This window comes from Dethiosulfovibrio faecalis, from assembly GCF_021568795.1.
Taxonomy (GTDB): domain Bacteria; phylum Synergistota; class Synergistia; order Synergistales; family Dethiosulfovibrionaceae; genus Dethiosulfovibrio; species Dethiosulfovibrio faecalis.
Window position 1 is genome coordinate 230,687 of sequence record NZ_JAKGUE010000003.1, and the last position, 46,121, is coordinate 276,807.

General features: G+C 55.4%; 44 protein-coding genes (1 of these 44 cut by a window edge). 42 read left to right on the forward strand and 2 right to left on the reverse strand.

Going from position 1 to position 46,121, the window contains the following annotated elements; genetic code table 11:
• The 7 genes from L2W58_RS04630 to L2W58_RS04660 form a co-directional block, all read left to right on the forward strand.
• A protein-coding gene (locus tag L2W58_RS04630) for an iron-containing alcohol dehydrogenase (protein ID WP_236101904.1) crosses the window boundary here: on the forward strand, nucleotides 1-207 show its final stretch. 951 nt of this gene lie to the left of the window's left edge; only the last 207 of its 1,158 coding nucleotides appear in the window; its start codon lies beyond the left edge, outside the window; its stop codon occupies nucleotides 205-207.
• Complete coding sequence (locus tag L2W58_RS04635; protein ID WP_236101906.1) at nucleotides 208-1,392, forward strand: DegT/DnrJ/EryC1/StrS family aminotransferase; 1,185 nt, start codon at nucleotides 208-210, stop codon at nucleotides 1,390-1,392.
• Between the two features lie 362 nt (nucleotides 1,393-1,754).
• Entirely contained in the window at nucleotides 1,755-2,441 is a 687-nt protein-coding gene (locus tag L2W58_RS04640) for a TetR/AcrR family transcriptional regulator (protein WP_236101908.1), read from the forward strand.
• Nucleotides 2,442-2,443: 2 nt separating this feature from the next.
• On the forward strand, nucleotides 2,444-3,574 hold the full coding sequence (locus tag L2W58_RS04645; protein ID WP_236101910.1) for an efflux RND transporter periplasmic adaptor subunit: 1,131 nt from the start codon (nucleotides 2,444-2,446) through the stop codon (nucleotides 3,572-3,574).
• Entirely contained in the window at nucleotides 3,571-6,597 is a 3,027-nt protein-coding gene (locus tag L2W58_RS04650) for an efflux RND transporter permease subunit (protein WP_236101912.1), read from the forward strand. The genes L2W58_RS04645 and L2W58_RS04650 overlap by 4 nt, the downstream gene beginning before the upstream one ends.
• Before the next feature lie 24 nt (nucleotides 6,598-6,621).
• Nucleotides 6,622-8,079, forward strand: a complete 1,458-nt coding sequence (locus tag L2W58_RS04655) for a chromate transporter (protein ID WP_236101913.1) — start codon at nucleotides 6,622-6,624, stop codon at nucleotides 8,077-8,079.
• Between the two features lie 313 nt (nucleotides 8,080-8,392).
• Nucleotides 8,393-10,555, forward strand: a complete 2,163-nt coding sequence (locus tag L2W58_RS04660) for a methyl-accepting chemotaxis protein (RefSeq protein ID WP_236101914.1) — start codon at nucleotides 8,393-8,395, stop codon at nucleotides 10,553-10,555.
• A 13-nt stretch (nucleotides 10,556-10,568) separates the two neighbouring features.
• Here the strand turns inward: L2W58_RS04660 and L2W58_RS04665 are convergent, their stop codons facing one another.
• On the reverse strand, nucleotides 10,569-11,084 hold the full coding sequence (locus L2W58_RS04665) for a hypothetical protein (protein ID WP_236101915.1): 516 nt from the start codon (nucleotides 11,082-11,084) through the stop codon (nucleotides 10,569-10,571).
• Nucleotides 11,081-12,124: an AAA family ATPase gene (locus tag L2W58_RS04670; protein ID WP_236101917.1), complete on the reverse strand. Its 1,044-nt coding sequence runs from the start codon at nucleotides 12,122-12,124 to the stop codon at nucleotides 11,081-11,083. The genes L2W58_RS04665 and L2W58_RS04670 overlap by 4 nt, the downstream gene beginning before the upstream one ends.
• A 118-nt stretch (nucleotides 12,125-12,242) precedes the next feature.
• Between L2W58_RS04670 and L2W58_RS04675 the strand changes: the two genes are divergently transcribed.
• The 35 genes from L2W58_RS04675 (at nucleotide 12,243) to L2W58_RS13210 (ending at nucleotide 46,065) form a co-directional block, all read left to right on the forward strand.
• On the forward strand, nucleotides 12,243-13,850 hold the full coding sequence (locus L2W58_RS04675; RefSeq protein WP_236101919.1) for a gamma-glutamyltransferase family protein: 1,608 nt from the start codon (nucleotides 12,243-12,245) through the stop codon (nucleotides 13,848-13,850).
• A 132-nt stretch (nucleotides 13,851-13,982) separates the two neighbouring features.
• Nucleotides 13,983-14,969 (forward strand): purine nucleoside permease, encoded by a 987-nt coding sequence (locus tag L2W58_RS04680; protein WP_236101921.1) that lies wholly within the window; start codon nucleotides 13,983-13,985, stop codon nucleotides 14,967-14,969.
• A gap of 136 nt (nucleotides 14,970-15,105) precedes the next feature.
• Nucleotides 15,106-16,983: a lectin like domain-containing protein gene (locus L2W58_RS04685; protein ID WP_236101923.1), complete on the forward strand. Its 1,878-nt coding sequence runs from the start codon at nucleotides 15,106-15,108 to the stop codon at nucleotides 16,981-16,983.
• A 146-nt stretch (nucleotides 16,984-17,129) separates the two neighbouring features.
• Entirely contained in the window at nucleotides 17,130-17,834 is a 705-nt protein-coding gene (locus L2W58_RS04690) for a Crp/Fnr family transcriptional regulator (RefSeq protein WP_236101925.1), read from the forward strand.
• Nucleotides 17,835-17,869: 35 nt separating this feature from the next.
• A complete protein-coding gene (locus L2W58_RS04695; RefSeq protein WP_236101927.1) occupies nucleotides 17,870-18,550 on the forward strand; it encodes a DUF969 domain-containing protein in 681 nt (226 codons plus the stop codon).
• Nucleotides 18,547-19,461, forward strand: a complete 915-nt coding sequence (locus L2W58_RS04700; protein WP_236101929.1) for a DUF979 domain-containing protein — start codon at nucleotides 18,547-18,549, stop codon at nucleotides 19,459-19,461. Before L2W58_RS04695 ends, L2W58_RS04700 begins: the two co-directional genes overlap by 4 nt.
• 11 nt (nucleotides 19,462-19,472) lie before the next feature.
• Nucleotides 19,473-20,117 (forward strand): pyroglutamyl-peptidase I, encoded by a 645-nt coding sequence (gene pcp / locus L2W58_RS04705; RefSeq protein WP_236101931.1) that lies wholly within the window; start codon nucleotides 19,473-19,475, stop codon nucleotides 20,115-20,117.
• 121 nt (nucleotides 20,118-20,238) lie between these two features.
• Nucleotides 20,239-21,069, forward strand: coding sequence for a 3-methyl-2-oxobutanoate hydroxymethyltransferase (gene panB / locus L2W58_RS04710; protein WP_236101932.1), 831 nt, complete (start codon nucleotides 20,239-20,241; stop codon nucleotides 21,067-21,069).
• A 17-nt stretch (nucleotides 21,070-21,086) separates the two neighbouring features.
• Complete coding sequence (locus tag L2W58_RS04715) at nucleotides 21,087-22,001, forward strand: ketopantoate reductase family protein (protein ID WP_236101934.1); 915 nt, start codon at nucleotides 21,087-21,089, stop codon at nucleotides 21,999-22,001.
• 65 nt (nucleotides 22,002-22,066) lie between these two features.
• The gene (locus tag L2W58_RS04720; protein WP_236101936.1) at nucleotides 22,067-23,215 is read left to right on the forward strand and encodes an amidohydrolase; all 1,149 of its coding nucleotides are present in this window, start codon (nucleotides 22,067-22,069) and stop codon (nucleotides 23,213-23,215) included.
• A 98-nt stretch (nucleotides 23,216-23,313) separates the two neighbouring features.
• Entirely contained in the window at nucleotides 23,314-24,861 is a 1,548-nt protein-coding gene (locus L2W58_RS04725; RefSeq protein WP_236101937.1) for an ABC transporter substrate-binding protein, read from the forward strand.
• A gap of 88 nt (nucleotides 24,862-24,949) precedes the next feature.
• Nucleotides 24,950-25,882, forward strand: coding sequence for a nickel ABC transporter permease (nikB, locus tag L2W58_RS04730; protein WP_236101940.1), 933 nt, complete (start codon nucleotides 24,950-24,952; stop codon nucleotides 25,880-25,882).
• Nucleotides 25,883-25,895: 13 nt separating this feature from the next.
• Entirely contained in the window at nucleotides 25,896-26,768 is an 873-nt protein-coding gene (locus L2W58_RS04735) for an ABC transporter permease (RefSeq protein ID WP_236101942.1), read from the forward strand.
• 15 nt (nucleotides 26,769-26,783) lie between these two features.
• Entirely contained in the window at nucleotides 26,784-27,755 is a 972-nt protein-coding gene (locus L2W58_RS04740; RefSeq protein ID WP_274705046.1) for an ABC transporter ATP-binding protein, read from the forward strand.
• A gap of 12 nt (nucleotides 27,756-27,767) precedes the next feature.
• Nucleotides 27,768-28,748 (forward strand): ABC transporter ATP-binding protein, encoded by a 981-nt coding sequence (locus tag L2W58_RS04745; RefSeq protein WP_236101944.1) that lies wholly within the window; start codon nucleotides 27,768-27,770, stop codon nucleotides 28,746-28,748.
• A 106-nt stretch (nucleotides 28,749-28,854) separates the two neighbouring features.
• On the forward strand, nucleotides 28,855-29,202 hold the full coding sequence (locus L2W58_RS04750; RefSeq protein ID WP_236101946.1) for a DUF6883 domain-containing protein: 348 nt from the start codon (nucleotides 28,855-28,857) through the stop codon (nucleotides 29,200-29,202).
• A complete protein-coding gene (locus tag L2W58_RS04755) occupies nucleotides 29,183-29,476 on the forward strand; it encodes a hypothetical protein (protein WP_005659860.1) in 294 nt (97 codons plus the stop codon). The genes L2W58_RS04750 and L2W58_RS04755 overlap by 20 nt, the downstream gene beginning before the upstream one ends.
• Nucleotides 29,460-29,918 (forward strand): protein-export chaperone SecB, encoded by a 459-nt coding sequence (locus L2W58_RS04760; RefSeq protein WP_236101947.1) that lies wholly within the window; start codon nucleotides 29,460-29,462, stop codon nucleotides 29,916-29,918. The genes L2W58_RS04755 and L2W58_RS04760 overlap by 17 nt, the downstream gene beginning before the upstream one ends.
• 284 nt (nucleotides 29,919-30,202) lie before the next feature.
• A complete protein-coding gene (locus tag L2W58_RS04765) occupies nucleotides 30,203-32,977 on the forward strand; it encodes a TrlF family AAA-like ATPase (protein WP_236101948.1) in 2,775 nt (924 codons plus the stop codon).
• Nucleotides 32,978-32,980: 3 nt separating this feature from the next.
• Nucleotides 32,981-34,276, forward strand: a complete 1,296-nt coding sequence (locus tag L2W58_RS04770) for an ATP-binding protein (RefSeq protein ID WP_236101950.1) — start codon at nucleotides 32,981-32,983, stop codon at nucleotides 34,274-34,276.
• Nucleotides 34,277-34,635: 359 nt separating this feature from the next.
• Nucleotides 34,636-34,854 carry a DUF1659 domain-containing protein gene (locus L2W58_RS04775; RefSeq protein ID WP_236101952.1) on the forward strand — a complete coding sequence of 73 codons (219 nt, stop codon included), beginning with the start codon at nucleotides 34,636-34,638 and terminating at the stop codon, nucleotides 34,852-34,854.
• Between the two features lie 44 nt (nucleotides 34,855-34,898).
• Entirely contained in the window at nucleotides 34,899-35,105 is a 207-nt protein-coding gene (locus L2W58_RS04780) for a DUF2922 domain-containing protein (RefSeq protein ID WP_236101954.1), read from the forward strand.
• 17 nt (nucleotides 35,106-35,122) lie between these two features.
• Nucleotides 35,123-35,275: a YvrJ family protein gene (locus tag L2W58_RS04785; RefSeq protein ID WP_236101956.1), complete on the forward strand. Its 153-nt coding sequence runs from the start codon at nucleotides 35,123-35,125 to the stop codon at nucleotides 35,273-35,275.
• A complete protein-coding gene (locus L2W58_RS04790; protein ID WP_236101958.1) occupies nucleotides 35,268-35,603 on the forward strand; it encodes a D-Ala-D-Ala carboxypeptidase family metallohydrolase in 336 nt (111 codons plus the stop codon). The genes L2W58_RS04785 and L2W58_RS04790 overlap by 8 nt, the downstream gene beginning before the upstream one ends.
• A 22-nt stretch (nucleotides 35,604-35,625) precedes the next feature.
• A complete protein-coding gene (locus L2W58_RS04795) occupies nucleotides 35,626-36,192 on the forward strand; it encodes a sigma-70 family RNA polymerase sigma factor (protein ID WP_236101960.1) in 567 nt (188 codons plus the stop codon).
• Nucleotides 36,193-36,309: 117 nt separating this feature from the next.
• Nucleotides 36,310-36,570: a type II toxin-antitoxin system RelB/DinJ family antitoxin gene (locus L2W58_RS04800; protein ID WP_236101962.1), complete on the forward strand. Its 261-nt coding sequence runs from the start codon at nucleotides 36,310-36,312 to the stop codon at nucleotides 36,568-36,570.
• A complete protein-coding gene (locus L2W58_RS04805) occupies nucleotides 36,551-36,805 on the forward strand; it encodes a type II toxin-antitoxin system YafQ family toxin (protein WP_255700377.1) in 255 nt (84 codons plus the stop codon). Before L2W58_RS04800 ends, L2W58_RS04805 begins: the two co-directional genes overlap by 20 nt.
• Nucleotides 36,806-36,840: 35 nt before the next feature.
• Nucleotides 36,841-38,343 carry an MBOAT family O-acyltransferase gene (locus tag L2W58_RS04810; RefSeq protein WP_236101964.1) on the forward strand — a complete coding sequence of 501 codons (1,503 nt, stop codon included), beginning with the start codon at nucleotides 36,841-36,843 and terminating at the stop codon, nucleotides 38,341-38,343.
• Between the two features lie 13 nt (nucleotides 38,344-38,356).
• Nucleotides 38,357-39,415: a hypothetical protein gene (locus L2W58_RS04815; RefSeq protein WP_236101966.1), complete on the forward strand. Its 1,059-nt coding sequence runs from the start codon at nucleotides 38,357-38,359 to the stop codon at nucleotides 39,413-39,415.
• Nucleotides 39,416-39,488: 73 nt separating this feature from the next.
• Nucleotides 39,489-41,018 (forward strand): murein biosynthesis integral membrane protein MurJ, encoded by a 1,530-nt coding sequence (gene murJ, locus L2W58_RS04820; RefSeq protein ID WP_236101968.1) that lies wholly within the window; start codon nucleotides 39,489-39,491, stop codon nucleotides 41,016-41,018.
• Between the two features lie 30 nt (nucleotides 41,019-41,048).
• Nucleotides 41,049-42,146: a non-hydrolyzing UDP-N-acetylglucosamine 2-epimerase gene (wecB, locus tag L2W58_RS04825; protein ID WP_236101970.1), complete on the forward strand. Its 1,098-nt coding sequence runs from the start codon at nucleotides 41,049-41,051 to the stop codon at nucleotides 42,144-42,146.
• Nucleotides 42,143-42,889, forward strand: a complete 747-nt coding sequence (locus L2W58_RS04830; protein ID WP_236101972.1) for an acyltransferase — start codon at nucleotides 42,143-42,145, stop codon at nucleotides 42,887-42,889. Before wecB ends, L2W58_RS04830 begins: the two co-directional genes overlap by 4 nt.
• A gap of 17 nt (nucleotides 42,890-42,906) precedes the next feature.
• Nucleotides 42,907-44,226, forward strand: coding sequence for a nucleotide sugar dehydrogenase (locus tag L2W58_RS04835; RefSeq protein WP_236101974.1), 1,320 nt, complete (start codon nucleotides 42,907-42,909; stop codon nucleotides 44,224-44,226).
• A gap of 16 nt (nucleotides 44,227-44,242) precedes the next feature.
• The gene (locus L2W58_RS04840) at nucleotides 44,243-45,232 is read left to right on the forward strand and encodes a Gfo/Idh/MocA family protein (protein ID WP_236101976.1); all 990 of its coding nucleotides are present in this window, start codon (nucleotides 44,243-44,245) and stop codon (nucleotides 45,230-45,232) included.
• A 338-nt stretch (nucleotides 45,233-45,570) separates the two neighbouring features.
• A complete protein-coding gene (locus L2W58_RS13210; protein ID WP_420827985.1) occupies nucleotides 45,571-46,065 on the forward strand; it encodes a TDP-N-acetylfucosamine:lipid II N-acetylfucosaminyltransferase family protein in 495 nt (164 codons plus the stop codon).
• The last annotated feature ends 56 nt before the right edge of the window (nucleotides 46,066-46,121 follow it).

A 46,121-nucleotide genomic window follows, 5' to 3' on the forward strand; every position in this document is an offset into this window, starting at 1 on the left:
AGGGCCGTCGAGTGTGCCGACCGGCTGGACGAGCTGGTCCACGATCTGGATCTGCCGACGAGTCTGAGAGAGCTGGAGGTCGGCATAGCCCCGGAGAACTTCGAGGACATGGCGAAAAGGGCCATGGCCGTCGCCAGACCTATGGAGAACAACCCCAGGGACGTATCTCTGGAGCAAGTCATATCTATTTACGAGGAGGCCTTTTAAATGCCCGGTTTCGAGTTTTTCGATCAGAGAGAGATAGACGCGGTAGCGGACGTCATCGGTAGAAAGATGGTCCATCGCTACTCCTTCAACGACTGCCGCGACGGCATATACAGGGTTGAGGAGTTCGAGAACGCCGTGGCCGAAATGGTCGGATCCCGCTTCTGCCTCGCGGTCAGCAGCGGAACAGCCGCCCTTTACGTCGGTCTCAAGGCCATGGGAATAGAGCCGGGAGACCGGATAATCACCTCTCCCTTCACCTTCATAGCCACGGTGGAGGCCATGGCCGAGTGCGGCGCCGTGCCTGTCTTCGCCGACGTGGACGAAAGCCTGAACATGGATCCCCGGTCTGTCGAGTCCCTCATAGACGACAGGACCAAGGCTGTGATGCCGGTCCACATGTTCGGTTCCGCGGCGGACATGGACCCAATAGCGAAAATATGTTCCGCCCACGGCCTGAAACTCCTGGAGGACTCGTGCCAGGCCATGGGCGCCACCTACAAGGGCAGATACGTCGGGACCATCGGAGCCTGGGGGTCCTACAGCCTCGATCCCTACAAGCTTCTCACAGTAGGAGAGGGGGGGCTCGTGGTCACGGACGACGAGGAGCTTTACCGGACAATGGAATACTCCCACGACCACGGCCACGTCCACGACAAATCGATCGACCGCGGCGCCGAGCGCAAGAGCGGTCTGGGCATGAACTTCAGGATGAGCGAGATCCAGGGCGCAATCGGTCTGGTCCAGGTGGACAAAATGCTCGGTGCCGTAAAGGCCCTCAGGGAGAACAAGGCCAAGGTCCTGAAATCGGTGGGAGACGTCCCCGGCCTTGTCCGCCGCTCCTTCGCGGACCAGGACGGCGAGATAGCCACCCAGCTGGTCTACATCCTTCCGGACGGAGAGTCTGCGAAGAGGTTCCAGGCCGCCTCCGCCGAGGCCGGAGTGGGGTGCGGTATCCTCTCGGGCAACACCTGGCACTACGCCAGGCATTGGGATTCCCTGAGAGACTGGGCCGAAAGGTCGAGGGCCCGGGGTGTCGATGCTCCCGAGTATCTTCCGGAGGACATGGCGATCACGGAGGGAATCCTCTCCAGGGCGGTGGTCTACGGCATAAGAGTGACCGCCTCGGACGAATCGCTGGAGACCATGGCGAAAGCCATAAAGGCCGGAGCCGCCGCGGCCCTTTAAATCTTTACGAGAGCTTCTGAAACGTAAAGCCTCGGTCAGGTTGCCCCGACGGAGCCCGTTCGAGCCCGTATTTTAGACCTGCCGTCGTGTAGGACGGATGGGGCGACAGGACGTCGCCCCAAGCCGAGGGGGCACAGGACGTGCCCTCGGAGGCGGTCCGTTCGGAACAGGCAGGTCGAAAATACGCTCGGGCGAGACAGGGCTCGGGCGGGGCGACCTGACCGAGGCGATTCGGTAGTCCGGTAAAGAACCGTGTAGGTTCTCTGCCGGACTTTTTTTACCCTGTCGAAACATTGGTCGCTTGACTAAAATAGGTCGACCGTATAAAATTCTTCTCCGTAAAGATCCATGGAGGTGACGGCATGGCAGGATATTCCAGCGGAGACAGGACCAGGGAAAACCTCGTGAACGCCGCGGGAGAGCTCGCGGCGGAACTGGGTTTCTCCAGGGTGACCACCAGGGAGGTGGCCAAAAGGGCCGGAGAGAACGTCGGCAGCATCCACTATCACTTCGGCAGCAAGGAAAAGCTCTTCGAGGCGGTGGTCTACAAGGCTATAGATCCTCAGCTGAAAAACCCCCTTTCCGATGTTCTCGCTCCCTATATGGATCGCCTGGACGATCGAACGGTGCAGGCCGAGGCTGTGGTGTCGGCGATCCATTGGTTTATGGGAAAGCTTTTCGACGAAGACCGACCGCGCTGGTGCTGTCGTGTCGTATATCAGTTGCTTCAGAGCCCCGGGCATCTCAGGGATCTCGTCTTTTCTGTTGCCATGATGCCCGGCGTCGAGGTTTTCAGAGGATTGCTTCGTCGCATAGACGGAACGATGAGCCTGGAGGACTCGGCCTGCGAGATGTTGATAATATGCGCGCCCATATTCTTCCACGCCGACTACAGGGACATAATCACCTGCGAGCTCGGTATGGATCGATATAACCCCGAGTATCTGGAAGGGCTCGAAAGACGGATCGTAAGCAGGGCGCTTTTCGGGCTGGGACTTCACGATTTGGAAGAAGAGTATTCGATATGCAGGAAAAGAGGAGGAGAGTAGAGTTGAACAAGAAAATCCTATGGGTTTGTGCCGTCCTGTTCCTGGCACTGGGATCCTGGTTTCTGTGGAGCCACGTCGTTATGGCCTCGGAAAAAAGTTCGGATAAGGCGTTAGCTAAGGCCTCCGGCCCAAGGCCGGTGGCTCTTGAAACCGTTGGAGTCGGTGCTATCCGATCGAATCGTCGCTACCCCGGCGTGGTGGAGGCCGATCAGGAGGCCTTTCTTGCCTTCCGGGTAGCCGGTCCCCTGACCAAGGTGGACGTTCAGCTGGGAGACCTGGTGAAGAAGGGGCAGAGGCTCGCCCAGGTAGACTCCAGGGATTTCAGGGACGAGATAGAGGTGCTGAAGGCCCAGCTCGAGGGAGCCAGGGCGACCCTCGAAAACGCCCAGACCGATTACGACAGGTCCAAGTCGCTTCTTAAGGAAAAGGTCATAGCCCAGGCCGAATACGACGGGGCCAAGAAGGCCGTCACGACGGCCAGATCGTCGGTCAGGAACATCTCGGCCCAGCTGGACATAGCCGGACACAGGCTTCAGGACACGGAGCTGAAGGCCCCCTTCGACGGAATAGTGTCGGAGAGAAAGGTGGAAAACCACGAGATGGTCTCGGCGGGACAGGTGGTCATGGGGCTTCTGGACATATCTACCCTCAAGGTTACAGCCAACGTCCCCGAGGGGGCCCTGGTCCGAGGTTCCCTGTCGGAGGGGACTAAGGCGGAGCTGTCCTTCCCGTCCATACCGGATCTCAAGCTGATCGGGACCCTCGAGGAATGGAGCTCCTCTCCCGATCCGGCCACCAGGACCTACTCGGTGTCCTTTGTCTTTCCGGCGCCGGAGGGGGTCAGGGTGCTCCCGGGAATGACCGCCGAGGTCCTCTGGAACGGCGAGGAGGGCTCCTCCGAGGTCGTAACGGTGCCTCTGGGGGCGGTTGTATCCCGAGGAGACGGCGGATCGTCCGTCTGGGTCTACGATCCTGACGAAAAGGTGGTGCGATCCAGGTCGGTATCGCTAGGCAAGGTCGGAGGAGACGACAGGCTGCCGGTGATCGACGGTCTCAGACCCGGCGAGAGTATAGTGGTCGCCGGAGTGGATTTTATTACCGAGGGCATGTCCGTCAGCCCTCTTGAACGATGAGCAATCCCGCTTCCTTCGCCTTAAGAAAGAGGACCTTCATGGCGGTTATAACCGTCATGATAGTGGCCGCCGGTATAATCGCCTACGGAAAGCTGGGTAGGCTGGAGGATCCCACCTTCACCATAAAGACCGCCCTGGTGGTGACCCCCTATCCAGGAGCCTCCCCCTCGGAGGTCGAGGAGGAGGTCACGGACGTGGTGGAGGAGGCCGTCCAGTCCATGGGACAGGTCAAAGAGGTCCGATCCACCTCTCAGGAAGGACTGTCCCTGGTCTACGTGGATATGCAGGACGACTACCGCTCTCACGAGCTGCCCCAGATATGGGACGAGCTCAGAAAAAAGGTGTCCGACGTTCGAGGACAGCTGCCCCCCGGGGCCGGTCCCTCCATAGTCAACGACGACTTCGGCGACGTCTACGGAGTCTTCTTCGCCCTGACCGGAAAGGGCTACACCATGAAGCAGCTGGAGGACTACGCAAAGGACCTCAAGAAGGAACTGCTTCTGTGCGACGACGTGGCAAAGGTGTCCATATGGGGAACCAGGGAGGAGCGGATATACGTCGAGTTCAAACGGTCCCGACTGACCGAACTTGGCATACCTCCGGCAAGCATATACGCCACCCTCTCGGGGCAGAATCTGGTGGAGACGGCGGGAAAGGTCGACATAGACGGAGAGTACGTCCGTATCTCTCCCACCGGCGCCTTTCCTGACGAGTCGGCCATAGGCGATCTGCTCATAGGCGGAATGAAAGGGCTGGTTCGGCTGGGCGACGTCGCCACGGTCACCAGGGGCTATCAGGACCCGCCGGATAAGACTATGGAGTTCGACGGAAAACCCGCCGTAGGAATAGGGATCTCCACCGTTACCGGCGGCAACGTCATAACCATGGGAAACTCCATAAGGGAGACCCTGGCCGAAATAGAGTCGAACAGACCTCTGGGGATGGAGCTTTCGCCGGTCTACTATCAGAGCGACATAGTGACAGAGTCTGTGTCGGTATTCATAACCAACCTCGCCGAGGCGGTGGGAATAGTCATAGCGGTGCTTATGGTCTTCATGGGATGGCAGAGCGGTCTTCTTATCGGCTTTATACTGCTTCTCACCATACTCGCCACCTTCTTGGGGATGTTGCTGCTCGACATCGACCTTCAGAAGGTCTCTCTAGGGGCCCTCATTCTGGCCCTGGGAATGCTGGTGGACAACGCCATAGTCGTGGCCGACGGCATACTGGTCAAGGTGGAGAAAGGCGAGACCAGAGAGCAGGCGGCGGTGGACATAGTGAGAGACACCCAGTGGCCCCTTCTGGGAGCCACGTTGGTGGCCATATTGGCCTTCACCGCCATAGGGTTCGCCCCGGGAAACATAGGCGAGTTCTGCCGAAGCCTCTTCGAGGTGATGGCCCTGTCTCTGTCCATAAGCTGGATACTGGCGGTCACCGTGACGCCCCTTCTGTGCGTGTGGTTTCTGAAGATACCCAAGGAGAGTACCGACCCCTACGACAGGCCTCTCTACCGGTTCTACCGAAGGGCGCTTCGATCCTGTCTGGCCCATCGGTGGATCACGATCGGGGCGGTCCTGGCGATGCTGATCGTCGCCCTGATAGGCTTCGGGGCCGTGCCTCAGACCTTCTTCCCCGACTCGACGCAGAAACGGTTCTACGTCAACTACTGGAAACCTCAGGGATCCCACATAGACGAAACCCGTTCGGACATGTCATCCATAGGCGAGTTCGTATCGGAACTGGAGGGGGTGGAGTCGGTGGCGTCCTTCGTGGGAGAGGGAACCCTGCGCTTCGTGCTTTCCTACAACTACGAGTCTCCCAACGGCAGCTACGGTCAGCTTCTGGTCCAGGTGGACGACGTCTCCAGGATCGACGGACTGATAGACCGAATAGAGGAGCATATATACGAAAACTATCCCGACTCGGAGTCCCACTGCACCAAGCTGCCCAACGGTCCGGGGCTGGAGTACAAGGTGGGGGTCCGTTTCAGAGGCCCCGACGTCGAGGTGTTGAAGGACCTGGCGGATCGGGCCTTGAAGGTAATGAGGGATACCCCCAACGTGGCCGACCTGCGCACCGACTGGAGGCAGCCTGTACACGTCTTGAGGCCGATTTTCTCCGAGAGCAAGGCCAGACAGGCCGGAGTCAGCAGAAACAACCTCCATCAGGCCCTTCAGTGGACCTACGGCGGAAGCAGGGTGGGAATCTACCGTGAGGGAGACGATCTTATACCGATAGTCTCCCGTCCTCCCGAGGACGAGAGGACCTCTGTAGGTTCCCTGGGAGACGTGCAGGTATGGAGCGACGGGGCTATGGCCTTCGTCCCCCTGTCCAAGGTGACCGACGGAGAGGAACTGATCTGGGAGGACCCTCTGATAAAGAGGCACGACCGTCAGAGGGCCATCTCGGTGGAGTGCAACCCCGTCACCGGCCTGGCCGAGCCCCTGAGGCGACAGCTTCTTCCGGGGATGGACGGGATAGATCTCCCTCCAGGCTACTCTATGGACTGGATAGGCGAGTACGAGGATTCCCTGGAGGCCCAGGAACCCCTCCAGAAGACGTTCCCGATCTGTCTTGTGGCGATGTTCGTAACTGTTGTGTGGCTGTTCAACTCCCTGAGAAGACCGGTGGTCATCTTCCTCACCGTACCTCTTTCCATAATAGGGGTGGTGGGAGGAATGCTGCTTTTCGGAATACCCTTCGGGTTCATGTCCATACTGGGCTTCCTGGGGCTTTCGGGAATGCTCATAAAGAACGCCATAGTCCTGATAGACGAACTGGACCTACAGCTCAAGGAGGGCAAGGAACCCTATCACGCCGTGGTGGACTCTGCGGTTAGCCGACTCCGTCCCGTCGCGATGGCGGCGGCGACCACCATATTGGGAATGGCCCCTCTCCTCTTCGACCCGATGTACTCGGGGATGTCGATAACCATAATGGGAGGTCTCTTCGTCGGCACCTTCCTGACCCTCATAGTCGTGCCGGTGCTATACTCGGTCTTTCACGGGGTCACTGAGGCATAATCGACGAACGAGGAGGCGAGGTCTTTGATATTAAAGGTCTTTGCGGCTTTTCTGAGGGCCGGTTTTCTGGGATTCGGAGGAGGGGCCGCCATAGCCCCGGCGATACATAAAGAGGCTGTCGATAGATATGGCTGGGTGGACGACGGAACCTTCAACGACGTGCTGGCGCTGTCGAACACCCTGCCGGGGCCGGCGGCCCCTCAGATGGCGGCGGTCATAGGCTACAGGGCGGCGGGAATCGGCGGAATGCTGGCGGCCGTCTCCGCTCTAGTGGTGCCCATGGCGGTGTTGGTGGTGGTCCTAATATCCTGGATCTTCTCCGCCGTGGGGGAGAGCGCCGACAAGATGCTGATCCTGAAGAGGAGCACCGTGGCAGTGTTCCCCCTGGTGTCGGCCATGCTCTGTCGACTGATGCTCAAGTTCTACCGTCAGGGATCGGAGGCCATAGGGCCGGTCAGGACGGTGCTGTTCTCTCTGGTGTGTCTGGCTCTGCTCTACCTGGGGGTGGACAACGGCTTCGTCATATTGGCCATGATCTCCCTGGCGATCACCTCTGCCGCTCCCTGGCCCAGGTGGCTCTGCTACGGCATGGTGGTGCCGGTGGCTGCTCTGCTGTTCGTCCACAGCGACCTCGTTTCGACTCTGAGCATGGCCGTTCCGGATTACCTGGAATGGTCGGTGGTGCTGTGGCTTCTGGTAGCGGGGGGCGTCGGGCTTTGGACCACCCCTGCGGAAGGTGATCTGCCGAACTCGACCGGCGAGGCAGGGCTGCGTCCGGTTCTAGGAGACCTCGGGCGGATCTGGGCGGCGGTGCTGGCTGTCTGCGTGCCGTTGGTGATGCTCTGTCCTCTTCTTCGATCCTCGGCCTACCTGGCGCTTCTGGCCGGGATGACCTTTACCGGACTCATGACCTTCGGAGGCGGACCGGTGTTCATCCCGCTTGCCATAGGGCTTCTGGCCGGGCCGTCGTCCCAGATATTCCTCTACACCAGGGAAAGGCTCATGCAGTACATAGCCATAGTGAACGCCTTGCCGTCCCCCATAATATCCAAGCTCTCCGCCGTCTCCGGCTGGGACATGGTGCAGAGGGTGGCCGATTCGGGAACGGCCTACTCCGGCCCTCTTTGGCTTTGGGCGTCGGCGGGGGGAGCCATCCTGGTGGTCGCCATGGTGCTCCCGGCGGTCACGAACTCGTTGGTCGCCTTCTCCTGTCTCGACAGAATAAAGAGATCTCCGGGTATGAAGGCCATGACCAAATTTATCCTTCCCGTTCTCATGGCCATATTCCTGTCGGTCTTCATCTCCTTCATGGAGACCACCTTTCACACCGTAGCCTCCTTCCCGGGGCAGTCGGCTATATCGTCGGGGTTACAGTGCGTCTGGCTCTTCTGCCTCTTCCTCTGGCTACAGACCCGCCTGCGCAGGATACCCGACCCCCTTTTGATATTGGCCGCCGTGGCCTACGGAATTCTGATCCTCTGAACCCATCCTCTTTCATTATGAAAGAGGATGGGTTCAAAGGAAATCCCTAAAGGTCCTTTTCGACCTCTAGGGGTTTTTTATATTTCGCTTCGGCCTCCTCTGTCGCCGTTGAATCCTGGGTCCTTTTTCTCCGTGGGCATTAGGTCTCGATCTCTAGGGTATTTGGGATCGACTTCCCCATGTGGTATGGATACCTACATTGACGGTCTTTTCGGTTCGGGGATAATGGTTTTCATCGACCGATGTTGAACGCTGTAGACAGAAAATACAGTTTTTCGTGGCGGTGGCAGGGATTAGAGGAGGATGTTCGTTCATGCGTTTGAGGCTTAGAGGCAGGATGTTGGCTTTACTTTTGGGAGGACTGCTGGCGGTCCAGGGAACAATAGTCGTCTATCTGGCCCTTACGGTAAGGGGAAATGCCGTGGATCAGGCGGAGAAGACGGTTCAGGCGGAGGCGGAGGGGAGTGCATCCGACGTCTCAAGGGCCATGGAGCGCTTCACGGTGGCGGCCAGGACCCTGGCGTCCTCCCTCGAGGGTGTGGACGGCTCCACGTCAGGGGCCAGATCGACCGTGCTGGATATTGTCCGTAGCGTGTTGGAGCGAACTCCCGGGGCCTTGTCGGTGTGGTTCGTCTTCGAGCCCGACGCCTTCGACGGGAAGGACGGTCAGTTTGCCGGGGTCGACGGTTTTCAGGACACCGGTCGTTTCGAGGGAACCTTCATCCGAGAGGGCGGTTCCGTGGTCAGGACCTACGACACCACCGAGGAGAGTCTCAAGGACGGGGACTGGTACTATGGGGTCCTCCGGTCCGGCAGACCGGTCATGGCCGAGCCCTGCCGCTATTCCTACACCGATGACGAGAGCCGGTCTCACTTCATAACCGGTGTGTCCATTCCATTGGAGAAGGACGGTAAGATCGTAGGGGTGGCTGGGGTCGATCTGGATCTGGGGATCTTTTCCGAGCTGATGGAGTCAATCTCTGTGACGGATCATAGCTACGCCTCTCTCTTTTCGGACGACGGTTACGTCATATATCATCCCGATGAGGATCTGGTGGAGAAGAACCTTCAGGAGATGGGATCGGACCGGGTCCACGATCTGGGGCACGTTCTGAACGTTCTCTCTTCCGGGGGCGATGAGGTATCGGTTTACCGGGATCCCGAGCTGGGAGAGGAGGCCCTCAAGGCCCGCATTCCCGTGTCCTTCGGGTTAGGCCTGAATCCCTGGAGCCTGGCCATAACCGTTCCCCTCTCGGACGTAACAGCGAAAGCCGATGCGGTCGTCCGTGACGTTATTCTGGCGTCTCTGGCCGGGTTGCTTATCCTCGCGGTGGTGATGTTTTTCGTCACAGGCAGGATAGTGAGACCGATAGAGGGAATTTCGGAGATTCTGAAGAAGTTCTCCCAACTTGACTTTAAGTCGGACGGGTCTAGATCCTGGCTTTTCAAGTATCGCAACGACGAGATCGCCGATGCGGTCCAATCTCTCGTGGATATGCAGATCAAGGTGAGCGATTTCGTCCGTGCGATCCAAAAGGAATCCGGCGTTTTCTCCGGCACCTCCCAGTCCTTGGCCGCCCTGGCCCAGGAGACCGTGGCGTCCATGGAGGAGGTCAAGTCCTCGGTGGACCATGTGGGAGACCTTTCGGAGGCCAACTCGGCGGCCCTGGAGGAGACCACCGTCGGAGTGGAGGAGGTCTCGGCCGGGGCTTCCGGTGCGGCGGATAGCGCGGCGGAGGGCTCCGAGGAATCGGCCGAGATGAGTCGCATCAGCGGGGAGGCCGTTAAGAACGTCAGGGCCATGGTGGAGATGATAAAGTCCGTGGGAGAGAGGTCCGAGAGGACCGTCGATAGCATGAGTCAGGTTGAGGGGTCGGTGGAGTCCATCACATCCTTCGTGGATACCATCGCATCCATAGCGGACCAGACCAATCTGCTGGCTTTGAACGCCGCCATAGAGGCCGCCCGGGCGGGAGAACACGGGCGGGGGTTTGCCGTTGTCGCCGAGGAGGTCCGCAAGCTGGCGGAGGAGAGCAACAAAGCGGCCAAGGAGGTCGCCGATCTGATAGGTTCCCTCAGGGAAAACGCATCGTCGTCCACCTCTTCCATGAAGGAGGTCGACCAGCTGGTCGATCGGATAGTGTCGGCATCCGATTCGGCCATATCCAACCTGGACGACGCTCTGGTGCGTATCTCCAAGGTGGAGGACGTGATGCAGAACATCGCCGCCCTGGCGGAGGAGCAGGCTGCTGCCAGCCAGGAGATGGCCTCCGGGATCGATCAGGCCACCAAGGGGACCGTGGAGATCACGGAGATACTGCTGAACGTGAAGAAGGGAAGCGAGGATACCGCTTCGGCCTCGGATCAGGTGGCTCAGGAAGCTCAGGCACTCTCTTCCGGTGCTGAACGTCTCAGCTCGATAGCCGCTCGGTTTGCCCTGGACCAGGAGAACGATCTGTCGTTGAGAAAAGAATAGTCCACCAGGTAGCTTATTTTTCGGGGGTGCACCTCTTTATGGGATATTTCGGCAGGTAGCACCTCCAGCCGTCCACCGTCACAACGGCGCAGTCCTTCACGTAGGGATGGCTCCAGGGCCGGTCGGACTCCCATCTCAGCTTGGAGAGGATCCTCTCCTTGGTGGCCAGAAGCTGGGCCGCCTCCACAGGGGTCCTCTCCAGACCCAGAAGAAGCACGAACAGGATGGGCTTATCGTCCAGTCCCATGAGGTGCAGGTAGCAGTAGCTGTCCCTGGCCTTGGGGATCAGCCTTCCCGCCAGGTACTCGTCTCCCGAAAGCCGTCTCACGAAGGAATGCCTCTCCCTCTCCGGGGCGCCCTGATCCGACGGGTCCTTGACCTCCACCATTATGGTTCGTTCCCTTTCCATTATGACGAAGTCCACCAGGGCCATGCCTATGGGACGGGCCTCTCCCGGCTCGTCCAGCTTTATCCAGCTCTCCGCCGCCGAGAGGTTTAGAAACAGCTCCTTCTCCCTGGTCCAGCTCAACTCTCTCCCTCCTCCGATTCCAGAAGGGCCCTGGTGGCGTCCCTGTGGTAGAGGTCCATGAAGACCTGGGATATCACGTTGGGGTGAAGCGACGGATAGTCCTCCGTAGAGGATATGTCTATCCCCCTGCCGTTTCGGAACAGGGCGTGGAAGCGAATGTCGTCCTCCTCCTTTGCCCTGAGGTCCAGCTCCTTTAGCACCACGTAATCGTGGGTGGCCAGAAAAACCTGGACCCCTCTTCTCTGTATCGCCAGGACGATCTCCATCATAGGTCCTATGGCCGACGGGTTTACGTTCGCCTCCGGCTCGTCCCAGAAGAGGACGCTCCCTCCCGTGAGGGTGCCGTTTCGTATCAGCCTCCAGAGAACGCCGAGCTTTCTCAGCCCCTCCGCCATCAGGGAGAACTCCAGATCGTCGTATTCGGACTGAAGGAAAAAGCCTCCCTCTCTCTCCACCACCTGACCGCCTATACGCCGCTCCAGATCCAGGGCCAGCTCCGTCATGTCCTCGTCCAGAGGTGCGTCCGGCTGGGCCATGGCCCTCTCTATCACGTCGGCGTAGGTGTCGTCGAAGGCCAGCCGCCCCGCCCGGTGAAGCGCCGTGAAGTTCGGAGCGTGGACCAGCATCTCCTTCACAGGCAGAAAAACGCTCTCGAGGGGATGGGCCAGCCACTCCCTCTCTCCCACCATCTCAACCTCGCTCGGGCTATCCGCACTATCGTCGAAGGAACATAGAATGTGGTCCTCTCCGCCGTCTCTCGTCTTCCTGACCTCTATGGCACCGGAGGACAGCTCCTCTCCCCTCCGCACCAGACGTCCGATCCGTCCGCCCAGGGGCATGAACAGCCTGGTCAGCTTCTCGGGGAAACTCCTCTGGCCCAGCGAGGCCTCGCAGGCTCCGTAGAGAAACTTCATCATGTGAGACTTGCCCGAACCTCCCTCTCCCACCAGCACGTTCAGTCCCGGTGAAAAACGACCTGTGACGGAGGAGAAGGCGGTCAGGTTTTTCAACGTCACCGACGAAAGGTAACCCTTGTTCATGTCCATCACCCCTTTGGGCTATTGTAGGACAAAAACCTTACGATTTCCTATCGATATTTATCTTCCATCGTATAATGGAAGATGAAGTCGGAGATTCATACAAGGAGGGAGATAAGGGATGAAGGCTTTCGATCCTCAGCGCTACAGATATCCGTCCAGACGGGCTCTGGTCTACGGTTCCCGTGGAATGGTGGCTACCTCCCATCCTCAGGCCGCCCAGGCCGGTCTGGATACGCTCAAAAAAGGTGGAAATGCCGTGGACGCGGCAATCGCCACCGCTGCGGCCTTGACGGTGGTGGAGCCCACCAGCAACGGCCTGGGTAGCGACGCCTTCGCCATAATATGCAAAGACGGAAGGCTCTACGGCATAAACGGCAGCGGACCTTCCCCCAAGACTCTTACGAGAGACTTATTAAATAAGAAGGGACTTTCCCGGCTGCCCTCCATGGGGTGGCTTCCCGTATGCGTTCCCGGAGCCGTCGCAACCTGGGCGGCCATGTCAAAGAGGATGGGCCGTCTGCCCCTATCGGAGGTCCTGGCCCCTGCGGTGGACCTGGCTAAACAGGGCGTGGCCGTGCCTCCTACGGTGTCGAAAAACTGGAATCTGGCCCTGGATAAATACGGAACCTCCGGCGACCCCGCCCTTTCCCCGTGGAAAGACACCTTCGTGTTCGACGGAAAAACCCCCGAGCCGGGAGATATCGTCCGTCTGGTGCATCACGGAAAAACATTGGAGCTGATAGCCCGTTCCGACGGCAGGGATCTTTATCAGGGCGAGCTGGCCGATAGGATCGTCTCCTTCGCCTCCGAGACAGGCGGTCTCCTCGCCTTCGAGGACCTGGTGGAATACACTCCCGAATGGGTGGAGCCCCTCTCGGTGGACTACGGAGGCCTTACCGCCTGGGAGCTGCCGCCGAACGGCCAGGGCATGGTCGCCCTGATGGCCCTGGGGATACTGAACGGTCCGGAGCCCTCCGATCCTAACTCGCCCGAGTCGGTCCACCGCTCCATAGAGGCTCTGAAGCTGGCCTTCGCGGACGGACACCGCTACATATGCGATCCCCATATGGCGGATGTTCCGGTGGACCGGCTGCTGTCCGACGGTTATCTTGCCGAGCGGAGTCGCCTGCTGGGAGACAGGGCCGCTCGGCCCGAACCCGGCGATCCCAACTCGGGCGGCACCGTCTACCTGGCGACGGCCGACGGCTTCGGCAACATGGTCTCAATGATACAGAGCAACTACACCGGCTTCGGTTCCGGCGTCGTCGTCCCCGGAACGGGAATAGCCCTCAACAACAGGGGGCTGGGCTTCTCGATGGAGCCGGGCCATCCCAACGAGATCATGCCGGGAAAGAGGCCCTATCACACCATAATTCCCGGCTTTCTCACCAAGGGCGGCGAGCCCCTGGGTCCCTTCGGTGTAATGGGAGGCTACATGCAGCCTCAGGGCCACCTTCAGGTTATAACCAACCTGGTCCGGAGGGGAATGAACCCTCAGGAGGCCCTGGATGCCCCCAGATGGCAGTGGACCGGCGGGCTGGACGTCTCGGTGGAGCAGTCCTTCCCGTCCGACATGGCTCGGGCCCTCTCCCGGATGGGTCACCATATAACGGTTGTCCTCGAGCCGGACTCCTTCGGCAGAGGACAGATAATACTGAAAACCGACAAAGGCAGCCTGGTAGGAGCCACCGAGCCCAGAGCCGACGGAACAGTGGCGACCTGGTGAGATGGTCTTTATATCCTTATGGGCACTGGAGTCGACTGTCTCATCGATGTCTTGAAATATATCTTCTCAGTTGATCCGAAAATTTGTCCGATGTAAGATGAATAATATTCTATGATGCTGGGAGTGATTTGTGTGATCAGGATAAGAAAAGCGATTCTGACTGCGATTGCTGCGGTCGTTCTTTCTGCCGGGACACTGTATGCCGATGAACCGGTCAAGATAAAGGCGTTGGTAATGGCGATGTTCGAGATAGGAGACTACTCGGGAGATTTCGCCGGGGAATTTCAACATTTTTACGAGGGCTATCTGTCCGATGCAGTCTCTTACGATGTGAAGGGGGCTCCCAATCCTTTGTTCGTGGCGGAGTCCGGCGTAGCGGGAGCGGTAGTGGGAGAGGGTAAGGCTCAGGCGGCGTCGACCCTGACTGCTATTCTCTCCGATCCGCGGTTCGATTTCGACGGAACCTATTTCATAACCTCCGGTTGTGCCGGAGCCTCTCCCGAAAGGAGTACCCTGGGGTCGGTAGTTATCTGCGATGCCGTGGTGGACTACGAGCTGGGGCATGGATGGAAGCAGTCGGACTGTCTTCCGGGAACCCCGACTTTCATGGCGATGGACGACTTCGCCGAGGTCGGATATATCTCGTTGAATCGCGAGTTGTTAAAAAAAGCTAGAGAAGCCTGTGACGAGGTCGAATTGGCAGATTGTTCCGAGGCAAAGGCATATAGGGCTCTGTACCCTCAGAAGGTGGCGAACGGAGTTCCGTCGATTCAGTACGGCGTTTCCGTAACGGGAGATTCCTACTGGCACGGCAGAGGTAGTTCCGTGGCGGCCGATCACGTATGTGCAGTTTATGGAGCCGAAACCTATATGGTTACCCAGATGGAGGACAGCGCTTTTGCGGCGGTGCTTAGAAATTTCGGATATCTAAATCGTTATCTGGTGATAAGAGACGTGGTTAATTTCGATCGTCCCCATCCCGGGCAGACCGTTAGGGAAAGTCTGAAGGCTTCTTCCGGAGGATTCTCCATTGGTATGACGAACGGATACAGAGTCGCTTCCGCCGTATTGGACCATATTCTGGCGAATCCAAGGGAGTGGGAGGAGATTACGCGGTAAAAGATTGTATTTTTTATTGACACTTTCGTCGGTGTCGTTGTTAAATAGAAACGAAGGGCCTCTTCCGATGTCGGAGGCCCTTCGTCTTTAAGCTGACGAGATGAACTTATCGAAAACGAGAAAGGGGAGTAGGTACATGAAAAATTTGGTAAAAATACTTCTATGTGCCGTAATAGTCATGGCGAGCGCGGTCGCTGTCTGGGCAGACGTGGCCCCGTTAAACCCCGCCTTCGAAAGCTACATGGAAAGGCAGTCGGAAGAGGGTAAAGTCGCCGCAGACGGTAACGTTTATAGGGGAAGGATTCCCTCTCCGGTGGACCTTAGCCATCTGGCGGGAGCGTCGGTGTTCGATTCGGAAGGTAAGGGAGCGTCGTCGTTCCCTGTAAACTACGATCTGAGGACCCTCGGACTGGTTTCCCCCGTCAGGGATCAGGATCCCTACGGTGCCTGCTGGACCTTCAGCGCAACGGCATCCATGGAATCGACCTCCCTCAAGGCGGGAGTGGTCGATCCCGATTACGCCGAGCAGTTTCTTGCCTACTACGGCTACGTAAATCAGTCCAACGAGCTCGTCGGGTTCGGGAACTACGGTTTATACGACTTCCCCGATCTCATGGACAACGGAGGAGACGACTTCAAGGCCATAGCCCTCCTGGTCCGGGGGACCGGAGCCGTCAACGAATCGGAAGCCCCCTACGGTGCGGTAGCTCCGGCAGCCTCCACCGTCCTGTCCAGATCCCTCAGGAACGTCTATTACTTTTACTACGACAGTTCCACTAGATATCAGAAGGCCAGCGTGGAAAACATCAAGACCGCCCTCATGAACTACGGAGCCGTTTCGGTGGGCATGTACGCCGGCGATCCACAAGGTGGAAACTGGGTCGGATCTCCCTATTTCAACCCTTCCACCTACGCGTCCTACACTCCCTCGGACAACCCCGACGGGTTTTCTTTGGGTTCCGCCAACCACGCCGTCACGGTGGTCGGCTGGGACGACAACTACTCCAGGACCAACTTCAATCCGGCCAACCAGCCGTCCTCCGACGGAGCCTGGATAGTTAAGAACTCCTGGGGTGCCGATTGGGGCGACAAGGGCTATTTCTACCTGTCCTACGAGGACGCCGTCATGGACACCGGTGCCGCCTACGTAGGCAGCGATCCTATAACCTACGACGTCGTATATCAATACGATCCTCTGGGATGGTGCAATTCCGTCACACCCACAGGAATGTCCACCGACACGGCATGGATGGCCAACGTCTTCACGGCCAGAGGGAACGAAACGATAAGGGCCGTCTCCTTTTACGCCGGAGGAGTCGGTAACACCTATTCCATCTCCGTCTATACGGGCGTCACCGGTGATCCCACTACGGGAACCCCAGTGGTATACGGACAGACCGGCACCGCTCAGGAGCCCGGCTACCACACGGTGGAGCTCTACAAGCCCGTTACCGTCGCGGCGGGAGAGAGATTCTCCGTGGTGATTCACCTGACCACTCCTGGTTACTCTTTCCCCGTAGCGGTCGAATATCGGATCGCCGGATACACCGACAAGGCCACGGCCTCGGCCGGTCAAAGCTATCTCTCCTCCGACGGGACGAGCTGGACCGATGCGACCTCGTCGGTAGACGGCACGGCTAACGTCTGTATCAAGGCCTTTGGAACCGAGTCGTCCTTTGCGTCATACGGATCTCTCAAGGTACTCATAGAGCCCGCGGCCGTCGTTACCGCCGGGGCCGCATGGTCCATCGACGAAGGACGCACCTGGTATTCCTCCGGTACGACGGTTCCGTCCCTTCCACCGGGAGATTACTCCGTCCAGTTCAAACAGGTCGTCGGATGGCGGATCGATAGCCCTCAGAACATGGTCGTCCTTAACGGAGGGTCCGGCACTTTAACCGGAACCTATGAACGAAGCTCCGGTTCCTCCGGCGGCGGCGGATGTTCCGTCGGATTCGCTCCGGCGGCTCTCCTCCTGGGTCTGCCCATGTTGGCCCTTTTCGGCAGGAGATAGATAAACCCGAAAAGAACCTCTCTTAGGAGCTCCCCTTAAAAGGGGCGCTCCTTTTTTGTAGCCTGGACTACAGATTTCAAAAAATACATTGTCTATACTTATGTGTATGTTCTTGAATCGCCAGGAGAGATGGAGGCGAGATAACGGTGAACGAAGGAAAAAACTACTACCGCGAGGTCTTCGACGAGAAGAAGCAGCTGGAGATGAGGAACTACTTCAAGGAAACTCTGGCCCCTCGGGGAAAACTCAAGAGATACCCTAGAAACGACGTCGTGGAGCCTGGAAGGCGGGGAAAATGTTTCGGCATCGTGGTGGAAGGAAAGATCTCCAAGGCCATCATAAGCTCCTCGGGCAGGGAGAAATTGCTCTACGTCCTCCGCCCCGGCGAATTGTTCGGCGAGATGGACCTCATCGACGGAGGCTCGCTCAACTACGTCCTCTACGCCAAGGAACCCTCCGCCGTATCCTACATCGGCCAGGCGGTCCTGGATGGAGAGCTCCGGGACAACCCCGAGGCCTACCGCTACTTCATCCACAGCATGACCAGGAAATTCCGCATAGTCACGTTGCAGCTTGCAAACAACGTCTTCAACGACTCCACCGGACGGGTGGCCGACGCTCTCATACGGCTTTACGCCTGCTCCGACACGGAGGACGCCGAGATGACCGAGGGAATGATAACCACCGCCCTCACCCAGAGCGAACTGGCCTACAACGTAGGCTGTTCCAGGATCACCATATCCAGGATACTGAAATCCTTTTTCGAAGAGGGACTTCTGGAAAAGGTAAACAGAAAAATCGTCATAAAGGACATGAAGGGACTGGCGAAGTACACCGACAGGGTCCAGTGAAAGCGTTTCCTGTCGTAATCGAAAGGGGATAGAAAATGATCAGGTTGGTAGGCGTGTTGGTCGTCATAGTGGGATTGGGGCTGAGGCTCAACCCTCTACTCGTCGTCATAGTGGCGGGGTTCTCCTCCGGTCTGGCCGGAGGAATGGGACCCTATGAGATACTGGAGGCCATAGGAACCGCCTTCGTGACCAATCGGTATATGTCTCTCTTCATCTTGACCTTGCCGGTCATAGGGCTGCTCGAACGTCACGGTCTCAGGGAGCAGGCGGAGCTCTTCATAATGAAGCTGAAAGGCGCCACTGCGGGAAGGATAATGCTTCTCTACATGGTGTTCCGCCAGGCCACCAGCGCCGTGGGGCTCCAGCTCGGAGGACACCCCACCTTCATAAGACCCATAATCTCACCCATGGCGGAAGGGGCGGTTGCCAAAGGTAGAACTCTTCCCCAAGCCGTGTTGGACGAGATAAGGGGAATGGCCGCGGCGGCGGAGAACTACGGCAACTTCTTCGGTCAGCTCATATTCATAGCGGCCGGAGGGCTTCTGCTCATAAAGGGAGTCATGGAACAGGCCGGATACTCGGTCGACCTGCTGTCCATGGCGCTCTACGCCGTTCCCACCGCTCTGGCCGCTCTGGCCCTCGCGACGGTGCGTTACACCATGTTCGATCGCAGGATGAAGAATCTGTCTCTGGAATCGGAGGAGGAAAACCGATGAAGATAACTCTGGATCACATGTACGTCGTCACGGGGCTTCTGCTGATGGTCTTCGCCCTTCGATCCTTCCTGGACAAAAACAACGCCAAGAGGGTCGGCACGGCGGTCTTCTGGGCCCTTTACGGCGTCACCTTCCTATTCGGCAAAATCATACCGGACGGAATAATCGGGGGCATGGTGGTCCTGATGGCGGTGATAGCGAGCTGCAAGGGCCTGGGGTCCGGATTCTACGGCGAAGCGTCCAAAGAGGAGAAGACCAGGGAAGCTAAAAAGTTCGGCAACAGACTCTTCCTCCCCACCCTGATAATACCGGTCGTCACGTTTCTGGTGGCCAAGTTCACCTCGCTGGGAGCTCTGGTAGGCTTGGGATTGGGTTCCATCGCCGGGTTGATAGCCGTCGTACTCCTGACCGGCAACGGAATCGGCACGGCGGTAAACGAGGGACGCCGTCTCATCGACGCCATAGGATGGGCCGTCATACTGTCCCAGTTTCTGGCGGCGTTGGGCTTCCTTTTCGACAAGGCCGGCGTCGGAGGGGTCATAGCCCAGATGGTCTCGTCGGTGGTCCCGACCGGAAGCGCTCTGGCTACCGTGATCGCCTACTGCGTCGGAATGGCCCTTTTCACCATGATAATGGGCAACGCTTTCGCCGCCTTCGCCGTTATCACCACGGGAATAGGCATCCCCCTGGTGATAGTTATGCACGGAGCCAACCCCGCCATAGCCGGTGTTATAGGGATGCTCTCCGGCTACTGCGGCACCCTCATGACTCCCATGGCGGCCAATTTCAACGTGGTCCCGGCGGCTCTTCTCGAGATGGAAGATAAAAACGGCGTCATCAAAGCCCAGATAGCGACGGCCGTTCCGATGCTCTGCGTAAACATAGCCCTGATGTACTTTCTCGCTTTTTAGGAGGTAAAAACATGAAGATATTGCTCACAGGATTCGAACCCTTCGGAGGAGAGCCGGTCAACCCGGCCCTCGAGGCGGTCAAAAAGCTGAACGGAAAAACCGTGGCGGGAGCGTCCGTTTCTTTCTGCGAGCTTCCCACCGTTCGCTGGAAATCGCTGGAGAAACTGGAAAAGGCCATAGCCGAGGTGGATCCTGACGTGGTGGTCTCCGTAGGTCAGGCGGGAGGACGGACCGACGTCACTCCGGAGAGAATTGCCATAAACGTGGACGACTACAGGATAAAGGACAACGACGGCAACCAGCCGGTGGACGATTTAATCGCCCCCGAAGGTCCCGCCGCCTATCGTTCCACCCTTCCGATAAAGGCCATGGTCTCAGCCATGAAGGAAAAGGGCGTTCCCGCCTCGGTCTCCAACACCGCCGGAACCTTCGTCTGCAACCACGTTTTTTACGGCCTGATGCACATACTCGCCAAGGAGGGCAACCGCAGAAAAGGCGGCTTCGTCCACATACCCTACCTCCCGGAACAGGCCGCCAGGCTGGGAGGACAGCCGAGCATGTCCCTGGACTGCATAGTGGAGGGACTGGAGGCCGCCCTCGCCGCAGCGGTAACGGTGGAGGACGATCACAAGAAAATCGGCGGGGCGATCTGCTGAGCCGCCCTGTCTGTTCGACGAGTTTCCGCATGACGGAAGGATTTAGCCTTATACTTAGAGAGAGCCCTCGGGCTCTCTTTTTTCGTGATCTATTCTCTAAAAGACAAACGGGGGGAACGACATGACGAAGGTAACGATCCAGAAACTGCGGGAAATGAAGCAAAAGGGAGAGAAGATCTCCATGGTAACCGCCTACGACTATCCCCAGGCCTGCTTCGTCGAAAAGGCGGGCATAGAGATAATCCTGGTGGGAGACTCGCTGTCCATGACCATTTTGGGCAACGAGGGAACCGTTCCCCTGACCACCGACGAGATGATCGCCCACATAAAGCCGGTCGTCAAGGGAGCTCCCACCCCGATGATAGTGGGGGACATGGTCTTCGGATCCTACAACGAAAGCCGTGAGCAGGCCATACACAACGCCAACCGTCTCATGAAAGAGGGAGGTTGCGACGTAATAAAGCTGGAGGGTGGCCGTCCTGACATAGTCGGAGCCATAGTCGAGGCGGGAATCCCCGTTCAGGGCCATATAGGGCTCACCCCTCAGACCTCCTCTCTTCTCGGAGGCTTCAAGGTCCAGGGCAAAAGCCTCGAGGCCGCTCAAAAGATAGTGGACGACGCCAAGGCCCTGGAGGCGGCCGGAGCCTTCTCCATAGTCGTGGAGTGCGTTCCGGAAGAGCTGGGAAGGGCCATCACCAAGGCGGTCTCCATTCCGACCATAGGAATAGGGGCCGGAGCCCACACGGACGGGCAGGTCCTGGTATATCACGATATGCTGGGAATGTTCGACAAATTCGTCCCCAAATTCGTAAAAAGGTACGCCAACATCGGCGATCAGATAGTGGAGGGACTGGAGAAATACAGAGACGAGATAAAGTCCGGAGCCTTCCCAGCGAAGGAACACGCGTTCGGAGGCATAACCCGGGAAGACCTGGACGGTCTCATCCTCTGAGCCAAGAGGCCGAAGCCATGAAGATAGCCATACTCGGCTCGGGAGCCATGGGCTGCCTCTACGGCGGCAGACTCGCCGAGGCTGGATTCGACGTAACCCTCGTAGACGTCTGGAAAGAACACGTCGACGGCATAAACTCCGACGGACTCAGAATCGAAGGAATAGGAGGAAAGCGGATAGTAAAGGGCATAAAGGCCGTCACCGATCCGAACCGGGCGGGCCAGGTCGATCTGCTGGTGGTGTTCGTCAAGGCCACCCTCACCAAAACCGCCATGGAGGGAGCCCTCGGATTGGTAGGGGATGGTACCAGGGTCCTGACACTGCAAAACGGCCTGGGTAACGTGGAGACCCTGAGCGACATAGTAGGTCCAGACCGCCTTATCGCAGGCACCACCGCTCACGGATCCACCCTTCTCGGTCCGGGGTCGATAAAACACGCAGGAGAGGGCCCCACGGTGATCGGAAACCTCTCGGGGAAGACCGATCCCTTTTTGGAAGAACTGGCGGAAATCCTCGAAAAAGCGGGGTTCTCCGTTCAGATCTCCGAAAACGTCATGGGCCTCATCTGGGGAAAACTCATCGTGAACGTCGGCATAAACGCCCTCACGGCGATAACCGGCCTCAGAAACGGCCGCCTGCTCGACTTTCCCGAGACTAAGGAGCTCATGAGGATGGCGGTGGAAGAGGCCCTAGAGGTGGCCCGGCGAAAGGGCATCGTGCTGAACGATCCCGATCCGGCAAGACACGTCGAAGAGGTGTGCCGATCCACGGCGGAGAACCGTTCCTCCATGCTTCAGGACGTCATGAACCGACGGCGAACCGAGATAGACGCCATAAACGGGGCGGTGGTCGCCGAGGCGGAAAAACTGGGGCTGTCCGCCCCGGTCAACCTGGTGCTGTTCAATCTGGTTAAGACATTACAGGCGATGTAAGTTCATACCATCTGTTATACAATGGTCCCTTAGGCAAGGTATCCAAAAACAGGAGGGGATCACAGTTGAAAGCGATAACGAAGGTCCAGGCTTGGACGGTTACGAATGGAATCGTGGAAAACGCCACGGTAGTCGTCGACGGCGGCAAAATCGTCTCCGTCCAGTCCGGGGGAGCGGTGCCGGAGGGGGCCGAGGTCATCGACGGAACCGGCAAGATACTCACCCCGGGCTTCATCGACGCCCACGTCCATGCGGGAATATGCGAGGAGGCCGTTCCCGGGGCGATGAACGCCGTCAATGAGGACACCGGGGCGGTCACGCCGTCGGTGCGGGCCGTCGACGGAATCAACCCGTCCGACGAAGCCTTCCGCAACGCCCTGTCCGCCGGGATCACCTGCATGCAGATACTCCCGGGCAGCGCCAACATAATCGGGGGAATAGGGGCTATCCTGAAACCGGTGGGGCACATAGTGGACAAAATGGTCGTTCGGGCCCACTCGGGAATGAAGGCCGCTCTGGGCGAAAACCCGGTCAACTGGCAGGGAGGCAAGGGACGTTTCCCCTCCACCAGAATGGGCAACGCCGCCTGCATGAGAAAAGCCATACAGGACGCCTTCGACTACAGGGACAAAAAGAAACGGGCGGAGGAAAAAGGGGAGCATTTCTCCATAGATCAGGGAATGGAGCACTTCCTTCCCGTATTGGACCGCACCGTGCCCATGAGGATCCACAGCCACAGGGCCGACGACATCTGCACCGCCATAAGAATCTGCGACGAATTCGGCCTTCGCTACACCATAGAGCACTGCACCGAGGGACAGTTCATAGCGGACTACCTGGCGGAGAAAGAGATTCGGGCAGCGGTCGGTCCCACAGCCACCAGCAAGACCAAGGAAGAGGTCAGAAACAAGGGTTGGGAGACCCTTCTGGCCCTCAAAAAGGCGGGCGTATCCTTCTGCCTCATCACGGACCATCCGGTCATCCCCATAGAGACCCTCCCCGTCGCAGCGGCACTTGCCATAAGGGCCGGACTGGACGCCGAGACGGCACTGGAGGCCCTCACCATAGCTCCGGCCAGACATCTGGAGGTGGACGACAGAATGGGTTCCATCGAGCCGGGCAAGGACGCCGACCTGGTCCTCTGGGGCGGCGACCCCTTCGACGTAAGGAACGCCCCCGAGCTGGTCCTGGTGGACGGAGAGTCGGCACTGTAAAGAGAAATAAAGAACAGTTGACGAATTCAAGCAGGCCCTACAAAGTGTCAGCAGGGTGCGCTAAAACGGATACCAATTTGAATACGGGAGGGAATACAATGAAAGCAAAAGGCATCAAACTCTGCGCGGCATTCTGCGCCGCCGCTCTTTCCGCCGGACTCCTGGCGGGAAATCCCGCCATCGCCAGGGAGAAGAAGGACCCCGACACCTTGACCGTGGCCAACGTCTACGACGCCAAGACCCTGGATCCGTTCGGGACCAACGACGTGGCCTCCTCCGGAGCCATGCTCCACATCTACAATCGCCTGGTCAAACTCAACGACAAGGACGAGGTAGTAGGAGATCTGGCCGAGAAGATCGAGCAGGTGGACGACCTTACCTACAGGTTCTATCTGCGCAAGGGCGTCAAGTTCCACAACGGCGAGGAGCTCAAGGCCTCCGACGTGGTCTTCAGCCTCAAGAGATCCCTGGCTCCCTCCAGCGGTGCCGTCAAGCACATCGTCGGAGCTATCGACCCGGACAGCATAGTGGCCCTGGACGACTACACCGTCGAGGTCAAGACCCTGTTCCCCTTCGCCGCCTTCCTGCCCTCCATGACCCACATGGGCGGAGGAGCCATCCTCAACGAGAAAGCCGTCACCGAGGCGGGAGACAACTACGGCATGAACCCGGTGGGCACCGGCCCCTTCAAGCTGGTCGAGTGGAACCGCGGCGACAAGATGGTCATGGAGCGTTTCGAGGACTACTTCGGCGAGAAACCGGCCTATAAGACCCTCATCATCAGGGCCATCCCGGAGGGAACCAACCGCACCATCGAGCTCGAGAGCGGCAACGTCGACATCGCCTACCAGATAACCACCAACGACGTCAGCAGGGTGGAGGCCAACAAGGAGCTTAAGCTTCTCAGGCTTATCGACAACTCCACCACCTACCTCGGCTTCAACTGCGAGAAGGCCCCCTTCGACGACGTCAGGGTTCGTCAGGCCATCACCATGGCTCTGCCCACCCCTCAGATCATCAAGGCGGTCCTTAGAGGAGTGGGAGCCCCCGCGGTCGGCCCCATCGCTCCCAACGTAAAATACGCCAACCCGGACCTCAAGCCCATGGCCTACGACGTGGATAAGGCCAAGGCCCTCCTCGCCGAGGCGGGATATCCCGACGGCTTCAAGGCCTCCATCTGGACCAACGACAAGAAGGCCAGAATCGACATAGCCACCATTGCCCAGAACCAGCTCAAGAAGATCGGCGTCGAGGTGGACATCCAGGTCCTCGAGTGGGGCGCCTATCTTGAGGGACTTACCCAGAAGAAGCACGACATGTTCATCGTCGGCTGGACCTGCCAGACCCCCGATCCGGACATGGCGGTCTTCGCTCCCTTCCACTCGTCCATGAAGGGCAACAACAACTTCACCTTCTACGGCGACGACGAGGTCGACGCCCTTCTCGAAAAGGGAAGAGTCACCCCCGACGGACCGGAGCGTCAGCAGGTCTACTACGATATTCAGGACGCCCTCAGAGAGAGGGGACCCTGGGTGTTCCTGTACAACGACGAGCAGATCATCGGAACCCAGGACTATGTCAAGGGATTCACCGTAAGCCCCTTCGGCTTCCACGATCTCAGCAAGGTGACCTTCGACGGCAAATAGCCTGAAGACCTCAAGCACCTAAGCACCCGACGCAGGAGCATGGCTCGTCCGTGCTCCTGCTTTCCATTCTGCATTGGGAGGTAACGGAATGTTCAAATATATCTTCAAGCGGGTACTCATGCTCGTTCCGGTGCTCATAGGGGTGACCTTCATAGTCTTCTCCATGCTCTACATAACCCCGGGAGATCCGGCCAGGATGGTCCTGGGAGAGCAGGCCCCGCAGGAATCGGTGGACGAGCTGAGACAGGAGATGGGGCTGAACGACCCCTTCTTCGTACAGTTCGGACGCTACGTCTATAAAGCGGTCGTCCACGGAGACATAGGCCGGTCCTACATCACCAAGAGGCCGGTGGTCCAGGAAATCTGGGCCGCCTTCCCGGTGACCTTGAAACTCTCCGCCATGGCCATGATCATAGCCATGATAGTGGGAATACCCTGCGGCATAGTGTCCGCCATAAAACAGTACTCCCTGTTCGACAACGTGGTCACCGTCTTCGCCATGATCGGCATATCCATGCCGGTCTTCTGGCTGGGAATACTGCTCATACTGCTCTTCTCCGTGAGGCTCGGATGGGTTCCCCCGTCGGGCTTCGACAGCGTCTCCACAATGATCCTGCCGGCCTTGACCCTGGGAGCCCAGTCCGTGGCCATCATCACCAGGATGACCCGATCCAGCATGCTCGAGGTCATAAGGCAGGACTACATCCGCACCGTCAGGGCCAAGGGACAGAGGGAAAGGGTGGTCATCTGGAAACACGCCCTGGGCAACGCCCTCATACCTGTCATAACCATAAGCGGAATACAGTTCGGCATCCTCCTGGGAGGGGCGGTTCTTACCGAGCTTATCTTCTCCATCCCGGGAGTAGGAAGGCTTATGGTCGAATCCATCAAGATGAGGGACTTCCCTGTGGTACAGGGCGGAGTCCTCTTCATCGCCGTGGCCTTCTGTGTGGTCAACCTCCTGGTGGACCTCGTCTACGCCTGGCTGGACCCGAGAATCAAGGCCCAGTACGTCTCCTAGGAGGTGCATCGGAATGAGCGAAACCGTAATCAAAGAGACAAAGAAGAAAAACCCCTGGGCCGAGGTGTTCCGGAGGCTCAAAAAGAACAGACTGGCAATGATCGGCCTGTTCGTAGTAGTGGTGCTGGCCTTAACCGCCATCTTCGCCGACTTCATAGCCCCCTATACCTACGAGGAACAGGACCTCATGGCGGCTTTCGAGAGTCCCTCGGCGACCCACTGGTTCGGAACGGACGAGTTCGGTCGAGACATCTTCAGCCGCATCGTCTACGGAAGCCGAATCTCCCTACAGGTTGGATTCGTTGCGGTCAGCTTCTCCATACTGGTCGGAGGATTTCTCGGAGCCTTGGCGGGCTACTACGGCGGACGGATCGACAACGTCATAATGAGGTTCATGGACGTCCTGTTCTCCGTTCCTCAGCTGCTGCTGGCCATATCGGTGGCGGCCTCGCTTGGACCGGGACTCTTCAACCTCATGATAGCCGTCGGCATATCCTCCGTTCCCCAGTACGCCAGACTGGTCCGGGCCTCGGTTCTCTCCATAAGGGAGCAGGAATTCATAGAGGCGGCCAGGTCGGTGGGAGCCAAGGACCTCAAGATAATCTTCAGACACATACTGCCCAACTGCATGGCCCCCATCATAGTTCAGGGCACCCTGGGGGTCGCCTTCGCCATCCTGACCGCCGCTGGGCTCAGCTTCATCGGCCTGGGCATACAGCCTCCCATCCCCGAATGGGGAGCCATGCTCTCCGGCGGACGGGAATACATCCGGGATTACGCCTACATGACCATGTTCCCCGGACTGGCTATCATGATAACCATACTGGCTCTCAACTTCCTGGGCGACGGACTAAGAGACGCCCTGGACCCCAAGCTGAAGAACTAGAACGGGGGACCGGAAATGAACGATAAAATGCTGCTGGACATACAGGACCTCTCGGTCCAATACACCACCGAGGACGGAATCGTCCGGGCCGTGGAGGACCTGCAACTGAAGCTGGCCCCGGGCGAATCCCTGGGCTTCGTCGGAGAGACCGGAGCGGGAAAGACGACTACCGCCCTCTCCATAATGGGGCTTATCCCCGAACCGCCCGGTAAGATAACCGACGGAAAGATAATCTTTCAGGGAAAAGACCTTCTCAAGGCCTCCGAGGAGGAAATGCGCTCCGTCAGGGGAGGAAAGATCGCCATGATCTTCCAGGACCCCATGACCTCCCTAAACCCGGTCATAACGGTTGACGAACAGATAGCCGAGATGGTGCTGCTCCACAACGACGTCAGCAAGAAAGAGGCACTCAAGATAGCTGTGGAAATGCTCGAGGTCGTCGGAATCCGTTCCGAAAGGGCCCACGAATATCCCCATCAGTTCTCCGGGGGAATGAAACAGAGGGTCGTCATAGCCATAGCCCTGGCCTGCAACCCGGCGCTGCTGATAGCGGACGAGCCCACCACCGCCCTGGACGTAACCATCCAGGCCCAGGTGCTGGAGCTCATGAAAGACCTCAAACGCAAGTTCAACACCGCCCTCATCATGATAACCCACGACCTGGGGGTGGTCGCCGACATATGCGAAAAGGTCGCCATAATGTACGCTGGTTCGGTGGTGGAATACGCCGAGAAGAGGCCTCTCTACACCGAGCCCCTTCACCCCTACACGGTGGGACTGTTCAATTCCATACCGGACGTGGACGACGACGAGGAATTCCTCAAGGTCATACCGGGACTCACCCCGGACCCCACGAACCTTCCGTCGGGATGCCCCTTCCACCCCCGGTGCACCCACGCCATGGAGCGGTGCCGCACCGAGCGTCCCCGCTGGACCGAGGCCAGGCCGGGCCACTTCGTGGCCTGTTTCCTGCACCAGAAAGACTGAGGAGGGCCCGTCATGGTCGCAGTAGGAAACAAACTCATAGAGGTCAACAACCTCAAAAAATACTTCAAAACCAAAAGAGGCATGCTCCACGCCGTGGACGACCTTAGCTTCCACATAGACAAAGGCGAGACCCTGGGCCTGGTGGGGGAGTCGGGCTGCGGTAAATCCACCACAGGCCGGGTCCTCATAAGGCTGCTGGAGGCCACGGCGGGACAGGTCCTCATGGACGAAGAGGACGTGCTCTCCGCCTCTGGAAAGAGGCTGGCTAACCTCAGGACCAAGATGCAGATGGTCTTTCAGGACCCGTACTCCTGCCTCAACCCCAGGATGACCGTATCGGAGCTCATATCCGAGCCCCTGGAGGTCAACAACCGCTACACCGGAAAAACCGAGCGACCCGCCAGGATCAGGGAGCTCATGGACATAGTCGGATTGGCCGCCAGACTCACCAACGCCTACCCCCACGAGCTCGACGGAGGACGGCGCCAGAGGGTGGGCATAGCCAGGGCCCTCGCCCTGAACCCGGAATTCATAGTTCAGGACGAGCCGGTCTCCGCACTGGACGTGTGCATCCAGGCCCAGATACTCAACCTGATGAAAAACCTCCAGAAAGAGCTGGGACTGACCTATCTCTTCATCTCCCACGACCTCTCGGTGGTAAAACACGTCTCTGACAGAATCGCCGTCATGTACCTCGGGTCGATGGTGGAGCTCACCGACTACAGATCCATATTCAAGAACCCCCTCCATCCCTACACTCAGGCCCTGCTGTCGGCCATACCGATAGCCAAGGTCGACGTCGACAGAGACAGAATCCTCCTGGAGGGAGATGTTCCCAGCCCCATAGAGCCCCCGGCGGGATGCCGCTTCGCCGGACGATGCCGCTTCCGCCAGGAACGGTGCACAGTGGAGACCCCGGAGCTTCGTCAGATGGAGCCCGGTCGCTGGGTTGCCTGCCACTACGCCGAAAAGCTGGAGGAACGACGAGCATAGGGTCACCGAGACAGATCGAGTTGCCTGACCTCTCTTGACGGGATCGGCGGTGGGTAATAGGATCTAGAATATAGAGACGGTGGAGATCTCCTGAGGGGGAGGCGTTTTGGCTAGTTTAAATAATCTGACCATAGAGATACCTGAGGCTAAGATTTTCAGGTATGCTCTGAACGAGCAGCACCCTTCGGGGAAACATAAGGCTTTTGTTTTCGAATCGGTATTAGGCTTTAATTCGTCTAATGGAGATAAGCTGATAGAAAAAATAAAGGCTGCCGTGTTGCAAAATGTAGACAGACTAACGAAAAAGGGTTGTACTCCGGATGGATCTTTGCGTTATGAATTGATACTCGAAATTGAGGGAGAAAACGGTCGAGTAGCTAAGGTGCTAACAGCTTGGCAAAAAATAGGCAGTACTCTAAGGTTGGTGACGACACATGTATGCAAAAATAGATGAGCTTGACATGGTTAAGCTGAGGGACGGTACTGAAGGAACCGTCGTCCATGTAGGTTCGGGGGGCTCTTTTTACACCGTAGAGGTTGAATCCTCCGATGGAGACTGGGAACTTTTCGATGTACTAATAGATAAGATCGAATCGGTTATCTGGAAAAATCCGGATAGCGATGTCCCTCTTCATGGAACTTCCCTGAAATATGCACTGTCGGACACGTCCTTTTCCCTCAAAGGAACCTTGGTCGACGGATGCGATCAGATTGCTCTTGCTTCGTAAAATGACGATTTCGACCGGTTGTGTTCTTAAATTTACGGATTATAAGCTTGAACGGGCTTGCTTTGAGGGGAATCCAAACTATAAAAAAAGAGAAGGGATGATTCCTCTAGATTTAAGCTTAAGCCGTGATATGAAAAGCATAAGCGAAAATAGTTTTTCTCTATCGATCTCCGTCGATGTATTTGAAAAACCAAGAGAAAATAATTATCCTTTTTCCGTCGGTGTTACCGTTTCAGGTTTTTTTCAAGTGGACGACAGCGTCGGTCTAGATCTAAAAAACAAGCTTATAGAAACGAACGCCGCAGCGATTCTGTTTCCATACGTAAGATCTATAATCTCTCAGATCACATTGATGGCGAATACCGATAGCACCTTGATCCTCCCACCCGTCAACTTTGTGGAAATGCTAAGGTCAGAGGAAACGAAAAAAACCTTGGAATGATCGCCAGATCTAACGATTAGAGTCATTAATGGAGTAGGCTTGACTTTTCAGACAAAGCCAAGCCTGCTCTTTTTGTTTTGTATCGATACTCCCCAGGCTTCTGCTTGCGGGAATACCCATAGATCCCCAGGAATTTCTGAAAGACCTGCTGTAACCTCCAAAGGACCCGACCGAAAGGTCGGGTCCTTTTTGTTCTTTCCGTAAGAGTGGTAATATAAACTCACCGTGAGGTTTTCGTTCTACCGCGACGGATACGCGTACTAAAGTCAGAGGAGTGGAATGAAATGGCAGATACGTATAGTTTCCCTGGAAGTAAATGGATGAAGTTTGATTTTCATACGCATACTCCTGCATCGAAAGATTATGATAGGGGAGATGACTTCCTCAAGAAGATCAAACCGGAGTTTTGGCTACAAAAAGCGATGGAGTCCGGTCTCGATTGCGTGGTCGTGACCGATCACAACTCGGGCGGCTGGATCGATGATTTAAAGTCTAAAAACGAGGAACTTAAAAATTACGACACGAAACCCGACTGGTACAGGGATCTGACCATTTTTCCAGGATGTGAGATTACCGTCGCCGACAGCACTAGTCGTGTTCATCTCCTCGCTGTTTTTGATCCGAGCTGCGATAGCCAAAAGGTAACCGGTCTTCTGGGTGCGTGTGGGATCACAGACGGACATGGCGACGACCATAAAACGTCCACGTCAAAAAGTTTTATCGATACGGTTAAAGAGATTGCCGAGGCAAAAGGAATTGCCATAGCTGCTCATATCGACGGTTCAAAGGGTTTGCTTGAAAAGGCCGTTTCTCTGACGTCGGAACTCGAAAAAAGCCTTGGATCTTTAACCGCTGCGGAATTTTGCGATCTTAACAAATTCGACAATGCGGAATCGTCCTTGAAAAAGGCCGTTGACCGTCTAGCAAAGGTAGGGGGGTCCGATGCCCACAAGCCGGACGAAATTGGAAAGCATTTCAGTTGGATTAAGATGGGGCCTCCTTCTATAGAAGCTCTTCGATTGGCATTGCAGGACCACGAATTTTGTGTAAAAAGCCAGATTGAAAATCCCAACAGTCTGCCGGATATCTTCTTGTCGAAGCTCACCATAAAGGGCATGCACCATTGCGGTCGTATCAGTGACCAACCATTTATCATTCAATTTCATCCACATTTTAACTCTATCATCGGTGGACGTGGAACCGGGAAATCTACCGTTATCGAATCCATCCGTATCGTCACTCGCCGAGATAGGAACTTGGCCACCGAAGCTCCCAGGGTAAAAGACGAGCTGGATAAGTTCATGAAACTGTCCCAGGAGAAAGGTGTCATGCTGAACGACACGGAAATTCTGCTGGAGCTCCGTCGACGTGATAAAAAGTATAGATTGCGCTGGAGATTTGACGGAGAGGGTGCGGTGTTAGAGGAGGAAGTCGACGGAGTTTGGCAAGAAACCGAAGCAGGTGACTTTAGAGAACGGTTTCCGGTAAGCATTTTCAGCCAAAAACAGATCAACGAATTGGCGTCGAATCCACGAGGACTATTAGAGATAGTAGACCGTTCCCCCGAGGTGAATCGAACGGAATGGCAGTCGCAGTGGGAAAACGCTAAAAGCCGTTTTCTTCAACTGAGAGAGCGAAGAAGAGAGCTATTACGGCACCTGGCCGACGAGCCGCAAATTCGGGCGAAACTGAGAGACGTCGAAAACGACCTAAAACAATATGAAGAGAAAGGTCATGGTACCGTACTCAAACAGTATCAAAAGCGCAGCCAGCAAAGGAACGGTCTTCCCGATGACGGTGTTTTCGATGAACTTTCCTCCGGTATAAGAACACTTGCGTCTAACGCCGAACTCTCGGATTTTCCCTCGCATCTGTTTGACGAACAGGATGAGACTACCGTCGGGATCAGGACGATTCACGAACGGACGGCGAAAGAGCTAAAAAAGATCGGGGAGACCCTTGGCAAGCTTGCCGATAAAGTCGATGAGCTAAAAGCCCAAAGAGAAGAAAGCATTCTCTCGAGCGAATGGTATAAGACGGTACAGGCCAGCATCGTCGCCTATAACGGGTTGGTCAAGGAATACGAAGAAAGACAGAGCCCGTTCAGTATTCATCTTTATGGTGAGTGGGTTCAGCAACGCAGCCAATTGCAGCAGCGACTAAAAAAACTTGATTCCACCCGGAAGGAAACGAAGTCGACGGAAAAACAAATCGATGAAACTTTCGCAAGGCTTCAAGAATTACGCGCCGAGTTATTCGAAAAGAGGAAGAAGTTTCTTGAGAAAATCATAGGAAATAGCTCTTTTGTGCGTATGGAATTAGTAAAATATGGCGAAGTGAGCATGGTAGAGGACGAATATCGTTCTTTACTCAACCTTGAGGATGGAAAGTTCGTAAGTTCGGTATATGATCGAGAAAACAAACAGGGCCTTCTCTGGCCGTTTATCAGATGGGAAGATTCTGAAGTACCTGAAGCCGGCCTACCGCAGGTGATTTCGGAGATAAAAACCAAAACGCTTGATATCGCCAGAGGGCGGTTTTCCGGAAATCATGGTGCGTTTGATAATCGCCTGAAGAAATTATTTGAGAATCAACCGGCTACTTTCGATCAAATCGAAACGTGGTGGCCGGAGGATATGCTGCGAGTCAAATATTCCAAAAAACCGGCCTCGGGTAAGTTCGATGACCTTGAGAAAGGTTCTGCCGGGCAGAAAGCAGCGGCTATTCTTGCTTTCTTGTTGAGCCATGGCGATGAGCCGTTGATTATAGACCAACCGGAAGACGATCTGGATAACGCATTGATATGTGACCTTGTCGTAAATCAGATTCACGAAAACAAAAGGAGACGTCAGCTTATCATCGTGACCCACAACCCCAATATCGTCGTTAACGGCGATTCCGAGCTGGTGCATGTCCTGAAATATGAAAACGGCCAGGTACAAATCGATCGACAGGGCGGCCTTGAGGAATCAAGCATTCGAGACTCTGTCTGCACCATCATGGAAGGTGGCCGTCAAGCGTTTAAAAAGCGCTATGAGCGCATAGCCCTGGAGGTTTAATTTATGTTTCAAGCTACGGATGAACTATTAAAACAAATTCGATTGGGGGAGGACTCCTCTCTTGAACTGAAAGACCTGAGATACAAGGGAAATCAGGTTAACGAGCCCCATCGCAACAGCATGGCCGATGAGCTAGCTGCGATGGCGAATACGTCAAACGGAGTTTTTGTATTAGGGGTTGACGATAAGTCGAGAACGGTCGTTGGTATTCCTGAAGACAAGTTGGACGTAGTCGAAACCTGGCTGCGAGGAATATGCAACGACCTCGTCAATCCTCAACTTTTTTGCCGAATTAGAAAGCTGCCGGTAGTAGCCGAAGACGGTGTGGAACGGGTTATTGTCAGAGTAGACGTTCCCAAGAGTCTGTATGTCCATCAAAGCCCCGGCGGATACTACCATAGAATCGGTAGCTCGAAACGACAGATGACTCCTGATATATTGGCCAGGCTTTTTCAACAGCGAAGTCAGGCCAGAATCATCCGTTTTGATGAACAGTCGGTCACCGTTGCCCCCCGAGAGTGTCTCGAAAAAAACTTATGGGGAAAGTTCAAAACGCCGCTGTCTCCAGATAGCGATGACGACTTTTTGATTAAGCTAAAGCTGTTGACGCAGGATGATGACGGTAAGATATGTCCCAGTGTCAGTGGAATACTGATGGCATGTAAAAATCCTCAGGAGTTTCTACCTAACGCATTCATTCAAGCGGTTGCCTATCGGGGAACCGAACGGGATGCAGCATACCAGCTGGATGCAAGAGACATCTTTGGACCTTTGGATGTCCAGATTATAGAGGCTTACAAGTTCGTAGAAAAAAACATGAAAGTTTATGCGGTCAAGGAGCCTGCGAGACGAGACATCCCACAGTTTGCGATGCAGGCGATATTTGAAGCGTTGGTAAACGCCGTCGCACACAGAGACTATTCAATTCAGGGCTCTAAAGTTCGATTACACATGTTCTCCGATCGTGTTGAGCTTTTTTCTCCCGGAGCTATCCTTAACACGATGACGATCGAGAGTCTGCCTCTTCGTCAGTCCTCTCGTAATGAGCTCCTTACCAGCTTACTTGCGCGTTGCCCGATGCCCTTTGCCGATTTTCCAGGGGAACGCAATTTTCTCATGGATAAACGAGGCGAGGGAGTGCCCATCATTCTTTCCGTAAGTGAAAAACTTTCGGGGAAGCGTCCAGAGTATCGTTTGATCGATGACACCGAGCTCTTATTGACGATATTTGCGGCACAGCCACCGCATCAAAGCCCTGACGGATCGGCTCTCGTAATTGATCATTCCCCAATGCATTGATACGATGTGGTGCACAGTGGAGACCCCGGAGCTTCGTCAGATGGAGCCCGGTCGCTGGGTTGCCTGCCACTACGCCGAAAAGCTGGAGGAACGACGAGCATAACGCTACCGATCAAATAAATCGATTGATGGAGCAGGCTTGACTTTTCAGACAAAGTCAAGCCTGCTCTTTTTGTATCGATACTCCCCATCATGGATTATAAACTAATTATAATCAAGATCTTGTTAAATTTTGATCGAGTTACTATAATCAAGGTCGAGTAAACGTTCTGAGGAAAATCGTTTATGAATCTCTTTGTATAAAACCCCTCCCGAGCCCACTTTACATAATAGACCCCAAGAAGAAAGGAGGTGCTCGAATGGCATCCTTCGTACCGTCGAACAGCAGAGTAGTGCTTCGCTGTCAGGTTGGAACCTCGGCGGACGGCGTTCCCAAGCTCGGGAGCCTGTCCATATCCGGCGCCAACCCCGCCATGACCGCCGACCAGCTGGACGCAGTGTCCGCCGCAATGGGAACCCTTCTGGACGTTCCCGTCGTGGAAGTCCACAAGATCGACACCGACATCGTCTCGGACTAACCGGACCGTTCGAAATTTAAGCGCACAGGAGAGGAGGTGAAAACATGAAAACCGTTAAGATGACCTTCGGGAGAGCGGACGGAACGAAAAAGAGCATCTCCCTCAAGCACGCCAAGGAAACCCTCACGGAAACCGAGGTCAGGGCGGCCATGCAGTCCGTCATAGACAACGGAGCGGTTCTTCCGGCGGTAACCGCCATAGTCGAAGCGGAGCTTATCGATCGCACCGTGGCGGAGATCATAACCCAGTAACGAGGAGGACGGAAAAAATGGAGGACTTACTGGCCGGAATAGCCCAGAGCGGCTTCTCCGTAGCGGTGGCAGCCTACCTGCTCATCCGCATGGAAAGCAGACTCGAAGGGCTCAGCCAGGCCATACAGGAACTGAAACTGGCCATAGTCGAGGAAGGCCGTCGTGGATGACAACGATATCCGCATAGCGCCCCACTTCTCGCTTAGGGAGTTTCAGTGTCCCTGCTGCCTCACGGTGCGCCTCCAACCGGAGCTTCTGAGCCGGTTGGAGGCCCTCCGGGGCCGCTGGGGTCCACTGCGGATAACCAGCGGCTACAGATGCCCAAGGCACAACTCCGAGGTCGGAGGCGTGTCCCGCAGTCGACACATGAACGGCGCGGCGGCGGACGTGGCGGTCTCTAAAAGCCGTCAGGAACTCTTCTGCGCCATAGCCGAAGAAGAAGGCTTCGACTCCGTGCTGCCCTATAGGGACAGGGGGTTCGTCCATCTAGCTGTATGAAATCGAAGGAGGTTTATAGAAGATGCACCAGGAAAAAGGAAAAACCGTAGGACCTATAGACGAAAGCAAACTCATCGGAGGGGACTGCCCCTGCGACGGAACCGACGACATTCTCGATCTGGAGGAACTGGTGCTTCGATACCTGCCCCTTATAAAAAGCCTGGCGAAACGCTACGCCGGGCGGGGCGCCGACTTCGAGGAACTTTTGGGCGAGGCTGCCTGTCATGCACTGGAGCTCATAATAAAATGTCCGGACGAACGGCCCCTGCCCCTCTACCTGTCCAACATGCTTCCCGGCAGGGTAAGAGACGCCGCGGAAAAACTCCGTCGTCAGGCGGACCACGGCAGCTTCGAGGAGATGGCCGAGACCGGCTACGAGCCGGAGGATCCGAACCCACTATACAACCCCAAGCTTCTGCTTGCGGGAATACCCATAGATCCCCAGGAATTTCTGCTGGTTGAAGACCTTCTTCGAGGTCTGAGGCAAAGCGAGATAGCGAAAGACCTGGGATGCTCCCAGCAAAACGTCAGCGTCATGGTCAGAAAGCTGAGAAAAAAGCTGGCGGATTTTCTGAAAGACCTGCTGTAACCCCCAAAGGACCCGACCGAAAGGCCGGGTCCTTTTTGTTCTCTCCATAAGAGTGGTGCCCTTAATTGATCATTCCTTGATCTGTTGATACAATGTGCCTACAAGGAGGCGATAAAGATGACCGCCTGTGATAGTTCTATCAGAGTTCGCATAGACAGCGAAACCAAACAGAAAGCATCGGAAGCCCTTTCGCAGATGGGGCTATCCATATCCGACGCCGTCAGGATGACGCTGGTACAGATCGGAACGAGCGGACGACTTCCATTCCCGGTAGAGATCCCCAACGCTACTACCCGCCAGGCTATGGCCGAGGTCGCTTCCGGAGAAGGAAAAGAATTTCAGTCTCTCGACGACCTGTATGAAGACCTCGGTATCTGATGCCGAAGCTGAAACGATCAACTCAGTTCAATACAATGATCATTCCATGCTAGGAAACTGGGGCAGCCATCGCTCGCTTCATATAGAACCCGATTGGATCCTGATATACAAAGTCGACCAACAAACCATTTCACTGATCAGAACCGGCACCCACTCCGATATCCTCAAAAGAAAAGGGCCCGGCCGAAAGGCCGGGTCCTTTTCGTGTCTTTCCCTCCATCTCGTGATAGGATAACCCGGTATATACCAATCGTTCGATGAGGTGATCCGGTGTTATTCAATTCCTATGCGTTTCTCTTCGTTTTTCTGCCGATAACGTGGGTTCTCTTCCGCTTCGCCTGTTCCAGACACGTAACCGACGTGGCGATAGCGGTTCTGACCGTGGCCTCTCTGGCGTTCTACTCCTACTGGAATCCCCCCTTCGTCTTCCTCATACTGTTCTCCATACTTTTCAACTACTCCTGGGGCAGGATCATAGAGAAGAGCATCGACAGGGGCAAAAGCGGCAAGGCGTGGCTTTACGTGGGGGTGGCGGTGAACCTGTGTCTCATAGGCTACTTCAAATACGCCAACTTCATCATGTCCAACGCGGCCTGGCTGGGCGGATGGAGCTGGACGACCAGAGACATCTTTCTTCCTCTTGGGATATCGTTCTTTACCTTCCAGCAGATAGCCTATCTCATCGACTGTTCCAGGGGACTGGCCAAGGAACACGCCTTCACCCACTACGCACTGTTCGTCACGTTCTTTCCCCAGCTCATAGCCGGACCTATAGTGCGATACGACCAGATAATGCCCCAGTTCTCCCGCCTGAGAACCTTCGGCCTGAGCTACAGAAACCTTGCCATGGGTGTAACCCTGCTCACCCTGGGACTGTTCAAGAAACTCGTCATAGCGGACACCCTTTCGCCCTGGGTGGCGGCGGTGTTCGACGGCTCCGACACGGTAACCTTCTTCGAGGGCTGGGCTGGAGCGCTGTGCTACACATTCCAGATATACTTCGATTTTTCCGGGTACTCGGACATGGCTCTGGGGCTGGGTAGGATGTTCAACATCGACCTGCCGATAAACTTCGACTCGCCCTATAAAGCCACGTCGATAATAGACTTCTGGCGGCGATGGCACATATCCCTCTCCACCTTCCTCAGGGACTACCTCTACATTCCTCTGGGGGGCAGCAGAAAGGGCTCGATGCGCCGTTACGCCAACCTCATGACCACCATGCTTTTGGGAGGCCTTTGGCACGGCGCTTCCTGGAACTTCGTGGTTTGGGGCGGGCTTCACGGACTGTTCCTGTCGATAAACCACGTCTTTCGCTCCGTCTTTCCCAGACGGGACGGGAGACCGTCTTTTTTATCCCGCGTTCTTTCGTGGGGGCTGACCTTTCCGTCCGTCGTCGTGGCGTGGGTTTTCTTTAGAGCCACCACCTTCTCCAGAGCCTGGGACATACTAGGGGGAATGTTCGGGTTTAACGGTGCGGTTCTTCCGCCGAACTATATGCCCATCGCGGCGGGAAGAAGGATATTGGAGGCTTTGGGGGTGGACTTTTACTATCCTTTTTCATGGGGAATCTTGAATCCTAGAAAAGAACTCTTGTTTATATTTTATTGTTTTTTGGCGGTAATTGTTCTTCCTAATAGCTACGAATGGAGTAAGGCTTTTTTCAGAAGAAAGCGGTTCAGATTCCTTTGGGCCGTCGTCTTAGGTGGTCTGCTGGGGGTAAGCGTATGTTTCCTCAACCGAATATCCGAATTCCTGTACTTTCAGTTTTGAGGAGGAGTCTAATATGAAGGGATGGAAAAGTTTTCTCCTCGTGACGTTGCTCACCGCAACTGCGTTTTGTGGAACGGTTGCCGGCATAAACTATATGGTCGATCCGCTGTGGTGCTTCGACCACGAGGTTTTGTTAGGAAAGAATCAACCCATGTTCGACGAGCGTCAACAGAAAACCGATTGGCTGACCTTTCACGACGTGGATTACGATACTCTGATTTTCGGAAATAGCAGGGTGTCCTATTTGGATTCTCGAGAGGTTCCCGGAAGGGCCTTCAACTATTCGTGTGGTAGCATGAGATCTACGGAATATCTGGATTATGCTAAATATGCAAAAGAAATACAAGGAGGGAGTATTAAGTGTATACTGCTTGGCGTCAGTTTCTACGATACCAACATGGCAATCAAGACGACTTTTAAGGACTCTTCTTGGTATATAGACAGAGCCAATTCTGTAGGGTTTCGATATAGATCTCTCTTGAGTTTAAATTTAATGCTTTATTCTTTGGAAGCAATCAAAAGGGACGCAGATAAGAATACACATGATGCATATTTTCGTTGTAAAAAAAATATATTAGCTAAAAGGATGTCTCTTCCTATCGATGATGTCTTTAGGGAGAAAGCCATCAAGGCGCAAATAAATAGATATAGAGCAGAGGTATATGGTGGTAGCTACGTTTATAACGGTAATAAAGCTTCTTTTGAAAAATTGAAAGAAAAATTTCCAGACACTAAGATCTATGTTTTTATTACTCCGGTTACAGTTTCTTTTGTAAAGTTACTTATTTCAGAGGGCCGTTGGGAGGATTACAAACGTTGGGTCAAAGATCTGGTCGACGTGTTTGGAGCCGTTTGGAACTTTATGTACGTCAACGACGTGACGGAAAACATTGCAGCTAATTTCAAAGATGCCCACCATTATTCACCGGAGGTTGCGGCAATTATAGCAAAAAAGGTTTACGACCTTCCAACTCCGCCGGAGTACGATTCTTTCGGCATAAAAATGACAAGGGAATCCCTGTCGTCGGACATCCGCTTTTTGGAAAAGAATCTGAAGGGTATTCTTCAGTAACGGTCTTGACCAATTGCGTTTCGAGTAGTATTTTTACTCATATATAGTAAGGCCGTATGGGAGGTTCCGTGTTGTGAATAGAATAAAATCTTTCGTGCGGTCGCTGACAAAAGATAGGTCCGCTTTGGGAAGCTCCATCGTAATGACTGCAATCACTGTGGTCAGCAAGGCGATGGGTTACGGACGGATGGTGTTGATGGCCGTAATGTTCGGAGCTTCCGCCGGAATGGATTCTTACTATGTGGCAATCGGGGCTTTGACTCTGCTGGCGGGAACTGCTCAGAATACCCTTGAGTCGGCGGTGCTTCCCATCCTTGCGATGGCGGAAAAAGAGGGGCGAGATCGTGATTTTATGGCCTCGGTTTTTCGGATCGCCGTGGCGATAACCCTGTTCGTGGTGGTTGTGCTTGGTCTTTTCTCTCTCCCTTACGTAAGTCTTTTCGCCCTTCATTTCGACCAGGAAAGGCTGATAATCGCTTCCAGGATGCTGCTCTTGCTGCTGCCCTGGGGAATCGCCACTGTGTTGAACGGCTTCATGATTTCCTGGTCCACCCACAAGGGCAGATATACCCTCTCGTCCGTCGCCACCTCTCCCTTCAATCTGGTGATGTTGCCCTTGATGGTGTTATTAGCTACGAGGTGGGGTAGCTACAGCCTTGCCGTAGCCCAAAGCGTGGCCCTTGTCCTGTGTTCCATTCTATTCTGGCGGCTTCTGAGGGGCTTCCCATTGAGATATCGGTCCGTTCCTCGGGATCTGTTAGGCAAGGCCGGGCGAGATAGTCTTTTGTGTCTGGGTTTGGCGGGTGCCAGCTCCCTTTATCTGGCTACCGATCGTTTTTTCGCGTCTTCTCTTCCGGTGGGGAACGTTTCCGCCATAAGCTATGCCAGCGTGGTGTTCGGGTTGCCTTTGGGGTTTGCCGTCGCTCCCTTGCTTATGTATCTCAGCAAGTCCAGCAAGGCCGTGGCCCAACGTGGAGAGGCCAGAGGGCAGTTAAAAGGGGCCTTGTCCATCGGTTGGGCCTACTTTATGATCTGCGGGATGGCCATGATGGCGGTATCGAAGCCCCTTGTGACATTGGTGTTCAACTACGGCGCTTTCGATTCCTACGCCACGGACCTTACCTCAGCCTGCCTTTCGGCTTTGGCGATCGCATTGCCTTTCGCATTATGGCAGACGGTGCTTTTTCGATATATACAGTCGATCGGCAGGCTAAGCTTGGTGGTGTCCTGGAGTTATGTTTCGATTCTAATAAACGCCCTGTTGGATTGGTTTTTTGCCTCTCGTTTCGGAGCTCCCGGCATATGTTTCGCCACCAGCCTGGTATGGCTGATATCCTCTTTCGTTTATATGACCAGGTTGACTCCCGGCCTCTTCAGGGAGATAGCGGCTCCCATAGCGTGTCAGCTGTTTGTGGCGGCTCTGTGGGTCGTACCGTTGAAGTTGTTTCTTTCTGGCACGATAATTCCCTTGACGGTGGCCCTTTTCTCTGTAATCCTTCATGTATTGATCTGTGAAAAATTAGGATTTTACAGAGACCTGCCTGAATCTTGGAGGCCTGTATTTATCTTGAAACTGGTGGTCGGCAAGGTTTTTCGTAGTTAGATTTTTCTTTTGCTTGAAGGAGGATTTGAATTGCCCAAGGTAATCTCCCTCGTAGGAGCTCGGCCCCAGTTCGTCAAAGAGGCCATGATATACAAAGAGGTGCGCCGTCTTTCCGCCTGGGATCACGTGCTGGTCCACTCGGGACAGCATTACGACGCCTCCATGTCCGGAGCCTTCTTCGACCAGCTATCCATAAAAAATCCGGATCACTCCATGGACATAGGCAGCGGGTCCCACGGAGCTATGACGGCCCGCGCCCTCGAGCGTTTCGAGGCGGTGCTGCTGGAAGAACGGCCCGACATGGTCCTCGTCTACGGCGACACCAACACCACCGTGGCCGGAGCCCTGGCGGCATCCAAGCTTAAAATCCCCGTGGCTCACGTAGAGGCGGGCATAAGGCAAAACCCCAAGGACATGCCGGAGGAGATAAACAGAGTCGTCACGGACCATCTGTCCAGATATCTCTTCACCTGTTCTCGAACAGCGGCAAACAACCTGGCGAATGAGGGAATAACCCAAGGCGTCCACAACGTAGGAGACGTCATGTACGACCTTTTTCTCATGATGCGTTCCAGCTTCGACGGAGCAGTCACGGAAAAACTGGGTCTGAAGCCGAATCGCTTCGTTCTGGTGACCCTTCACAGGGACTTCAACGTGGACGACGAACGAAAGCTCGGCGAGATCCTAAAGGGCCTCTCCGAGCTGGGAAAGACCCTCGATCTGGAGATAGTCTTCCCCGCCCATCCCAGAACGTCGAAGAGGATAGAGGAGTTCGGCCTCTCCGGCCTGACGGACGGCATCAAGATCGTTTCCCCCGTGGGATACTTTCAGCTCATGGGGTTGGCTGAAAACTGCGCCTTCGCCGTTACCGACAGCGGTGGATTTCAGAAAGAAGCCGTCTTCGCCGGAAAAAGGGCCCTGGTTATAATGCCCGACACCGGCTGGAGAGAGCTTACCGACTGCGGCTGGAACCTCCTGGCGGAGCCTAACTCGGAGGACATAGTAAAAAAAGGACTCTCCATCGCCCAAACCGACGGAACGACACCGCCCACCCCCTACGGCGACGGAAATGCGGCGGAGAAGATAGTTCTCGCCTTGAGATCGATACTGAAAGGAGCCACCCAATGATAAACAGCCCTTGCCCCGAAAGCGCCACGATCGGACAGAACGTGGTGATAGAGAAAGACGTTCGGATAGGAGAAAACGTCCGGATCGGTCACAACGTGGTCATAAGGTCCGGCGTTCATATAGGCGACGGCTCCATCATCCTGGACGGAGCCATACTGGGCAAATGCCCCGCCAAGGCGGGCCTCTCCGCCACCACAGGCGAGGCCGTGGAACTTCCCCCTCTGGTGCTTGGCAAATCTGTAACGGTAGGGGCCTGCTGTGTTATCTATCGCGGGGCCGAAATTGGAAATTCCGTCTTCTTCGGCGACTGCGCCACCGTCCGAGAGGATGTAACCATCGGCGAACTCACCATAATCGGCAGAGGAGCCACCGTGGAAAACAAGACGACCATCGGCAAAAGATGCAAAATAGAGAGCAACGCCTACATAACCGCCATGAGCACCGTGGAGGACTACTGTTTCATAGCCCCCTGCGTGGCCTTCTCCAACGACAACTACCTGGGTCGAACCGAAGAGCGTAAAAAACACTTCGCCGGACCGGTCCTCCGAAAAGGAGCCAGAATAGGGGCCAACGCGACCTTGCTTCCCGGAGTGGAAATAGGTAAAGACGCCCTCGTCGCGGCGGGAGCGGTGGTCACCAAAAACGTTCCATCCGAAACGGTGGTGGCAGGATGCCCCGCCAAAGAGATGAAACCGGTACCGGAAGAGCAGCTCATAGAAAACCAGACATATTACGAAGGATAAAGGAGACCGACCTCACCATGGCATTGATCGACAGAATAAAAGACAAAACGGCCAAAATCGGAGTAATAGGCCTGGGCTACGTAGGCCTTCCCCTGGCCGTGGAAAAAGCCAAGGCGGGCTTCTCCGTCCTCGGCTTCGACGTTCAGCAGGACAAATGCGACAAGATAAACAGAGGGGAAAACTACATAGGCGACATAGTCCCGGAAGAGCTCAAGGACCTCGTCTCCAAAGGCCTCATAAAGGCTACCACCGATTTCGACGGCCTTAAAGACTGCGACGTCGTCGCCATATGCGTTCCCACGCCTCTGGACAAATTCAAACAGCCGGACCTCTCCTACGTCGAGGCATCCACGAAAGAGGTTGCGAAAAGGCTGCATAAAGACATGCTGGTTGTGCTGGAATCCACCACCTACCCCGGAACCACCGAGGAAATACTGAAACCCCTCCTGGAGGCGTCGGGCCTTAAAGTAGGAACGGACATCTACCTGGCCTTCAGCCCCGAGCGAGTAGACCCGGGCAATGCGACATACAAAACCCACAACACCCCCAAGGTGGTCGGAGGCTGCACCGCTCAGTGCACCGAAATAGCCAAAACCCTGTACGAATCGGTGCTGGACGCCCCGGTATTCGTCGTATCCAGTCCCAAAGAGGCGGAGGCCACCAAAATACTGGAAAACACCTTCCGCATCGTAAACTGCGCCCTGGCCAATGAAATGGCCATACTCTGCCACAAAATGGGAATAAACGTCTGGGACGTCATAAAAGCCGCCTCCACAAAGCCCTTCGGCTTCGTTCCCTTCTATCCCGGCCCTGGAATAGGCGGCCACTGCATCCCTCTGGACCCCTTCTACCTCACCTACAAGGCCAGGGAATACGACTACCACACCAGGCTCATAGAGCTGGCCGGAGAGATAAACGACTCCATGCCGGACCACGTAGTCGAAAGACTGATGGACCTGCTCAACGACAGATCCAAACCCCTCAGAGGCAGCAAAATACTTCTGCTGGGAGTCGCCTATAAAGGTGACATAGACGACCTCAGGGAATCTCCGTCCCTCAAGGTGTGGGAACAACTGGAGCGTAAAGGAGCGGTGGTGAACTATCACGACCCCTACTGCCCCGAGGTCGACTGGAAAGGCGAAAAGGTGAGTTCCGTAGACATAACGGGAAAAAGCCTGAAGGAATACGACGCCGTGGTCATAGCCACAGCCCACAAAAACAAGGTAGACTACAAGCTGGTGGCGGACAACTCCAGCCTCGTCTTCGACACCAAAAACGTTCTGGCACCGACGTTGAAAGTAGATCCGTCGGAGCTCGAAAACGCCTATCTGCTGTAGCTTGGGAGGAGAGAAAATGCATAACATAGCCATATTAGGTTGCGGAAGGATAAGCGCTAGCCACGTGGCAGCCATAGAAAAGGTTAGTGAACTGAAGCTCGTGGCCTGTTGCGACATACTGGAGGATCGGGCTGCCGAAACGGCCGCCAAGACCGGTTGCACTGCCTACACCGACTACGAAAAGATGCTTGAAAAAGAAGGCATAGACATGATCGCCCTTTGCACCCCCTCGGGAATGCACCCGGACCACGCCGTAACAGCCGCGAAGGCAGGGGTAAACGTGTTGTCCGAAAAGCCTCTTGGCACAAGCCTCGAAAAGGTGGATCGGGCCATAGAGGCCTGCGACAGGGCCAAGGTGCTCTACATGGAGGTGAAGCAGAACCGGCTCAACCCCACCATAGTGCTGCTTCGTCAGGCCCTTGAGGCCGGGCGGTTCGGCCGAATCCACATGATAACCTCCAACGTTCTATGGACCAGGCCCCAGGACTATTACGACATGGCCCCCTGGCGGGGAACCTGGGAGTTCGATGGAGGATGCCTCGCCAACCAGGCCGCCCACTACGTTGACATGGTTCAATGGATGGGAGGGGCGGTGGAGCAGGTGCACGCATTTTCTTCCACCCTGGGCAGACGTATAGAGGCGGAGGACACCATAACGGTCGGCCTCAAGTTTCGAAACGGAGCCGTAGGGAACATAAACGTATCGGTGCTGACTTACCCCAGAAACCTGGAGGGAAGCATAACGGTAATGGGAGAGAAGGGCACCGTAAAGATCGGCGGTGTCGCCATGAATAAGATAGATATCTGGGAATTCGACTCGCCCCATCCCATGGATGACGAGGTTGAATCGACCAGTTACGACCCTAAGAGTGTCTACGGTGGGGGACACTATGTTCTGTACCGTGATCTTCCAGGAATGCTGGATGGAACCTCTAAATCTTACGGCTTCGTCACCGCAAGAGAGGGAAGAAAGACCGTCGAGGTGCTGGAGAGGGTTTATAGCTAAGAAAATTCTACATGTCTTGCCTGATTCCACATATTCTCAATATTTCTTTAAATTAACAAAAACTACCCGGGTAATTTTTTTATATTGTATGATTATAAAAATAAATTTTTCGATATCCCCTGTCTGTTTAAAAAAAACCGCGGTATAGATCGGAAAAATTATTAAAGTTGCTTGATGTTGTGAACAAGTATGACCATGTTTTTTTCATTCGATAGATAATATGATATCAATCTGTTTTTTTGCAAGACGTGGTGTAACTTTTCACTGGATTATTTGGGGCGGGGTTTTATATTCCAGTCTTTTGCCACCCTTTACCCTTAGAAAAAATCGGTTTTTTTATCAAGAAAGTTGGTTTGATACATTTTAAACACGTTCATACTGCTCTTGAGGGTGATGTTTCCATTGCTCGCAAGCTGTACAATAAAAAGCTTGTTTTTAATCGGTTTGTTTACCCTACTTTGGATGAGAGCATTCCTTTCGACATAGATCTTGCTCTGAAAAATCACGTTGATGGCAGAAAAAAGCTTAAGATCCAAATTGGCAACTCTGCCGATCCTAGCAATAACCATTTGGAGGTTTTTAGAGCTATAAAGGGAAGTCTTGGCTCAGACTTTGAAGTCCTTTGTCCTTTGTCTTACGGTGACCAAGACCATGCCGCTAGCGTCATAAGGTTAGGGAAAGAGATGTGGGGAGATAGATTTAGACCTTTAACTGATTTTATGAGTTATGACGACTATGTCAGGGAGCTTTCCTCTGTAGACTGTCTAATTCTAAACCACAAAAGACAACAGTATAGTGGACCCGGAAAAATGGACCACCGAGTAAGTTGCTAGGTTAAGGTCAAGAACAGGCTGCTGTATCATAGGTCTCAGAAAGAGGGGGACATAAT

Excerpts from the sequence above, each read along its gene's own strand:
- L2W58_RS04635 (WP_236101906.1), top strand. The coding sequence starts at position 208 with ATGCCCGGTTTCGAGTTTTTCGATCAGAGAGAGATAGACGCGGTAGCG.
- L2W58_RS04640 (WP_236101908.1), top strand. The coding sequence starts at position 1,755 with ATGGCAGGATATTCCAGCGGAGACAGGACCAGGGAAAACCTCGTGAAC.
- L2W58_RS04650 (WP_236101912.1), top strand. The coding sequence starts at position 3,571 with ATGAGCAATCCCGCTTCCTTCGCCTTAAGAAAGAGGACCTTCATGGCG.
- L2W58_RS04660 (WP_236101914.1), top strand. The coding sequence starts at position 8,393 with ATGCGTTTGAGGCTTAGAGGCAGGATGTTGGCTTTACTTTTGGGAGGA.
- L2W58_RS04670 (WP_236101917.1), bottom strand. The coding sequence starts at position 12,124 with ATGAACAAGGGTTACCTTTCGTCGGTGACGTTGAAAAACCTGACCGCC.
- L2W58_RS04675 (WP_236101919.1), top strand. The coding sequence starts at position 12,243 with ATGAAGGCTTTCGATCCTCAGCGCTACAGATATCCGTCCAGACGGGCT.
- L2W58_RS04685 (WP_236101923.1), top strand. The coding sequence starts at position 15,106 with ATGAAAAATTTGGTAAAAATACTTCTATGTGCCGTAATAGTCATGGCG.
- L2W58_RS04695 (WP_236101927.1), top strand. The coding sequence starts at position 17,870 with ATGATCAGGTTGGTAGGCGTGTTGGTCGTCATAGTGGGATTGGGGCTG.
- L2W58_RS04700 (WP_236101929.1), top strand. The coding sequence starts at position 18,547 with ATGAAGATAACTCTGGATCACATGTACGTCGTCACGGGGCTTCTGCTG.
- pcp (WP_236101931.1), top strand. The coding sequence starts at position 19,473 with ATGAAGATATTGCTCACAGGATTCGAACCCTTCGGAGGAGAGCCGGTC.
- panB (WP_236101932.1), top strand. The coding sequence starts at position 20,239 with ATGACGAAGGTAACGATCCAGAAACTGCGGGAAATGAAGCAAAAGGGA.
- L2W58_RS04715 (WP_236101934.1), top strand. The coding sequence starts at position 21,087 with ATGAAGATAGCCATACTCGGCTCGGGAGCCATGGGCTGCCTCTACGGC.
- L2W58_RS04725 (WP_236101937.1), top strand. The coding sequence starts at position 23,314 with ATGAAAGCAAAAGGCATCAAACTCTGCGCGGCATTCTGCGCCGCCGCT.
- nikB (WP_236101940.1), top strand. The coding sequence starts at position 24,950 with ATGTTCAAATATATCTTCAAGCGGGTACTCATGCTCGTTCCGGTGCTC.
- L2W58_RS04735 (WP_236101942.1), top strand. The coding sequence starts at position 25,896 with ATGAGCGAAACCGTAATCAAAGAGACAAAGAAGAAAAACCCCTGGGCC.
- L2W58_RS04740 (WP_274705046.1), top strand. The coding sequence starts at position 26,784 with ATGAACGATAAAATGCTGCTGGACATACAGGACCTCTCGGTCCAATAC.
- L2W58_RS04745 (WP_236101944.1), top strand. The coding sequence starts at position 27,768 with ATGGTCGCAGTAGGAAACAAACTCATAGAGGTCAACAACCTCAAAAAA.
- L2W58_RS04755 (WP_005659860.1), top strand. The coding sequence starts at position 29,183 with ATGTATGCAAAAATAGATGAGCTTGACATGGTTAAGCTGAGGGACGGT.
- L2W58_RS04765 (WP_236101948.1), top strand. The coding sequence starts at position 30,203 with ATGGCAGATACGTATAGTTTCCCTGGAAGTAAATGGATGAAGTTTGAT.
- L2W58_RS04770 (WP_236101950.1), top strand. The coding sequence starts at position 32,981 with ATGTTTCAAGCTACGGATGAACTATTAAAACAAATTCGATTGGGGGAG.
- L2W58_RS04775 (WP_236101952.1), top strand. The coding sequence starts at position 34,636 with ATGGCATCCTTCGTACCGTCGAACAGCAGAGTAGTGCTTCGCTGTCAG.
- L2W58_RS04780 (WP_236101954.1), top strand. The coding sequence starts at position 34,899 with ATGAAAACCGTTAAGATGACCTTCGGGAGAGCGGACGGAACGAAAAAG.
- L2W58_RS04785 (WP_236101956.1), top strand. The coding sequence starts at position 35,123 with ATGGAGGACTTACTGGCCGGAATAGCCCAGAGCGGCTTCTCCGTAGCG.
- L2W58_RS04795 (WP_236101960.1), top strand. The coding sequence starts at position 35,626 with ATGCACCAGGAAAAAGGAAAAACCGTAGGACCTATAGACGAAAGCAAA.
- L2W58_RS04800 (WP_236101962.1), top strand. The coding sequence starts at position 36,310 with ATGACCGCCTGTGATAGTTCTATCAGAGTTCGCATAGACAGCGAAACC.
- L2W58_RS04805 (WP_255700377.1), top strand. The coding sequence starts at position 36,551 with ATGAAGACCTCGGTATCTGATGCCGAAGCTGAAACGATCAACTCAGTT.
- L2W58_RS04815 (WP_236101966.1), top strand. The coding sequence starts at position 38,357 with ATGAAGGGATGGAAAAGTTTTCTCCTCGTGACGTTGCTCACCGCAACT.
- L2W58_RS04830 (WP_236101972.1), top strand. The coding sequence starts at position 42,143 with ATGATAAACAGCCCTTGCCCCGAAAGCGCCACGATCGGACAGAACGTG.
- L2W58_RS04835 (WP_236101974.1), top strand. The coding sequence starts at position 42,907 with ATGGCATTGATCGACAGAATAAAAGACAAAACGGCCAAAATCGGAGTA.
- L2W58_RS04840 (WP_236101976.1), top strand. The coding sequence starts at position 44,243 with ATGCATAACATAGCCATATTAGGTTGCGGAAGGATAAGCGCTAGCCAC.